Origin of the sequence: Paenibacillus sp. tmac-D7 (assembly GCF_006519665.1) — a bacterium.
Taxonomy (GTDB): domain Bacteria; phylum Bacillota; class Bacilli; order Paenibacillales; family NBRC-103111; genus Paenibacillus_G; species Paenibacillus_G validus.
Genome location: NZ_VIDW01000034.1, coordinates 1 through 55,201, shown reverse-complemented (window position 1 = coordinate 55,201; position 55,201 = coordinate 1). Strand labels below are relative to the sequence as shown.

Genomic DNA, 55,201 nt, shown 5'->3' with positions numbered 1-55,201 from the left:
CTAAGCCCTGTCAATTTTATGCCCAAAATGTCGAAAAAATCGCATCCTAATTTAATAGATTACGAGATTGGAGGACATAACTTATTCCTCAAAAAATCGTGTCTTGACAATGGGGAGCATTACAATCTGTTACTGCAACTCACCGTTCTACGTCAAACAAAGTGGAGGACTGGTGCAACAACAAATATAGGGTTAAGGACGATAAGCTGTAGTTTATTTTTATGAAGTACAGGCACGGATAGGCAGAGGCCCTCATATCATGATAGTAATCTCGTCTAGGGGGTGGGTGGAGTGCCTGGTTTTTTCTCAGCGGTTGCTTTCTTTATTAAAAACTTGATGCTTCTTGTATCGTATGTAAAAAATAATGCATTTCCTCAACCGTTGTCTGAACAGGAAGAGGAGAAGCATCTTCGATTAATGTCTGAAGGCAATCAACATTCCCGTAATATGTTAATTGAACATAACCTGAGACTTGTCGCCCATATCGTCAACACGTTGTGAACACGAACCGACGTCAGGAAGTTGCGCGGTTTGTGTGCAGCGGGCGGTTTGTGAGGTGAGGTGGGCCGAGCTATATGGAGCCTGAATCAGCCGGTCCGAGGGGGCCGGTTTTCTGCTTCTTCTGGAGTTAATACCGATACTTGAGAGCCTTGTACGGCAAGTATTCCGTATACCAATGGAGCTTGCCATTAAGATTGAAGGGAATAGCCGTATTCTACCATACTTCATATCTTCCAAATCTAGTATAATAAAGTATCGACATTTTTCTCCGAAAGGGTATGCGCGCGGTATGATGAACTTGTTTGATGTAGTACCGGAAGGATTATTTCATCTTCTGACGGGTTCCAATCGGAAGATATATGCGGAAGCACTGCTGCTTTTATACGAGCATTCGCAAAGGGAGCGGTTCGGCATTCGCTATGAAGTCATGCGGGATCTGCTGCAGGAGCTGCTGGAGACTCAACAAGAAACGGGTATGGTCATTTCTGCCGATGAGGATGAGCCGGTTGGAGCTGGAAGAGAGGATCAGCTTACGTTAGAGGATGTCTCCAGAGCTCAGGCCAATGCATTGCTGCGACGGCTGGAACGGGCGAAGTGGATTGATGTGGAAACCCGCAGCCAGTTCGAAGCTTATATTGTACTTCCCCATTATGCCAGCCGGCTGATTGCGGTGTTTCAGGAATTATGCGAAGCACGGACGGTCGAATATCAACGGTTTGCTTTTGTAACTTATCAGCTTCTTACCGGCGAGGAGGCCAAAATGCGCCCTTGTTTCGCCGTAATGGAGGCGGCACAGGTAACAAGGCAATTTCGCCATGAATTGATTGGGTTATACAATAATATGAAGCATCACATGGAGACAGTTGTTCAAAAAACTTCGATTCGCGAAGTGCTGGACCATCATTTTGAAACCTATAAATCGCAAATTGTAGATAAAAGCTATCACCGGCTCAAAACGTCGGATCATGTGGCGCGCTATCGTTTTCAAATCCTTCATACGGTTCAGAAGTGGCTCCTAGATCGGGGTTTGCTGCAGGAAGCTGCAATGGACGGCGTCAAGAGCGAGCTGTATGAAACGGTTGAACAAGCGGAATATGCCGTCAAGGAAGCTTTATTCTTCATTGAAGAAACCTTTGTCGGGCTGGAAGAGATTTTCTATCAGATTGATGTGCGGCATAACCAGTATCTTCGTTCTTCCTACGACCGGGCCAGATATTTGAGTCAGCAGCATGAAGGATTGGACCGCCGGTTGACACGTCTGCTGGAGTTGCTCGGCCAGCAAAAGCAGGATGCGGAATACTCGCTGTTCGCAATTAATCAGGTTCGCGGATGGTCAGAGCAGTCACTCCTGCCGCCGCGCCGCCGAAGGATGGCTCATCAGCCGGAGACCCATGTTACGGTTCCGATTCCGGCACACGTGATGGAGGAGCTGCGACAGAGGAACGTAGAGAAAATGCGCAAGGCCATTACCCGTAAAAAAGTGGATGATTACGTCATGACCCGGCTTGGTGACCGAAAGCGCATGGAACTGATCGAGCTCGCTCCAAGTAGTGCCGAGGAATTTCTTATGCTGGGGTATGTTTATTTGTATGGCTCGGATGGTGGCTCGCGTTTCAGCTTGGACCGGCAAGGCAAGCGGCAGACGGTTAGTGTCGGAAGATATCGATTCCACAATCACGACATTGTCCGTAAAGAGCGGGGAGGATAACGATTCATGATGTTTCAAGATTTGAGCGACTCTGAACAATCGAAGGTCAAAGAAGTAATCCAGCGACTCATGGAGGTTAACCTTCTGATCAAAGACAAGGACCGGGAGTTGTATGCGACAATTCGTCGCTACCGTACCGCGTTGGAGGGCTATTATCGATTCCTTGGTTGGGAACTTGTCGTGGACGAGCGGCATGAATGCGTCTATCTGCATATTCCCGATGGCCGTCTTCGCCGTAGGCTTGACCGGGAACAGACACTATGGCTGCTGGTGCTGCGCTTACTATATGAGGAGAAGAGGCAAGGCCTATCGCTGGCGGATTATCCTATGATTACCCTTTATGAAATTCGCAGCAAGTACGAGACGTTCCGGCTGGAATGGGTAAACCGTACCGCATTGGACAGGCTGGTTAGATTGTGTGTACAGGCCCAATTGATTGAACCGCTGGATTCCGACATTCGTTCCGATGATGCCCGGTTCAAGCTGTTCCATACTTGGATCTATATGATTCAGACGGATGAGATGCAGTCGTTACTTGATAAGCTAGAATTGTACCTGACGAACGCGGAGGGAGGATTGCTGGATGAAATGGATGAAGCGGCTGCGTCTGATTAACTGGCATTATTTCAAGGACGAGGAGCTGGAATTCGGAAAACAGACGTTGATCACTGGACAGAACGCCGCGGGAAAATCGACGATTATTGACGCGCTGCAGGTGCTTTTCGTTGCTGATCATCGAATGATCAAGTTCAATGCGGCTGCACACGATGACGCCAAACGCAGCTTTATCAATTATCTTAGGGGAAAAATCGGCAGCGACGAGCGCTCCTTTTTGAGGGACGGCGATTTTACGACTTATATTGCAGCTGAATTCCGGGACGAGGACCGTAAGGAATGGTTCGTTGTCGGGGTAGCGATTGATGTATACCGAGGAAGCACGACCGGGGAAGAAGAGTATTTCATTTTGTCAGATCGGCGGTTGGATGATTTGCAGTTTGTCAAATCCAACGGCCAGCTGCTCAATCGAGACGAATTCCGCAAGCGCTACGGTGGGGAAAGCGTCAGGGTCAGCGGGCTCTCCGGAAAAAAGGCTTTGTTTGAAAGGAACAAGACCAACTATCAGAAAGCCTTACTCGCCCGGATGGGACAGCTTCATGATCGGTTTTTCACAATATTCACCAAAGCGCTCTCGTTCAAGCCGATCCAGAATATCCGTGCTTTTGTCTACGATTATATACTCGACCGAAAAGAGCTGCAGTTGGATTTGATGCGGCAAAATTTCGAGATCCACGAACGGTATCGCCAGGAGCTGGAGCATCTTCAGGAGAAGAAGCTGCACCTGCAATCCATACGTGAGTGTTATGCCCAGTATGCCAAATACAAGGAGACTGCCATTGAGCAGGATTATGTGATCCGGCGCTTGAAAGCGGATTACGAGAGTGAGAATCTGGAGCAGACCGAACGGGACAATGTCCGGCTGGAAGAAGAGCTGCGACAGCTTGCGGATGATATTGACCTTGCCGCCCGGTTGCAGGCGGAAGCCCGGGACAAGCAGCAGGATGCTTACCAGCGCTGGCAGAACCATGCTGCGGAGAAGCGCAAGAAAGAGCTGCACGAGGACATTGCCCGGCTCACCGCTCAACAGAGCGAGGGAGAGAGGCTCTTGCTCACGTATCGGAGACAAATTGAACGGGAGCTTCAGCTGTTGGCGAACTTGTACGATTGGCCGGACAATCCGTACTGGACATGGAATCCTGGAGAGAGGGAGACGCTTCGCAGTTATCAGGAGAGCCTGGCGCGTCTTGACGCTGTGGCACGTTGCGGAATCATTGAAGTCCATGAGGAAGAAGAGTGGACACGGGATCTGGCTGAGATTGGAGAAGGTCTAACGGCGTGGCGTGACAGGATGCTCGTTCAACATAACCAGTTGCAGGAAAAGCTGGGTGAAACGGACGCTCGAATCGAAGAGTTAAGAACGATCATTCGTGATCTGGAGCAGCAGAAGCGCAGCTATGCCGAACCGGTGCGCCAGTTGAAGGGCATCTTGGAGGAACGGCTGCGGGGCCGCTCGGCGGTTTGGGTGTTTTGCGAGCACATGGAGCTCAAGGAAGAGCTTTGGCGTAATGCGGTGGAAGGGTATTTGAACACCCAGCGCTTCGATCTGTTGGTTGAACCGGAATGTTTCGCAGAGGCATTGTCTATTTATGAAAGGGAGAAGCGAACCTATCGGCTGGAAGGCGTCGGTCTCGTCGATACGGAGAAGGAGAAGCGGTATTTGGGAACGGCCGTAACCGGTTCCCTGGCACTCGAGCTGCAGGCGGAGCATCCCGTAATCCAGGCGCACGTCGAGCATTTGCTGGGCAAGGTGATGAAGGCTGCAAACGAGCAGGAACTGCGACACCATCGTACAGCGGTGACCCAATCATGCATGGTTTACAACAACCTGGTAGCCCGGCAGATGCGCAAGGAGCAATACGAGGTTCCGTTCATAGGCGCCAAAGCGATCGCCCGCCAGTTGGAAATCCGCCGCTCCGAGCTGGTGTCTGCCCAGGACGAACGGTGCATGCTGTATGCTTGGGGTGAACACCTTTCCGAATGGATCGGCAAATTGAAGGAAACGGGCTGTACCAAGCTTGCCGACCATCTTGGCCTGATGCGGCATATCCACGAATGCTCGGAAATGCTATTGCAGAAGACAGAGGAACTGAATGGTCTCGATTTCAGCGAAGCGGAGCGGCTGCAGGCGGAGTATGAGCAGTGGAAGAAGGATGAACAGAAGTGGCAACAAAAATGGGGATCCTTACTCCAAAAGCAAACGGAAACCGAATCGAAAAAGTCCGAAGCGGAAGGAAAGCTGCACTTGCTTCGGATTAAGGTGCAAGAGTACGAAGCCGCATGGCGGAATTGGATCAATGAGCACGGCAGCGAGCGGGAAGCGGGAGCGATGCAAAGATACGAAGAAGCATGCAATTCGTCCGCCTCCACTTGGCAGAAAATCCAAAATTGGGAAGGCAGCTGGAAGGGTCAGCAGACACTGCGCGACAGCCAGTTCAACAAGCTGCAATTAATGCGGCAAAAATATAATATCGATCAAAATTTTATCGCCGACATCCAGAAGGTCACGAACGAGGATTACGATCGGCTGCTTGAAACGATCGAACACCTGAATATTCCGGAATATCAGGATAAAGTTGCGGCGGCTTTGAAAGAATCGGAAGAGGAGTTCAAGTCCCACTTTATTTTTCGGTTAAGGGAAGCGATCGAGATGGCCCGTAGGGAGTTTCACGAGCTGAACTATGCGCTGAGGCATTTTCCTTTTTCCGACGACAAGTATCATTTTGAGGTTTCCCCTAGTGAACGTTACAAGCGCTTCTATGATGCCGTGATGGATCCCATGCTTTTGGAAAAGGGTTCATTGTTCGAATTACCGGACAATGATCGTACCGAGGTTCTGCATGAGTTGTTCGATCTTCTGGTCAAAGGTGAGGCAGGACAATTGGAGGAGTTCTCGGACTATCGGCAATACTTGGATTTCGATATTATCGTAACATCCGGCAACGGCAAATACCGCTTCTCGCAAGTGCTGAAGGAGAAATCGGGAGGCGAGACGCAGACACCGTTCTATATTGCGATATTGGCTTCCTTCCACCACTTATATTCCGGAAAAAGCACGCGGCTTGTCATTTTCGATGAAGCGTTCAATAAAATGGACGAGCAGCGGATTCAATCCAGTCTGCGGTTGATTAAGCAAATGGGTCTGCAGCTGATTGCCGCCGTTCCCGATGAGAAGATGCAGCATATGGCTCCTGAGGTGTCCACCACGCTGTTCGTCAGCAAGCATAACTACCAGTGTTATGTAGACATGATTGACAAATGGGACAACGGGGCGGAAGACGAGATGGCGAGAGCGGGAGCCGTGGAAATAGCGGAATATGAGGCTGAGGCGGCTGCCGCATCGAATTTATCGAACGTTGACAACGGGAAATCCCCCTCAGCCGATGATGCGGATGAAGGAAACGGTCAAGGCTTTTTATTCTAGATTTTATGGTAAGGGGTGATCTGCTTGGAGATTCATGAAACGCCATATAAATCCAAATTTGTCTCCCAGCTGCTAAACCTCCTGTTGGACAAATACGAGTTAAGCCAGTCTTTTGTAACCGGGCAGCCTTCCAAGCAAAGGCCGCAGCTATCTCTTAACAAAAGTCCATTCTGGCAAGATTATACAGACGAAATGGATTTCCGTAAACGAATTTGGATCAACGAAGCAGCTTCCGAGTTGGAGCGGCTCGGACTTGTTGAACTCAATTGGGCCCGGTTTCGCACCGGCGAGCAGTTGGAAAGAATCTATCTGCGATGGAGTGAGTTGAAGACGGCTTATCGCGTTGCGGGGCGGATGCCGAAGCGGGACAAGCTGGAACGCTTGCGGCACATCCTTACTCCCTTATCCCGCCATCCTTGGGAATGGGTCAGGGTGTGGTCTGAACAAGCCGATGTATCGCTAGCCGAAGGTAAAACTGCCCACCTGGAGGTGGACGATCCAGAGGGGTATAAGGATCTTGTATGTGTATTGCTGGAGCTTCCTAGGCTCGAGCGAGCCGTTCCAATAAGATTACTTAGCCAGAAGCTGTTCAAGGACTCCAAGCACATGGAAAGAAACGTTCAACGAAGGTTGCTTTCGCTCGCCAAGCAGGCATCAGGAGAGGAGCGTGAAACCGAGGAAGAATGGCTTGATTTCCTCGGGGTGGCCAAAAATCCACAAATTGTGCTGGTAAGCGGGCCTCTTTCATTCCGTACTACCGACAGTCGTAAGGTTGATATTGGAGTGTTTGCCGGTGGGGTTGGCTTATCGGATAAAACGGTGGAAGAAATGTATCAAGTGCAAACAGTTGCCACTCGGATAGTAACAATTGAAAACTTGGCGACTTATCATCTGTGGCTCGAACACGCTTCCGAGCTCCGCGACACAGAGCTTGTTCTATATACCGGGGGATTTCCCCATCGGTCATTGCAATCCTTTTTGTGTAGACTGGCAGAGCATTTGGCCTCGGCATCGGAAAAGAACATTGAAGTGTATCATTGGGGTGATATTGATCTGGGAGGAATCCGGATTTTTGAATACCTGCGGAAGAAATTCTTTTCTAATCTGAGGCCCATGCTAATGGATGCGGAGACGCTTCTTCGTTACGAGTCCTCAGCGGCGTCAATCAGCGATGAATATGCCGGAAAGCTTGAGGAGGCTCTAAAGGATACCCGACTGACCCATTGGAGGCAGGTGCTGCAAACGATGCTTGATCGAAGGATACGCTTGGAACAGGAAAGTATTGTGGAATTGGATTAAAGAAGAAAACAATGGACATTAACTTTCTGACTTTTTGTTATGGAGGAAAACCAGACCACTCATCTTTGACGAGGGGTTCAGGTAACGGCGAGGTTTGCGAAATAAGGGTGGACGAACTATATGAGTGATAAGCCGGTCCGGTAGGGCCGGTTTTCTGCTTCTACAGGATTCGGAGCGGTGTATGTTATACTGGTGATAAAAGAGCGGGAAAGCTTATGACAAGGGGTGACATCAAATGGAAAAGGTCAATTCACCGGAAGAGTTGATGGAGAACATATCGAATATGAGCCGCGACAACTCCGTGTACCAATTTCATATTCCAGGAAAGGGAAAGTTCACTCTCGTCTTGCAAGAGGAAGAGCAGCGGTCCATTCAAGCTGACGTTGAGGCTAATCCGGAATTGAAGGTCATGATTGAACAAAGCAGGAAGGAATTCAAGCTTGGCAAAGCCTTGAGCACATCGGAGTTACTGAAATCCTTATCTCCAGAGGACTTTCGATCATGACGAGCGTAGTTTTATGGTCTTCGGCAGTAAGATATAAGCTCTCCCAGTTTCGCAGCGAGCGATTTTCCCCTGAGGAAACGTATGATTTTATATTACAATTCATTCTTGAAACAGAAGCTGTACTCACTAATCCCATTATAGGCAAAGCTTATACAGAGGAAGACGGCACTTATGCGGGACTGTCGCGTATTATTGTGAAGAGGTTTAGGATTTACTTTGAACAGCAGGAGAATGAAGTTTGGATTGTTGCTGTTTTGTTTCCCGGAGAAAAATGAAAATGATTCCTCAGATTGTATAATTGGGAGGAGGACAGTTAGTCATGCCCCTGCCAAATAAGCCGGACGGACAAATGTTTGAGGACGATTGCAGCATTGACGATATCCTTGAATCGGCTGGAATTCTAACCTCGGAACAAGCTAAGCATTTGACTGATGAAATCAAAAGGATGCGCGAAGAAGAGTGGGAATAAACCTAATTAACCTACTCATTGTAATACCGCCCGGGATACAGTGGGTTTGTTTATATGCTCGGAATACTTAAAAGGAGAACAGATGATCATGGTTTATGTATGCAGAATCGAACTGAATGATATTGCCTCGAATTTAGCGGGAGTTTCGATTAATGTTTAGGTAGGGGATACCGGTGAAACGTTCTTCAAGACAGACGATGATTAAGCTGTATGCTCAAGCGGTCATTTCGGAACTTCAACAATTAGGTTATCCCAATGGTCAAGCTAAAGAAGTCTTTTTTCGACACTATCGAGATATGAAACGCTTATTTGGTCTTGAGCAGAATGTGTGCGACTTTGCAAAGATGATGGATGAATTTGAACGTGCCATGCAGAAGAAGCATGACCTGAGTGATCCTAATTCAATTGCTGTTGGCCATCTAAAGCACTTGGCTCAAGCATACATTCATAAGCATAAAAGCCACAAAAGGGCAGGTTTGAAAAGGATGGACGGTGAATAGTTGGACCGCATTCAAGAGTTGTCAAAATACATCAAGCTGACCGGGGAACGGGCGAAGCTGGATGCGAAAGCGAATGGGACATACATTGTATATAAAAACGATAAAGGACAGATCGTGAAGGAATATGCGAACGGTGAAATCGAAGTCGTTCAAGACCAGGGGGGATCTTGAATGACACCCTCTCCGATCATATATGTGTTTGCCGGTAATAATGGAAGCGGGAAAAGTACAATACGAAATTTGATTGCAGACCAGCTTGGAATTAGTGTGCATATTGATCCTGATGCTTTGGCTCGAGGGCTTGATGTAGGTCAGTCCGAACGTCTTAAGATATCTCCCGGGAAAGAAGCGATCAAGCTGGCTCGTGAATGTGTACGTGAAAGGCGTGGTTTTTCAATAGAGACTACTCTGGCCGGTGGGAATGTAGTAAGGCTTATGCGGGACGCAAGAGCGAACGGTTTCAAAGTGGCCATGCTTTACTTGGGGCTCGGCGATTACCGACTTAACATCGAGCGGGTGGCTGCTAGAGTTCGAAACGGCGGTCATGACATTCCGACTGAAGATATCATAAGAAGACATACAACTTCCATTCAAAATCTGCTCTCCCATATTGATCTCATCGATCATCTGGTTGTTATTGATAAAAGCACAAGATCCGGGGAAATTGTTTTGCAAGCGGAACGTAGGGTCAGTCCTGGTCTGGTTAAATCTGTTCCATCCTGGGTTCACACCATTAAGGAAAAATGGAATGAGTCGATGCAACTCAAATAAAAAAGGCTCGCCTTATTGGCGAACCTTGGCAGCAGGTCGAACCTGCTTCAATTTAGCTATAGCATCGCTGACCATTTTGTCGCGCTCGGGATTGGCGCCGGGCATCGATTGCTTAACGTAAAGACCGCCTGCATATCGACGAGCAGCATCATCAAGACTCATTGTCTTTTTCATGATCAATCACCTCTTAGGATAAGTATAGCATAACCAGGCGCTTAGGGACAGGTTCTTCGATAACCATGAGACCACCACCAAAGTGTGCAGCACCAACGGTGTTTATGTAGTAATTCATGAGTCGTGACCGCGTCTTCGATTGAAAAGCAACTGCACCATCAAGCCCAAGATCCATGCTTCGTTTGCATGCGAATGCCAACAAATCCTCGCCTATTAGATCGAACTCCTTGCGCTCATAAGGTAAGCTCTCGATAAGATGAACCCAAACATGATCCACTTAACGCTCAAGAGCTATAACCCCTAGTATTACATCATTGCCACAGATAACCATCTTATATACTTCAACACCACGATGGCCAAAATAAACTGTCCAATCGAAAGCCTCGTTCCAATCATGCATCTGATCTTTTATATCATATGGCTGCAACGAAAGGAACGAAACGGGGTATGTCTCGCAGCTGCGGCTATGTAGTAACACGCATCCACCTCCCATTATATAGATTAACATACCGGGATTAATCTGTCCTTTAAGCGGAACGCAGTGTGCGTCTAGTCCGGTTAAATCTGCTCCATCCTGTGTTCGCAGCATTAAGAAAAAATGGAATGAGACATCCTAACAACCAGGTAATAAAAACGGCTAAGTTTCCTTAGTCGTTTTTTTGATTCGAACATTCGTTCGCTGACAGATTATGGTCTATGGACTTTGATATAGTATTTATAGTGCCGACTTAGGAGTTGATTACGTTGGAGCAAAAGCTTCACCCGAATGTCATTCGATATTGGCAAATTGATTACGGTTTACACACGATCAAATGGATCCTGGTCAGTTGCATTTCGTTAATAATTCAGGCAATTTGGTTACCTGCCTGGGGTTGGTTAACCATGGTTTCCTGTCTGGCGATATCTTTTTTCTTCATCAAGGGAGTCGCCTTCATTTGTTTCGGCGTCTACAGAAAATACTCTCGAAGAAGCTATCTCTTAGGTGACGACGAGCTGATGATTCGATGGGGGAATGTATGGTCAGATAGGTCCTCCATTATTCCGCTTAGCCGGGTGCAGCATGTGGATCAAGAACAAGACATGCTTGCCAAACGATTGGGCCTATCGGAGCTAACCATTACAACGGCGGGGGATCATCACTTTATTGTGGGACTGACAGAAGAGGACGCCGTTCGGCTGCGCAGGCAAATCATTGAATTATCCAAATTAGACAACAAGGATGCTTATTATGATTAAGCGGCATCATCCAATTACCGTAATCCATAAGATATACAGTCAAATCCGGTATTCGATTATTCCTCTTGCCGCGTTTCTATATAACGAGATTCGGGCAGGAACCGGGCAACAGCCTGATTGGGTATATATCGCAGCCACGATATACGGCGTTGTGACAGGTGGTTGGTCGATTCTTTCTTGGTTTAGAGAAACCTATCAACTGGATACCAAGGTGCTGCATATTACCAAAGGTGTATTTACGGTAACACAAAGAACGATCCCGCTTATGAAAATCAATAACATAAAAATCGAGCAAAGCTGGTTGTATCGGCTGCTCGGGATCGCCAATGTTGAACTTCAAACGAGCGATTCCAATGCTGATGCCGATGCCCGCTTGGTTACATCCCAAAAGATGGCGGAGTTGCTCAAGAAATCAATAAGGCTTATCGAAAACCAAAGTGTGATTCCCTCAACCAAAGAACATCATGTGACCAGAAAAGAAATTATGATGCTGTCCATGAGCTCAAATACATTCTTGCTAGGACTTCCTGTCACGATCGCTGTCATTCAACATTTGTGGAGTTGGTTATTCCCTACACCGGAAGAGGAACAAGTCAGCTTCTTGGAACTATTCAAGAAGGAGACTTGGGGCGGGATCACCTTAGATGAGAGTATAGAAGTGACACTGTATTTAGCGGCTTTCTTGGGGATATGTGTAATCGTTACTTGGCTGTTCTCTATAGGGATGGCACAATTTCGTTATAAAGGTTGGCATCTCTCAAGAGCCGGAGATGTGGTTTCCATTCATCATGGTTGGATGGGACGTAAATCGGTGCAGATTCAGGTGGAGCGTATCCAATCCATTCGAATCAAGGAGCTGATGTTTGGGCGTTTGTATGGATATGCCTCTATATGTATGGATTGCGTCGGATATTCAGGGGAAAGGAGAGTCAAATTGCTGATTCCTTCCATCCGTACATCGGAAGTAGTTGAAGTGCTGGGCCGGTTGCTTCCCGAGTTTGGTATTCGAATTCCCAAGCGTGAATTACAGCGTGATGCCATATACAGTGCAGCAATTCCAAGATTATTGTTACTCGCACTCGGTAGCCTAATAGGTTGTTACTTCACCTTATGGTTTTTGACAACCGTTCCGGTTCTTTACATCGTCTACAAATACATGTCTTACGTCTATGTGAATACGAAATGGGAAATCGCTGCGAACTTGTTTATCTTACGCAACGCCGGCTTCAATCAGACGACTGTGTACCTTCTACGTGAATCCATAGAATCCATAAGTATCAGACAATCATGGTGGCAGCGGTTATTTTGTATTTATCAGCTGGAAATGGACATCGATTCTCCTGCGAACGTACGGGAATACCGTATGTCGGGGATCACGAAACAAGACTGCGATGAGATTCTAGGGTGGTATAAGAATAAGAGCCATTAATCTTAACCCAGGTGGTGTACAAATGGAAAAGGATCAAGCTGTAAGAGATTGCCTACTTAATGTAATTGCCGGTTTGGAACAGTGGGGGAAAGAACTAGGTGAGCCTCCGGCTCTATTGCGCAAAGGACATATGCAGTTTGTTCGTCTGCTGATGTTGGAGGGAAAAGATGCACCAATTGATTTGCCTTCGCTTATTCAATTATTGCAGAAACCGGCAGAAGAATGGGGGATTTCAATAGCTGGTATCTATCCACTGGAAGCACCACTCTTGATTACAGACCTGGGCTTGTCACCAGATGCACGTGAATTTAAAATCATGTACGATTCACCGGAAGAAGCTCAGACACAAGAAATCGTAGAGATATTGCGCTACTGCCGGGGGACAATGCCTATGTTAGAGGAGAAGTACCGGAAACTTCGAGAGTTCGTTATCACCAATCCAGTAGTATCTGCCTACCGCTTAATGGAGTTTGGGCTGGAGCTTAAGGATACGGAACTGATGAAATGGCTAAGTCGCTGTTATGAAGAAATAACGGACGATTTAGAACGATATCGCAAATGTCCACGATGCGGTTGGACGCGGGAATTTCGTAATGATCATTGGCAATGCGGGGCGGAGGATCTTTGTGGGAAACTGGCCAGTCGCGGAGAGCTTAAAAAATGGGAAACAACGGAGCCCATGCATCGATTACGTTATGGAATTTATAGGTATACGATGCTGCCAGGATTGGCTGAACTTACAGCTAAAGATTGGCTAACGAAGAAAGGTTACAAAGTTGAACTCTTTCCGCAAGTAGACCGGTTTGATTTAGCCGTCGAATTGAATAAGCATACCGTTTATCTGGATATGAAAGATTTTAAGCATCCCCTACATCTGGCTAACTTCTTTAATAATATGCACCCCCACCAACTAGAGAAATATCGAGACCCACATGTGTATATTGTTATTCCACAATACCGAACGAGAATATACCCCGGTTATTCAAGGCTCGTTACCCAAGCACTCATGGCCCATGCGAGTCATCTGAAGGTCATAAATGAGCAGGATGTGCAGAAGCATCTGGCAGGGGAGGTAACGAAGAGATGAGAGTATCGTATTGGACCTATTTTGACCAGTTCCTTCCACGTCTCTTGCCATCTGGATTGCCGCGGCAAAACATTGAAACCATCTATACTGTCGAATTGTTCGTCACGGGATGTTTGATGATCGATCCTTCTATGGATATCCACTCGGGATATACGATTTTATCAGGTTACGATTCTCCTATTCTTCCCAAGCATGCTCGGAAGGCGATTGCGCACCGTCTAAGAGTTTTATATAATGCATTGCGCTCAAGGATGACATGGGACAATTTATTCGAACAATATGAAGAAATATCGGTTGAATATAGGTTATTCGAAGACGACGGTATGCAATTGGGACTACGGACCCCTACCTTGTTCTCCGATCGCAGGAAATGGTACGAGCAGTTATTAGAACAACCTGTTGCCCATCAGTCAAAAGACATACGATTTGCTACAACAGGCAAGTTCCACTACAACAAATATAACCAGGACCAAGAGTCCATTCGTTATGGCGGAGAAATTCCATCGTCGTTGGTTAGTACGACAACATTTCAGAGGTACAGATCGAAGGGGGAATTTACACTTCGACTCGGAGACGATCATACTTATCAGACAGAGGGGATGCGGGAAGCTTCGGCAGCATCGGAATGGAAGGAACGGGCAGGAATTGGCCTTAAACTAAAATCACTGACAAACCCCAGTATTCGACAGTTTGAGTATAAGGGCCTTCAACATATCGTGGGGGGACTGGGATCAGGAAAATCCACATTTATGGTGTTGGAGACGGATCGATTAGTCCGAGAGGGGGCTCGTATCGGATTTATTGAGAGTAGTGTTCCCCAAGTACTAAATCGGGTTAAGGAACTTCGTTTATTAGGTATTAACGCTGTTCCTGTAATTGGAAAATCGGGCCGCCGTAAACATCAGAAGGACTATATAACCGCCCGTCGTGATCAGATTCGGGATGTAACGGATTGGGGGCAGGATTCTTATCTGGAACTCCGACATGTATCCGATTTTTGCATCATCCATGCCCTTGCTAATGACCATGAAGACACGACGGATTATCCATGTCGTCAGTTAATACAGCAGGAGAAAAAGTGCGTATGCCCCTATGCTGCCAGTTGCGGAATCTATCGCGATTTCGCAGCACTGATCCATGCGGAAGTGTGGGTTACAACCTCAGCAAGCATATTAAAAACAAAACTACCGGTTATGCTGGACCCTTATGAAAGAACAGTCTATGAAGCGATGTATGACTTGTTAGATTTCATTTTCGTTGATGAAGCTGATGCGGTTCAGAAGCAATTCGATGATTCCTTCGTCTCCGAGATTGCTTTGTTTGGAAACTCCCAGCACCTCTTTGAGAAGACCTTATTAGAATCTTTTCGTAAAACGATAGGCCATTATGAAAAGTATGCCCATGACGAGGTTGTACAAGACTGGATGGATGTCCTGAATCGCCTTGAAAGCACCATCCGCCGAGGGGTATATCGTACATTAAATTTATCGCCTGAATTCGCTCAGTTTTTGTATCGGAAGCTATTACGGCTTTCCACCGAAGCTTATCGCATCAGTGGTGCTTTCGCCAAGGATGAACAAGATCGAGAGAGAATCGAACAGGAATTACGCAACTATGCGGACCATCCGCTAGATCACCATATCTATGCAGATGTAACTAAAATGCTGCAAGCTCGAACAAAGAAGGAGAGGGAACAAGCTTTAACTACCATTCTCCGTAAGTTGGGATGTGAGACAAACCCCGTTGGAAGATTGAAGTTCCCGGATCATTCGTTGGAATTATATTTATGTCTGGCACTTATCGATCATGATATACAAGTGTTCATGGACCTTTATCCGCTAGTTCAAGCCAAGTTAGGGAAATTATCTGAATTTGAAGGTCTTTACACGATTCAACGTGAATTTTCTGCGATTATGAAAGATGCAATGACAGGACGTATGACCGGGTATCTGTATGAAGTAAAGCCTGGAAATGAATCAGGTACATTCAAAGCAGTTCAGTATTCAGGTGTCGGTCGCCTTCTCCTTGAAGACTGGCATTCGATCTACTCTGGAATTGATGGATACGATGGGCCTGCGGTTGTTCTGCTTTCCGGTACAAGTCTGGCCCCTGGGTCGGCGCATTATCATATTGCCTCGTTACCCGGGTGGCTGTTGGAATCCAATCTAGGTGTTCCAGTCATTCACCAGGAATATTATCCGATCTATGAGCATGGAAAGGAAAAGCCTATCCAAATATCCGGTGAGTTTGAGGATAGGAGGGAACGAAATTTACGTGCGCTAACCGCCAAGTTAATGTCCAAGATTGAACAAGAATTGGCGGAGTGGCGTTACTCGGGAGCAAATCGTAAAGTACTATTGATTGTCAACTCTTACGAAGACGTTGCTGATGTCGGAGCCGTATTTGCATCCCATTCTTCTTGGAAAAATAGATACCGCCAGTTAACGAGGGACCCGGATCCTTTTCATGAAGCCGAGTTTTCGAGAGCAGAATTAGAGCGGTTTGCTAACGAAAACGCTGATGTGCTGATCGCCCCGTTACTTGCGATAAGTCGCGGTTATAATATTCTGGATGATACGAAAGGTTCATTATTCGGATCGGTGTTTTTTATGATACGACCGTATCCGATTCCGCAGGACATGACCTATCTCATCCAACTTTTGCATGCCAAACTGCCTGACTTCATTGAACGTGCCGATTTTGAAGGCAAGCTTTATAGGCAGGCACTGGATTTAATACGTAGCGAAAGTAATAGCTTGCTCCACCGGATGTACCGTAAACCAGACTATTGGTCCGTATTAAATCCTGCGGAGAGAAAGACCATAGCCTGGTATACGTTTATCCCAGTCTGGCAAACGATTGGAAGGCTTCTTCGCAAAGGTACACCGGCCAGAGTGCTCTACTGTGATGGTAAATTTCTAGCTCAGCCTATGCGCACGGATGTTGGGGAATCGATGCTGGATTACTGGCTGAAGATCATGGTGGATCATGAACCAAATCCAGCATTTCGCAGTTTATATGGACCATTTATAGACAGTATGAAAGTCATGATGGAAAGGAATGAGGCCCATGAGTCGGACTGGTAAATTGCTGCAGCTGTATGCTTTTGAGAGCGACCAAAATGCTTGGAATAATAAGCAGATCTATCTACTGGATATACCAACGGTTTGGAGAGAATTTATTCGTCAATTTTATAATGGCGTTAAGCTGCCCTTTGCGATTAAGCCATTAGGTAAAAAACTGCAAAGTATATTTCCACAGATCGTCTCGGTCAATAACCAATTTTATCTGGATGAAAACCGTCCGTGGCTCATTGCAACGCAGCCAGTCCCGGTTGGAATGACCCTATTACTGGCTAAGGGATGGATGAACCAAATAGCAACGAGGCAAGGCGTAGCTGCACCGGATGATTTGGATACGAGTACAATGGACTGGCGAAGCGAGGCGGTAGATTCCATTTTGCATCGTGATTCAAGGTTAAAATATGAATTGCTTCCTGCTCTAGTTGCACATCAATTTTGCTTGAGTCCGAAACAACTACTGCTAGATAACCGGGATGAGCCTGTTGAGCTTATGTTCTCGCAGGTATATGCCATGCAAAAGGCAGAGTGCATGTCTGAGCCCATAACCACTAGATCTGGTACTTTTTCTTATGTCGTCCGATTTCGGTTACAATATAGGGCCGGTGAGCCGGAACGACTATTATTGATGGTTTCGGCTGGAATAAGACGGTTTATTACGAAACCACAGGAGACCAAATATCTGAAAGGCGGCATTAATAGCACGTTATTGGTTTCCATGGACAATCCTCTGATCAAAGATCAGGGAATGGGATTACGTTCGTACGCGAGTTTATCTTTTCGCAGAGAAGGTGGAACTGAGCCTTATACACGTTGGTCTGAAGGGCTCGACGAATTGTTTTGTGATGTCTTATGGGGCAATCCGTTATCGACTGAGGATATCTTAACAAATCCAGTCAAGTATCACTCAGATCGTTCCCCTAAGATATGGGTCGTTCATAATAACAGAGTCTTTAACCCCCTATATGTTGAAGCGGGAATCAGCATTCAGGAGAAAATGAGATTTTACGAGATGGTACGGGAGAATGTATCCGACTGGAAATCGCTTACGCCGTTGCCACTTGTGCCGAAGCCTAAGCTAGAAGGGACAAGGAGGCGAGTAAGAGAACCGATCCCACCCGTATACTGCGGTCATGATAAAGATTTTGTGCTTGAAGTGTGGGGACCGGACTCTCTTTATCAATGTGTCGTCGAAGCATTGAAGGCTAAAAAATATAAAGGAAAGTTGCTGGCTGAACATGTTGACGGAGAAGTTTTTAGGTTGAACTCTTCCTCTCGAAACCGCATCATTGTGGTCAAGTGTGACAGGAAGGACTATGTAGATGGCTTGGATCGCGGAGCACTTAAGAACCTGGCGGATGAACATCGAACCAACAAAATCCTCCGAAGCATCGAACATGTTAAAGGGAATCAAGCCATAACTTGCTCATTGATTGAAATATTACCTAAAGACGACTGGAAGAAGCTTGGCGAAGGAATAGATCCCAAGCAAGCCGTACGCAAGGGGTTTCAATTAACGGGGAGGATCACTCAATTCGTGTATCCCGAAAACGGGGCAAAGAAGTCTAAACGTAAGAAAGATAAACCGGAGTCAAGCTATGTTCACAAAGTCTTCAACTGTATTTTGGATTTATTGGGGGATGCGGGAGTTATCGATTACAAGGCACATATGGATGTAAATGAACAACGCCCAATTATAGCCTATGATCTGGTTTCAGGTGATAAAGGAACTTATGCGATTCTTACGAAATTGGAAGACGGTGTATTAATGGTAAAAAGTCGGGGCAGTGAGGAATGGTTGAGTTTATCAGAAGCTGTGTTGAAAACAGATCAATTTGATCCGCTTCCCAAAGCCCCGGATGCGCTAAAGAAAGAGGTCGCTCGTTGGTTCGGTGAGCAGTTAAGAATGGAACGAATGAGTGGCAAGGAGCCGATCGTATTAGTTGAAGCGGAGCTTCGATATAAAGGGTTAGAGGGCATTCAAAACAACAAGATTGTACGTGATAAGAATCCTGACTTACCTGGATTGATACAGAACGATCAGGGGATGACCGTTATTCGTGTTAATTCCAATGATGATGTTCCAGCCTATGGTTTTCGCCCCATGTCATTCTCTATAGGTGTTTATTCTGATAACGAGTCCGGACTGTATTATGGTGTGGGAACCAAACCCAAGACTCAGATGAATATTGCCAAAGCCATGACCAAGTACGATAACCCACAAACGGCTTTTCAACAACCCCGAGTTGTAGAATATATGCCATTAGGTCCGATGGATAGGCAAAATCGAGAGCGCTTGGCTTGGATGGTACATCGCTTACGTGAAGTATGCATTACCTTCGAATCGACTACGGCACAGCCTTATCCTTTGAAAATGACGAGTACGATAAAGAAATACTTACAATTCAAGGAGTATGAGATTACTGAGGCAGAGACAGAGTTTTTGGAGTTGTAATTGGGGGGGCAAAGAATGACATTGATTAAAGAGCTGACCACGAACGATGAATTCGTCGGCTTCTATTTGTTGAAAGAGCTAGATCTGAAGCAAACCAACACATCTCCGGCAAAGGATTACTTCGATTTGGTGCTGTGTGATGCCAGTGGCCAGCTCCCTGCCAAGTATTGGGATGTGAAGGAAACTGAAAGAGACAGCTTTTCTCCGATGACGCTTGTCAAGGTTCAAGGAATCGTTCAGTTATATCGGGAAAAACCGCAGGTTAAGATCACCCGGATTCGCAATGTTAAGAACGAAGACGGTGTGACCCTAACCGATTTTATTCGGGCGGCTCCAATTGGATCTGCGGAATTATTAGAGGTCATATACAGAGTAATCGAGAGTATTTCGGACCCGGTCATTCGTGATATTGTAAGCTTTTGCGTCGATAAGGTGGGTGAGAAACTGGCTCATTATCCGGCAGCCAAAATGCACCATCATGCATACTTTGCAGGCTTGGCCTATCATATCGTTCGTATGCTAGAGATCGGCGAGTTCCTTTGCAAGCAGAGGGCATTTCTAAAAGAGGATATGATCAAAGCCGGGATTATCCTACACGATATTGCAAAGCCAGAGGAGATGATCGCTCAGCTGGGGGTCGTGACAGATTATAGCACTCAGGGAAAGTTGATCGGTCATATTGCAATGGCAGCTGGTTGGATCACAGAAGCTGCATTGCGGCTGGAACTTCCGCTTGATTCGGAACAAGTAATCGGATTGCAGCACCTTATTCTCTCTCACCATAACCTCGGAGAATGGGGGAGCCCGGTACAGCCGCAAACGGCAGAAGCGGTAGCATTGCACTATATTGACGCACTGGATGCCAAACTCCAGATGGCGGAGGACGCACTAAGCGCCACTTCGGACAAGGAGTTGTGGACACAGCCGATCCGAGGGTTGGAAAATAAAACGTTGTACCGGATGACACTATAAAATTAAACCTATCGAAACGGGAATCGAGACCTATGAAAATATCGCGGGAAGAATTTGAGAAGATCTTTAGGAGGACGAATGCGTCCTGGTCCTACGAAGATGCTGAACTGAATGACGAAGAAAAAGAACTCATATGGAAGCGGCTTAATGAAGAAATTACCGATGAGGAGTTCAACCGCGCCCTACTTGAGAAAAAGTCGAAGAGACCTGGAACAATGACCAGTGGGGAGGAAACTCCATGAAAAGTAAATTCTACGTCGTAGTAAAGGGTGAAAACCCAGGAATATATAACAAATGGGATGGAGGAGCCAAATAAAACGTTGAAGGATATAAAGGGGTTGTCTATAAATCGTTCTCAACGTTAGAACTGGCAGAAATTTGGTGGAGGCAGATGTCCCCAGAAACACAATCTCCCAACTATCATTTTGAACAATTAGAGATTTCCATTGAGTTTCAGTCTATTGAGGCAGAGGAAGAACAAGGGCCTTATTACACCTATTTAATTATTGATCCTCGAACACAGATGCCCTTTTATGTTGGACAAACCCATGATATGGAACATCGCAAATCAGCCATTTACGTGATTCTTACAAACATAGAGCCTATAAAAAGTGGATTGCAAGTATCCCGAAGGATGGCCTCGAACCGGAATTCCAGATCGTTGATATACAGCCAACAAAAGCAGATTCCCTGCGTTCAGAAACCGAATGGGTAAAAAAGCTTCATACCAGGGCATCCGTGTCTGGTTGGCGTGAACATAAGGAATGGATCGATTTAATCCTTAGAGAAAAAACAGTAACCAATAAAAGTGGCATGGCTCAATCAAATAATGACTTTGCGGCAAAATAGCGGCAATGTTATAATGTTATTGAGGAAGGTGATGTTATGTTCACACCCAAATATTCAATAACGGACGCCATTGCCCGCAGACTAATGGATATACAACGCGCCAGTGTTGTAGTGGATTTGCTTCCATTGCCCGCATCTATTCTGGATTTGCTTAAGAAAGAATCGATGGAAAAGACGGTCATTCTTTCAACGAAAATTGAAGGAAACACGCTTGACGAAGCGACGAAGCGAAAAGTCTTGTACCAAACCAGCGATGACAATGAAGAGCAGGAAGTTTATAACTTAATGAAAGCTTTGGAATACCTGGATGAAGCCGAAAAAAGGCAGCTCCCGGTCACAGAGGAATTTATTAAAAAGCTGCATGCCATTATCCGAATATCGCACGGACGAAGACCGCGTATTAGCGAGTATCGAGAAGAACAAAATCAAGTAGGAAGTCGTAATGCTTCCGGTTATTATTTGCCGCCAGAATGGAAAGATGTTCCGGTATTAATGGAGGATCTGGTAGCCTGGGTGAACTCTCCGGAAACCTATTCGGTTCCGGTTCCTATCAAGGCTGGGATATTCATGTGGCAGTTTCTAACGATTCATCCGTATTTGGACGGGAATGGCCGAACGGCCCGGATGATTACGACGTACCTTTTACGCCGCGGTGGTCATGGACTGAAGGGTTTATTCGTACTAGAGAATTTCTACGACCGCAACTTAGCTGAATATTATCGCCGACTCCAGTTGGGTCTCCATCACAACTATTATTTTGGGCGGAATGAGGCAGACTTAACGCCCTGGCTGGAATTCTTTATTGATGGTTTGGCGGAGGTTTTTCAAGAAGCCGCTGCCATAGTAACAGAGAAATCTGCTCAAATGACCAAAATCGAACCGGATTTGATTCGCAAGTTAGATCCCCAGCAAAGAATGGTGTTCGCTCAATTAACCTTTAAACAAGACACCTTAACGACAAGTGAAATGAGGGACCTGCTGCGCTTATCGGATCGTTCAATAAGGGAAAAGGTTAGTCATTGGAGAGAAGAAGGATTCATTGAGCCGCGCGACCAAGACGCCAAAAGGGTTCGTTCGGTCAAATTATCCGCGGAATACGAGAAACTGGCTCAAGACATTCGGAATGCCCCGGATAAGTACGCTCATTTTCTAAAATGAATGCAGCACTGCGATCTCAAGTTGAGATTCCGCAGTGCTTTTTTATGTGTAGAACATACATTCGCTGACAATCTATGGTCGCTGCGATCCGTCATAATGGAGGAAAGACATACGGGAGTGAGTACAGTGGATCAACCGATCTATATCGCCATCACTGGCACGGAGCATTACTACGGAGCAGCTTTTTTAAAGCCGGGTCAGATCGTTCACTTGATCAAAGACCCGGATAATCCGCATGACCATGAAGCAATAAAGGTGGATATGATCCCATTGGGCAAAATCGGTTATGTCGCCAACAGTCCGCATACCGTACCAAAAGGATGCCGCAGTGCCGGCCGGATTTATGATAGGTTTGAACAGCATGTTTGCGGTATGGTGCGATTTGTCGTGAAGGATACAGCCATTGTTGAACTTACGCCGGGCATAGAGGAAATGTACATAATCAAAACGACAGAGGACGTTGCGTTTTCTCCTTGTTTAGGAAGGAAGAACTAGGTAAAACGTAGAATCCCAATTATGATAAGGATTTACATTCAAATACCACGATGGGAGCTATAACATGACGGATAAAGTGATACGACTTTTTTATCGTCATCGCAGATCGTGTTCTTTTTATTTTGATGAAGGGAATTTACTTCCCGTGCCCGAAGTATTAAGGAACTAACATTAAATGGAAGCAGGGGCTGGCAGTGTCAGAAATTTGAACATCCCTCGAGTCCTTTTTATTCTACACTTCTTCAAATTACATTCGGATGAGGAACATTTCGTAACGGTAAAGGATATTAAGAACGCCTGCGATTGTCATTTCGGAAATGAACAAAGCATTTCCATTAACACGGTGAAGAATTTAATTACATCCCTCCAAACTATGGGATAGACATTCAAGAGTTCCCACAGAAAGGACGATCTACTACATATTCCTTCCAACATCATTTACTCGAGCCCCATGAATTAAGACTTCTTATTGATGCTATATCAGCATCGAGATCCATTACGTTTCAAGACAAAACAAATGATTCAAAAACTCAAATCGTTAACTAGCATACATCATCAAAAACAAATGAATCACGAATTATTGATTTCTGAAGCAATAAAAACTGAAAATCGACAAATCTACATTCACACTTTGCACCAAGCTATTGTACTCAAACGCAAAGTACAATTTCAATACGGCCTATTCAATGACGAGATTCATTTTCAACTCATCCATGAAGGAAAATTATATACTGTCATTCCTTAGGCTTTAGTATGGCATCAAGATTTTTATTATCTAATCGCTCATCAAGAAGATGAAGATAAAATCAAGCATTTTCGAGTGGATCGTATGAAGAATACCAATATGACACAGGAGAACTATTCCCCTATGCCATTTGATGTGCATCAACATATGCAGGGTTCATTCTCGATGTATCCAGGCATACTTCATTCCGTAGAATTTCACTTCCGTAAAAAACGATTGATCGTTTCGGGGTAGGCATTCGCTTCTTTGCGTATACATACAAAACAGAAAGGTGGAGCTGCTATGCCGGATTCTCAAAACAAGTTAAAAACACCCGATCCTTTTGTCGTGAGTAAGAACGAGTGTCAGTTTAGTTTAGAAACATATTTGTTGAGCAAAGGCTTTAACATTATTCAACGAAAGGAAAGAACGAGCCGGATCTGGTAGCCAGTAAGCAAGAATCGATCTTTAATTTTGAATTGCGCGGCAATCATGCCAATCATCATGATGCGCTTACAGTTTTTGATTCGTCTCAGCTCTCCATTCATTTGTCCGAGCAAGTTTGTGCTATCATGAAATACATGCAGCAAGTCAAATCCAACCATTACTACTTCCTGACAAATCCTGATATTCTTCGAATTCGCGAACGAGTTGATAAAATAACCCGTGCACTGGACTGTTTACATGTTTATTTGGCTTGGATCCAAGCAGATGGGAGTGTCAAATTCGAATCGTGTGGCAGTAGCAAACTTCCTCAAGTACTGCTTGACTAACTGACCAATCATGTATGGGGAGAACCAGATGAAAGAGACCATCCTTTCTGCAGCTGGCGAAGGATGATCGTTTTCGATATACGGAGAACGCATCAATGGCGGTTGGAAGTTTGATGTACGGACGAATGAATCCGCTTCTCAGGAATATGCATATGAAAAATAGAGGTACTTTTTGACGGATAAGAACCCTTTATGCCAAGGAACCGATTTTATTCGGCATGCGCGGCACATCGTGATCATTTCTGGAGCCGGTTGCTCCGTAGACTCGGGTGTTCCAGATTTTAGATCTTCAACGGGTTGGTGGAGACATATAGACCCAAGAACCGTAGCAACTGTAGAGGCCTATGAGCCAAACTAAGAGTTATTCCATGACTTTTATTCGGCAAGGATTAAATCTCCACACAGTCAAAACCACATAAAAGACATGAAGTACTGGTAAAGTGGGAGAGGCAAGGAAAAATTAAACAAATTGCCAGTCAAAATGTAGATGGCCTTCACCAAAATGCAGGCAGCCGAAATGTTCAAGAATTGCATGGCATTATCAATGCAGATCAGACGGGAATGGAAGATCAGTTCGATCTATTTATCAAAGGCAGAGCAGAAGAAACATTGGTTGCTTTGGATAACTGGTTGGAGTATGTTTCCAACGGATAAGAAGGAAGGGAGCGTCATGGCAAGATTGTATCCTCAGAAAGTTTACGGAAGAATGAGAAGAATTAGGGATAGTCATGGAGAATTTGTTAAAGATGTAAATGGAAAATGCTATCTGGTTCGAGATCAAACCAAGATTAAGTTTGATAACACAGAAAAATTAATAGCAACCGTCTTTATGACGAATCCGGGTTCCTACGGTTTTGATAGGTTGGATAGTTGGGGCGATTTCGTTAGCGGAATAGGCGAAGAGACTGAGCTGAAAGGATGGGGATATCCAGATCCCACTATGCGAAACGTCATTTGGGCGATTCAAAGGGCGTATGATCGCATTGGATATAGTAAGCCAGAAGGGTATGTACGGATATTCAATACTTCCAATATCGTTTGTCCGAAGGGTGAAAATGTCGAACATTACCATGATGAGGTCAAGAACCACGTTGAAGAGAATGAAGGGGATTTTCTCTCGGAGCCATTTGAAGACAGCTGTATGGAAGAATCTCCGATCGTAATGATAGGTTTCCTAAAGGATAAATTTGAGCAAGAAGTTCGATCATTGGAAGCTCGCTTGAAGCCATTTCAAGAAAAAATCGTGTGTGCTAAAATTCAAGACTGGCCAGCTCATCCGGTGAATTGGGTTCGAAAAGCTCATTTGGGTGAAGAGATCATCAATAAGCTCGTTATCCGATTAAATAAACAGTAAAACAAGAAGCAGTGATTCTGCGATATCAGAGAAAAAATCCATAAAAGGGATTCTTGGATGTTACCTATTATGGGAAACAGAGGGGATTGTCATGATCGATAAAGTCATTCGCATTTTCAATATTATTAATGCAATACAAGCAAACCCTGGAATCTCGGCAAAAGATCTTGCTTTCAAATGCGATGTAAACATTCGTACTATTTATAGAGATATGGATATTCTCGAACTCATTGCCCCGGTTTCCAGAGAGGGCAGAGGCACCGGATATCGGTTTATGGGCAAGTTCTTCCTGTATCCTCTTAACTTTACCGAACAGGAAGCTCTCGTGTTTTCTTTGCTCCCTTCCATGCTGGACAAGGACAAGCTGCCCCCAGGTTTCGATACGGCCTATGATAAGGTAATGGGCACTCATTTTAAGGAGAAGTCGCGCCAAAATAACATTATTGAGGATATCGTCGGTGTCATTCAGATGGGCACACCCGCGTACCGTAAAGAAAGTCCAAATTTTCTGCAGCCAATCATTCAAGCAATCTTGGAGCATAAAACAATCGACGTTGTCTACCATACTCAATACCGTAATGAAACGACGGAGCGCAAAATCGATCCGTATTATCTTGTCCCACGCGATCAACGGTTTTATTTGATCGGCTATTGTCACTTAAAGCAGGACATTCGGACCTTTCGGATCAGCCGTTTTCAGCAGGTGGAGCTTACCGGACAGCAGTTCGACAAAGGCGATTTCAATATCAAAAAATACTTGAAGAACACGTGGTCCATCGATCGTGGGGATAAGAATGTCACTTTCAAAGTTCGGTTCGATGCTGAAGTCGCCCGTTACATTAAGGAAGAAGAACTGTTCGTACACCCGCGAATGAAGGATCAGAAGGACGGCAGCCTCATTTTTGAAGTGACTGTTAACAATGAAAAAGAGTTTTTGAGATGGATCCTTCAGTATGGTCCGTCGGCGGAAATCCTGGAGCCCAAAACAGTCCGGGAATCGTTAAAACAGCAGTTATCGCAGTGGTTCATGATGTATCAATAGAAGTAAATTGCTCCCAAAGGAGGCTTATCGATTGCAACTGCAATTTGAGCGATTCATGGGAAGCCTGGTTGGTTTAGCCGTCGGCGACGCACTTGGAACCACCGTTGAATTTTCCACGCCGGGGAAATTCAAGCCAGTTGAAGACATGGTGGGCGGAGGAGTCTTCCAACTTCAGGCGGGAGAATGGACAGATGATACTTCGATGGCGCTCTGTTTGGCAGAGAGTTTAATTGAATCAGGCGGATTCGATCCTGTCGATCAAATGAGACGTTACGCAAAATGGCGATATGAAGGGTATTTGAGCAGCACGGGAAAGTGTTTTGATATTGGTAATGCGACAGCGGAGTCAATCAACCTATTCCGGAGAACAGGTGAGGGGTATTGCGGATCGACAAATCCAAATGCGGCCGGTAACGGATCCATCATGAGGCTATGTCCCATCCCGTTATACTACGCGGCAGATCCGAAGCAGGCCATTCATTATTCGGCATTAAGCTCAAAAACGACGCATGCGGGCGAAGAATGTGTGGATGCTTGCCGATTGATGGCCTCATATATATTGGCAGGGTTACATGGTTGGCCCAGAGAAAAAATGCTCGAGCCATCAGCATTTGATGAGTGGCTGAATCAGAAACCTTTGGCGCCACGGGTTGCCGATATCTTGGCGGGATCGTACAAAGAGAAAGAACCCCCGGATATTCAAGGTTCGGGATATGTGGTGAAGTCGCTTGAGGCCGCGTTATGGGCATTTTATAAATCGGATGATTTTGAACAAGGAGCTTTGATGGCCGTAAATCTGGGCGATGATGCGGATACCACAGGAGCTGTTTATGGTCAAATTGCCGGAGCGTATTACGGTGTGGACGGCATTCCGGAAAAATGGCGGAACAAGTTGGCCATGAAGACATTGATTGTAGGTTTTGCTGAAAGTTTATACCATAGAGCAGCCTCGCTTCGCTAAGAAGCGGGGTTTCTTTTTGCGAACATATATTCGCTGAGAAACAGGTGCCCAAGAGAAAGTTTAAGATAGAGGTACGAGGACGATACGAAGGAGGGCATAGTTCAAATGAAGCTCATCATAACGAAACACGCTTTCGAACGTTATCGTGAAAGAGCGGCGACATGTCAGGACGACTTCTATCATTTTCAAAATCGATTGCGGAAGGTATCGAGAAAAGATCTCTGTTTTTTGGAATGGAAAGGGAAACCTGCCGTCTACTTCGATCAGACCTATTGGCGTTATGAGCGAAATGAAAGAACAGATACCATTACTTTAATCACGTGCCTTGGAATTCTGGAATATATCAGTCTTCATAAATGGGCGAATTATGTAACTGCCAAAAACAGCCGCGCGGCAAAGAAGTTAATGAAATCTATTCGAAGGAAGGAGATGCAAGATGAATCAACCTGTGTTGTTTAACCATTCATGGAGTAAGCCGTTTTTGCCGACTGGGGGAGCGGAGAAGATTTATCTCCTCATCGAAGTTCATGGGGTTGGAAAGCCGAAAGACGCCAAAGACCGTGCTCCGATCAATCTTTCACTGGTATTGGACCGCAGCGGTTCCATGTCCGGAGAACCGCTGATGTACAGCAAAAAGGCGTGTCGGTTCGTCGCAGAACAGATGAATGTCAATGATTTACTCAGCCTTGTCGTATTTGATGACCATGTCAGAACCGTTTTCCCGCATGCAAAAGTGACGCATAAGGATCTGGTCAAGCAGCGCATCGATACAATCGAAGCTGGTGGAACAACGAATCTCAGCGGAGGCTTGATCGAAGGTGCGCAGCATGTCCGGAAAAATAAGGCCGAAGGCATGGTGAACCGTGTGATTGTCCTGTCCGATGGTCATGCCAACGAAGGGATCACGGATCGCGAAAAGCTGTGCGCAATTGCAAAGGAATACTGTTCTTCCGGTGTCGGGATCAGTACAATGGGTGTCGGCGACGGTTTTGACGAAGAATTGATGGAAGGCATTGCGGAGCATGGCGGCGGAAACTTCTACTATATTGATAAGGCGGATGACATTCCTTCGATTTTTCAACAAGAGTTGCAGGGGTTGCTTTCCGTAGTCGCTCAGAATGTCAAGCTTAGGCTGATTCCATCGGATGGAACACAAATTGTCGGACTTTATGGGTATCCGGTGGATGATCAAGAAGGGCATCCCGTTATCCACGCCGGCGACCTTTATCAGGATGAAGTGAAGTCCGTTCTCGTAGAATTGGCTTTTCATCCTCATACGGAGGGTGAACATAATGTGCTCCAATTAACCTGGGAGTACGTTGATGTCACGGAGAATGCTGTAGCTTGCAGCATCACCATTGATGTAAAGGCTACTTTCACGTCGGATATCAATTTGCTAAACGTGCCCGGAAACCCCGAAGTGGTACAGCAGGTTGAGCTGACCAAATCTGCGAAGGTCATTGAAGAAGCCATGGCGGCGTTCGATCAAGGGGATATGGAACATGGCCAGAAACTGCTGAAAGCCCAGGCGGATCAAATGCTCCAAATGTCTGTCGCCACGAACAGCCCGATCATGGCCGAGGAGTCGGCGAAGCTGTACAGTCAGTTGGAGAATTTCGAGTATTCCAGCAAGAAGCGTAAGGAGCTGCATCAAGAAAAGTATCGCCGGATGAAGAGAAAGTAGAGAATTCGTCCCAATTGTGGTCCCAATCTTCAAATAATATGAAGGTGTGGGACTTTCTTTTGTTGAAATTAATTACAAAACTATTCATTAGAGTGGGTGCTGCTCATGAATCAGACTCAAGTCAATCAGCAAATCGCCAATTGCCTGAAGTGTGATCGTTTGGTCTTACATCGTATAACCGTCGGACCAAATGGCAATTATTGGTCAAGGGGTGTACCTGGATTCGGAGATGCGAATGCCGAGATCCTGATCGTGGGTCTTGCGCCAGGTGCGCATGGCGCCAACCGTACCGGCCGCCCTTTTACTGGAGATTTTTCAGGAGATATGTTATTTGCAGCCTTATATCATGCCAGTCTTTGCAACCAAGTATCATCGATCGATAATCGGGACGGTATGAAGCTGAATAACGTTTATTTAACGAACATCGTCAAATGTGCTCCACCTAAGAATAGACCATCGCTAATTGAAATTCGCAATTGCAGGAGCTTCTTTATGCATGAACTCGAGCTTTTATCGAACGTAAAGGTGATTCTGGTATTCGGAGAACTAGCTTTAAAAGAAGTGAAATATTATTTTTCGAATCACGGAATCGCGACGAATCATGTTATCTGGGAGCATGGAGCCTTATATCAAATGGGTAACGGATTGCCCAAAATCAAGGTGAGCTACCACCCATCAAGACTCAATTTCATCTCCCCGATCTCGAAGGAGAATAAAGAAAAGAGAATGACGGAAGATAAGCTCCAACAAATCTTGAGGGAAACAGTCCAAGCTTTGCCTGATGGTGGGGGGAGATGTTAAAATGGGTGACCTGAAAATACAAAAACTTGCCGACTTCATCTTAAACTCAAAATACACCGTTATCCTTACCGGCGCTGGCTGCTCCGTGGATTCCGGGGTTCCGGACTTCCGCTCGCCTCAAGGATGGTGGAAGAAAATCGATCCGCGAACCGTTGCGACAGTGGAGGCACTGAAAACGAATTATGATTTGTTCCGATCTTTCTACCAGGCTCGGATTCAACATCTTGACGGCATAACCCCGCACGAAGGACATCGAGTCCTCTCACGATGGGAGAAAGAAGGCAGTTTGCAACTGTTAGCCACTCAAAACGTCGACGGACTGCATCAAGCGTCCGGGAGTCGTCACGTCAGGGAATTGCATGGTTCTATTCGGTCTTTTCGTTGTCACAATTGCCAGCGGCATGCTTCCAAGGAACAGTTTATGTTGGGGGAGCATTGTTCGGAATGCGGAGAAAAATTGCGGCCGAATGTCGTTTTATTCGGAGAGTCGATGCCTGAGGAGGAATGGGCCCGATCGTTGGAAGCCGTCCGCAAAGCTGAGCTTGTGATCGTTATCGGGACCAGTCTCCAAGTCTACCCGGCCAATCAGCTTCCTCGCATGACATCGGGACGCACCGTACTTATCAATGTGGAGGAAACGGGCGAGGAGGACCGGTTTAATTTGTTCATTGCTGGCCGGGCAGTTGAGGTGCTTCCGGCAGTAGAAGAGGCGATAAAGAGTACGCATACCCTTAATAATGAAAAGAGGTAGCACTTGAGTTTTCAGGAAAGAGCAAAGCGTCATTTAACGTTATATAAGGAAAATTCCCTCTTTATCCTTGAATCCGGGCTGTGGAAAAAGAACAATCGGTCCTATGCACACATTTTGCCTGAAGAGATGAAAGATCTGAACCTCTTATCTTTTTACCGCAAGGAACTCTCAGACTACATTCATGCCAGAAATATTCATTTACATCAAGATTTTCATCACTTGAATTCGTCTCAAGCAGCCTGCCTGAATTTCTTTTTCCCCATGCTGAAAGAAAATCGAATCGATTTGCTGCTCGAACTTTTGGAATTGAACCAGGAAGAAGCAGTAACGGTCAAATTTGAGAAAATCGTTTCTCAGAGGGAGGCCACGAATTTTGATTTCTACATCGAATTGAACACAGGAAGGAAAATCTTTTTTGAAATCAAATTTACGGAGGCCGGGTTCGGAAAAGTATCCGATCTTCCGAAATATCGCAAAAAATACAAGGAAATTTATCAATACACTCTAGAAGGCAAAATAAGGCGAGATGTAGATACGTATTCAGCCCTCATTTCAAATTATCAATTATTACGCAATATCTCCTATGTTGATGCCAATCGGAATGATCTGCTTATTGTGATTTGCCCTGAAGCAAATACGAAGCTTCGCAATGAGTTTGACATTGTCATAAACGAAATTGTCGATCCACATTTACACAATAAAATCCGATTTTTGACCTGGGAATGGATGCTGTCTGAAATTCTAAAGAAACTGGAACTCACGAAATCATACGACAGATTTAATGAGCATTATACTCAGTTTGCAAATAAATATATTTTTGACTGATACTCGCTGGCTCTACTTGCGAGTTTTTCTTTTTAACTTCGAACAAACATTGGCGTCACAGTTTTTTCCATGAAGGAGGAGGAGTCCTGAAAGTTAGAGAAATAAACAATTGCTGAAAAATGTTGGGGGTAGAGACCATGCATGTAGTTGATACGTGAATCGAATTATCGAACGTGCTAAAAGCCAATCTTTTGAAATACATACTGTCCCACAAAACAAAAGGGCACCATTATGGTTTCGAGTCAGTACTGATGGAAGTACAGTTATTATCAGTCAGGCAAAGGATAACGCACCAAGTTCCACTTTGAAAATACCCAGGACGATTACGTTTGAAGAATTTGAAAGGATATTTCCTTATTATCATTTACGGCTTAAAGGGACCTCTGTAAGTCACGAAGCCATACGCAAATCGGTAAATACGGTTTACATTTACGTATTAATCGCAGATGCCCTTTCGCGCTTGACAACACTATAGAGCATAATGAATTGAAGTACCTCGCGGAATTGCTTGCGAGGTATTTTTCTTTAGAACGTATATTCGCTGACATCCTGCTGCCCACACGTAGTTTTAAAATAAGGATAGTCTTAGGCAAAGAGGTGTGTGCATATGGAATCTCCAGTTTATGTCGCGATAACGGGCATGGCTCATTATTATGGAACGAGTTTCTTGAAACCAGGGCAACTCGCACATCTTCTTAAGGATCCGGATAATCCATACGATCAGGAAGCTATCAAGGCTGAGATTCCTCCAATCGGCAAAATCGGTTATGTGGCTAACAGTACACATACAGTACCCAAAGGATGTAGAAGTGCGGGTCGTATTTATGATTCATTTGAGCACCGAGTCAGCGGCATCGTTCGTTTTGTGATTAAGGATACAGTTATTGTCGAACTTACGCCTAATATTGAGGAAGGTTATATCATCAACCTGATGGAGAATATTTCATTCCCATTAAGATAGACCGAATCCCTCCTCCATTTCCGGTTAGTGGAAGGAAAGGGGTGTATTTTAGAGAATTTAGGTATATTGGATTATTCGTAAGGAGGCTTTAACATGGATCTGATCGATCGGTTGTATCAGAAAATCAACGAGGCTACTTTGACTCCGAAAGTGTTGTTGGCCAGATCGTATGCGCAAGGACATCAACTGCTCGAGCAGATATGTAAGCGCTACGGAGCTATCTTTAACGTAGAAGTGCAGACTCTTCGCGGAATTGTGATTGCAAGTGCGAAGTCAGAGCTGTTTCGCAGAAAAATCAGTTTGCTCGATGAGGAGCAGGCTGTTTGGATTGTCCGTCAGCTGATGAAGCAGTTGGCCGAGGAGAATCCGAAGAGTTATATAACCGAGTCCATGTTGAAGCCCGGTATAGTGAATAAAGTGAATCGTGCCATATCTGATATGCGCTTGGCAGGTGTTTGTTCTGAGGAAGTGAAAGCGGAGCATTTCACGAATCTGCATAAAGGCGAATATTTGAAACGATTGCTCGCAGCATATGAAACGTATCTGCGGGAAAATGGCCGGACGGATGTTGCCGGATTGGCTGAATACTTGAAACCAGGAGCGGACGATACCGTCTATCTGGCGCTTACGCCAACAGGGTGGACGTGGGTGGAGCAGAACATGATCCACAAGCTGTCGGGTGATCGTCTCTGCTTCCTTGATTCAGATGCTCCTTTTTATATAAACGAAGATTTTTCAACAAATAGATTCACTATGTTTCGCGCCACCGGAAGTTTAGCGGAAGTCAGAGAGGGATTTCGAAGAATACTATCGGACCCCGCGGCTCTTGATCGGATGGAAATCATTGTGTCTGATTATGAGCACTATGCACCCATTATTCACTCGCATGCCGAAGCGCTGGGCGTCGAATATACGCTCTCGAACGGGCTGCCACTTATATTTTGTGCTGCCGGAAAAGCGGCTGTAGGTATACTTGATTGGATTGCAGAAGGCTTCCCGGTAAACAGGCTTGCGGAAATGCTGCGACATGGCTATATTTCGTTGTCAGATGAACGTTGGTCTCGGGCCGATTGGGTTCGCTTGCTGGAGAAGTCCGGTATTGGTTGGGGAAAGGCAAGGTATCTTGCTATGCTTCGTCCAGAAAGACTGAGCGAGGAAGATCGGGAGCAAGGCAGTGCTTTATTTACTTACGTGAAAGATTGGTTTGATCGGCTGCCCGAAGGCAATGAATGGAATCCGCTTTTACTGTTAGGGTGGGTGTCGGATTTTATTCAGAAATATGCGCCAGCACGGTCACTGGATGATGCAAACGTAGGGGCAGCGTTGAAGGAGATGACTAAACGTTACTCAGCAAGTTCATCCGAACCTATGCAGATGGATTTGGTCGTCCAATACGTGAAAGAGATGTTAGCTGTAATTCGTATTCGCGTCACGGCAGCACCGAAACCGGGTGCGATTCATATAAGCTCTTTACAAAACGGTGGATGGAGCGGGAGAGAGCGGACTTGGATCGTGGGTATGGATGAGAGAACTTGGAGTGTATCTGCTGTGCAAGACCCTGTTCTCTTGGATCAAGAACGTATTACGCTGTCTAAGCACTTGGAGCCTACTCATGAACATGCACGGAATGTCAGGAACGAACGTGAGTCCCGACTGTCGCAAATTCGGGGGGAGATATGGTTAAGCTATTCTTCTTATGATACAGGAGAGCAAAAGAGCCAAGGTCCCGCTTTTGAAATGCTTCAAGTTCTGCGGTTGCAGTCAGAAGATTCGTCATTAGATTTTGGAGCATTAGAGCATTCACTAGGTGAACCTTACAGTGTAATGGATATCATGCATGCAGCCGAGTTATCTGCTCCGTTTGATGGAATCGATGCGTGGACCCGACTGCTGCAGGGACCAAGCGGCAAACGCAAGGATGGATGGAAGGCTAATCTCCAAACATATCCTGCTCTTGCTGCGGGTTACCAAGCTCAAACTTTCCGTCTGGATGAGAAGCTCTCAGCTTATGATGGTTGGCTCGAAATCGACCCTTCCACAATTTCTAATGACTCAGAAGAGGTTCAACGCCGCGATACAATTAGTGTAAGTCAGTTAGAGAGATATGCGAGCTGCGGGTTACAATACTATTTTTACTACGTCTTGAAGCTTCGTCCGAAGGAAATCGTAGAGTTCGATCGGACCCGCTGGCTGCAAGCAAGCGAAAGAGGCTCCTTGCTACATGACGTTTTCAGAAGGTATTTAGAGGACGCCACTGACAAGGGTACGAAACCGGTAATGCATGACAGAGGCCGATTGGTTGAAATTATGGAAACGGTGATCAGGGAGAACGCGCTATCCATCCCTGCTCCTAATATGCATGTATTCGCCAAGGAATGTGAGGAAATCCGGCGTGATGTGGAAATCTTTTATTTCAATGAAGTCGGCAAAATGAATCAACCATGCTTCTTCGAATTGGAGTTGACGACGCACGATGGAGAGCCCATGGAGATTCATTTGTCCGGCGGCATTCGTTTTAAGCTGAAAGGTTTCGTCGACCGGGTCGATCGGATTGGACCTCACGAGTACCGAATTATCGATTATAAAACGGGTAGCACAAGTAAGTACAAGGCTTCAGAATATTTCAGCGGCGGAACACAGCTTCAGCATGCTTTATATTCAATTGCTGTAGAGCAGTGGCTTCGCGAAACGGGGATGGACCCCGAAGCCAAGGTTACTGAGGCGGAATACTATTTTCCAACGGAGCGTGGGCGTGGCGAGAATGTAAGACGTACTCAGAACCGGAGAGAAGAGCTGGCTGCCATCATTGCAAAGTTGCTGGAATCTCGGAATAGAGGGATCTATGTCCCGGCTAAGGATTCGAGGACATGTGGGTGGTGTGATTACCAAGCCGTGTGTGGATCTCATTCGGAGTGGATGGCGGGCAAACGCGATTCGTCTGTAAATGCTGATATTCTAAGCACGCTGCTGGAGGTGGAGAGAATTGGCTGAACCGAATGTCTTAGCGGCACCTGCAGATCAAGCTGACCGTGAGCGGATACTTACAGATTTAGTTACGACTTTGCTCGTTGAGGCAGGGGCTGGATCGGGTAAAACGACCAGCTTGGTTGGCAGGCTTCTGGCGTTGATCGAATCCGGCGTTAGCGTCGGCCAAATAGCCGCCATTACTTTCACCAACAAAGCTGCAGACGAGATGAAAGAACGATTCCGATTGGCATTGGAGAAAGCATATCGGAATGCATCGGATGCTTCTTTGGTTCACGAACGGTTGACCGAGGCGCTGGGGAATCTTGATCTTATTTTTATCGGAACCATACATTCGTTCTGCGGATCGCTATTGCGCGAGCGTCCCATTGAGGCAGGGCTTGACCCTTCATTTGAAGAAATTGACGAAGAAAGCGATAAGCAATTCCGCGCGAGTTGCTGGGATGATTACATGGCTGAGCTGGATGGGGAAGCGCGGTTCCAATTCGAAGAATTATTGTCGCTGCGTGTGGATGTTAACACACTTCGGGACGTATTTGACCGTGTGTCTTTGTTTACTGATGTTGGGCTTCTTTGCGAGGATCGGGAACAGCCCAACTTTGATGGAATTCGGGATACACTGATTCCTTTGCTTGATGCTGCAGCGCCATATATTCCGACGGTTGAGCCTGAGAAAGGCTGGGACACGGTTCAGAAGCTTGTTCGACAGACGCGTCAGAAGATGCGCTACATCGACTTGTCGGATGATATGCGAATTCTTGAGATCGCAAAGGAGTTTGACCGCAAGCTCGACGTGACGCTGAATAGGTGGACATCCAAAGAACATGCCGGCGAGATGAAGAAGATTTTTCCTGATTGGCAGATCAACGTACTTTTCCCGTTCCTTCAGGAATGGCGTGAATATATGTATCCGAAGCTGATCCGCTTCATGCGGCCTGTACTTGATTTTTACAAGGCACGCCGATACGCCGCGGGAAAACTGAATTTCCAAGACTTACTCATGGAAGCTGCCAAGCTTTTACGTGAAAATAGTGATGTAAGAGCCTATTTTGCCGAACGATACCAGAGGCTGCTTGTCGATGAATTTCAGGATACTGATCCGATTCAAGCTGAGCTGATGTTTCTGCTCACTGGGAGCGCTGATGGTGGGGTATTCGAGAAAAACTGGCGGCGGCTTACACCACGTCCTGGTTCCTTGTTCGTGGTCGGGGATCCGAAGCAGTCAATCTATCGTTTCCGTAGGGCGGATATTTCCATATATAACGAAGTCAAGTCGCGCATACAGGAGTGCGGTGCGGTTTTACATCTATCGGCCAATTTCCGTTCTGTACGTTCCATCGGGGATTTCATTAATGGTCAGTTTGTCGGCAAGTTACCGTCTTCGGAGACGGAGTACCAGGCTGCGTTCGTGACGATGGAGACGCGAGCGTACGATCCCAAAGGCGGTCGTAAAACGCCACATGGTATCTACGTTCTTAATTATCCAAAAATGCCGGGAGGTAAAGCTGTAGTCGCACAAACAGATGCCGAACAGATCGCAAAATATATCTCATGGGCGTGCACAAATGGCAATTTGCAGATTGTAGATCGTGATGGAGGAAGCCGAGATGTGGTTCCGAGTGATTTTCTGATTCTGACGAAAACTAGGGAATTCATCCACCTCTACGCAGAACAGTTGGATTTGTTTGGCGTACCGGCTGATACTTCGGGCAGCACGACAGTCTACGAGGAGTTACTAGCACTGTTACAGCTAGCACGGTATTTAGAGGATTCCGCCGATAAACCGGCTCTACTCGCAGTTATGCGCGGAATGCTGTTCGGATTGAGCGATAAGCAGTTATGGGCCTATAAGCAGGAAGGATTTTCGTTCTCGTTATTTGACTTGCCGGCGTTGGAAGCATGCAGTGATGAAGCCATGGCAGTTGTTAAGGTGCTTGGAAGGCTTCAGAAATATATGGGTTGGGTTCGCACGTTAAGCGCGGTGACCGCGTTCAGTCGAATCGTGGATGATCTCGGTGTTCTGCCATACGTGTCGACGCTGCCGGCAGGCTCTGTTCGTGCGGGGACGATGGTCAGAATGTTGCAGCTATTACATGGAGATCCTTTGGCGAGTTCAAGCTGGGCGCAATTGTGTCGATTGATCGAGCAAATGCTCGCGGATCGAGGAATGGAAACATCAAGCCTTTACGCTGGCGGCAACCAGGCTGTCCGTATTATGAATCTGCATAAAGCCAAAGGACTTGAAGCGCCGGTGGTGTTCTTGGCTTGTCCCTGCGGGGAGTCTGATCATGATGCGACGCAATATATTGATCGTTCCGCAGATCCCGCGGCAGGTTACTTTACGATAAGTAAAACGATCGGAGAGTTCAAAACGGAAGTGATCGCTCAACCATCAGGTTGGGGTGAGATGAACGAACGAGAGCGTGCTTTCTCAAACGCTGAGAAAGATCGGTTGCTTTATGTCGCTGCTACACGTCCGAAACAGATGCTGGTCATCAGCCTGTATCCAGATCAGCCGGCGAAGTGCCCTTGGACGCTGCTCGTGGATGGTATGGATTTCGCACGCGGGCTTGATGTGCCGGCGATGAAGCCGGAGAAGAAGACTGAGCTAACAATGGGGCCGGATTTGAAAAACATGGTGGAAATTCGAAAAATGAGGTTAGATGCGATTAGTGAGCCTACATACGCGGTTTTATCAGTTACTGGCCAGACTAAAGCAACCGGCGATACTCCGGAATGGTCCGCGGAAGGCAAAGGAATGGCATTTGGCAGCGTCGTTCACCGTACAATTGAGCTGCTAGGCAAGGAGTTGTCGGAGTCGGAACTCGAGGACACTGTACGCTTTTTGGCAGATGAGGAAGGCATGGCTGCGGATCACATAAGCGAAGCCAATCGGGTCGTAAGAAACGTAATAGCCAGCGAACTCTGGAAGCGCAGCCTGCACGCTCGCCGCCGCTTATTCGAGGTGCCGCTGATGATTCGAAAGAATGCCGATGGAGTCAGCGTATTTAGCGATGTTGGGGAAGCTGGGTCAGAGGTTGGGGCCGCATTAGATGGAACAGGTTCAATTAGGTATGCCTATGTTCGTGGAGTCATTGACTTCCTTTTTGAGGAAGAGGATGGCTGGGTTATTGTTGACTTCAAGACTGACAGCGTAACAGAAGAGAATTTGCAGACATTCATTGACTTCTACCGGCCGCAGGTGCATGCTTATGCGTTGGAATGGGAAGAGACTTTTGGTTATAAGGTGAAAGAAGCGGGATTGTATTTTGTTAGTTTACAAAGATTTGTATCTATAAGTTAGGAGGGCTAACGTGTTTGATATCGAGACTGTTTGGGCAAATGTGTTAGCGCATGAAGGAGAAGTATTTCACCAAATACGCGGCGGCGAATTTACATATCGAGTGAAGGGGAATATGATTTTTCCGGATCGGACGAATGTACAGATTTCCAAAAATATCCAACAATAAGCCTTAGCCTTTTTCCGTTATCAAATACTAAAAAAATTCGGCACTTAAGAGGACCATCCTATATTTACGCGATACTTATGGATAAGCGGATTCATCATAATAAATAAAGTATAATAATAGGCTATTAATTTTTGGAGGGAAATTGCTCGAAAGGTCGAATTTGTAATACTAACGAACTAATTAGTCATAAAATTACCAATACTAGGTTTACTGATGGGGAAGATATGAATGAGCTACTGTACATTCACCACACCCGTTTTAATCTGAGAGAACTGTACAGGGCCGAGAAACTACCGGGCGTTCAGCTTAGAAAAGGAATTTTCGTCGGACAACGCTTGGCTCCTTTTTTTGGGGAGGTTTAGTGAGATTAAGGAGTATTACTTTATGGAAATGGTATGCTTAGACCTGTAACTATCATTACGTTCTTTTTTAAAAATTAAAGAAGGTGTACTGCATGTTAAAATTAGAAGATATAAAAAAAGACAGCATAATCAACGGTTTATTGCCAATTGAATCTGCCAAAATCATTATGGTCGAGCAAGTAGGCCCAGATGCTCTTTCGGTTGTCTATAGATCAATGAGTGGCACTATTCAAGAACGAATGTTATTTCGAAGTGATGAAACGAATCTGTCATTAGCACAGGTAGGCCGTCCATGGTCGTTCGATGCCGATGAGGATGCATTTAAGCTGGCAGCAGAAGCATATCGGATAAACGTGGCTCATCTCTTCGACCCTATGATGGCCGTACATACGTCCAACGTAGAACCATTACCACACCAAATTACCGCTGTATATGAATCGATGCTGCCGCGGCAACCGCTTCGGTTTGTTCTTGCTGATGACCCAGGTGCAGGAAAGACCATCATGGCAGGACTGCTTATGCGGGAACTTATGATACGAGCGGATGCGAAACGTATTCTTATCATAGCGCCTGGAAGTCTTGTTGAACAGTGGCAGGATGAACTTTATGAGAAGTTTGATCTAGAGTTTGATTTATTTACGCGTGAGCTAGAGAAGGCATGTCGGTCGGGAAATCCCTTTGAAGAGCGAGACTTAATGGTAGTACGTCTAGATCAGCTAAGTCGAAGCGAAGAGTTACAGGAAAAGCTAAAGGCGACACACTGGGATCTCATTGTTGTAGACGAGGCACATAAGATGTCGGCTAACTGGTATGGGCAAAAGGTAAATGAAACTAAACGATTCAAGCTTGGTAAACTTGCAGGCAGCATAACAAGGCATTTTCTCCTTATGACTGCTACCCCGCATAACGGCAAAGAGGAAGATTTTCAGTTGTTCCTGTCCTTGCTCGATTCAGACCGATTCTATGGCAAATTTAGAGACGGTGTACAGCAGGTTGAAGTTAGCGATTTGATGCGTCGCATGGTCAAAGAGGAGCTTTATAAATTTGATGGTACTAAGCTCTTCCCTGAGAGACGCGCCATTACTGTTAATTACAAGCTGTCTGAAATGGAAGCGGCACTCTATGCTAAGGTAACGAACTATGTAAAGGAAGAGATGGACAAGGCCGATAAGTTGGAGGATAAAAAACGCAAAGGTACAGTTGGCTTCGCTTTGACTTCCCTACAGCGTCGGCTAGCCTCTAGTCCTGAAGCCATTTACCAATCCCTGAAGAAGCGCAAGGAGCGGTTGGAACGGCGTATTGAAGAAATGAAGGTACAACAGCGTGGTAGAGTCGCCTGGGAAACCACCTATGAAGTTCCTGACGATATTTATGAGTCCGATGAAGAGATGACGGACACTCAATACGAAGAATTTGAAGAAGAAGTTGTTTCTCAAGCGACTGCCGCGCAAACGATACAGGAGCTTGAGAAGGAAATTCAATCCCTTAAGCAATTGGAGCAAGTAGCTCGAGAGGTCGTTCAGTCCAATCAGGATACGAAATGGTCTGAGCTTTCCAGTCTATTGCTGGACGAACCGATGATGCGTGATGCTTCTGGCAATCGGCGTAAGATGATTATCTTTACTGAACATCGGGACACGTTGAACTATCTGGAGAATAAAATTAGCGGACTTCTTGGCAATGCAAAGGCGGTCGAGACGATTCATGGTGGGGTGAAGCGGGAAGATCGGAGAAAAGTACAGGAACTGTTCAGACATGACCCTGATACACTTGTCTTAATTGCAACGGACGCTGCTGGCGAGGGTGTCAACTTACAGAATGCCAACTTGATGGTGAATTATGATCTTCCATGGAACCCCAACCGCTTGGAGCAGCGTTTTGGTCGTATCCATCGTATTGGCCAGACAGAAGTTTGTCACCTATGGAACATGGTTGCGGCAGAAACGCGTGAGGGCGATGTGTTCCAGCGATTGCTGAATAAATTGGAAATCGAACGCGAAGCTCTTGGCGGGCGTGTCTTTGATATACTGGGAAAGGTGTTTGAACATCGGTCCCTGCGTGAATTGCTTATTGATGCCATCAGGTATGGTGATCGAGAAGACGTTAAAGCGCAATTGCAACAGCAAGTCGAAGGAGCGCTGAGCCCAGAGCATCTGCGTGACATATTGAATCGAAACGCACTAACTGAAGAAGTTATGACGCTTGAGCAGATGTATAAGGTGAAGGATGAGATGGAGAAAGCACAAGCGAGAAGGCTGCAACCATATTTCATTCGTGCTTTTTTCCGCGAGGCATTCTCACGCCTCGGTGGTGACATGAAAGAACGTGAGCGGGAGAGGTATGAAATATCACACGTTCCAGCTGTGATTCGTGAGCGCGACCGTCAAATCAGCGGACGAGTACGCAACCGAAAACCCGTATTAACGAAGTATGAACGAGTTTGTTTTGAGAAGCAATTGATTCGAGTAAAGGACAAACGAGAAGCTGCGCTTATTCATTCAGGACATCCGCTTATGCAGGCTGTAACGGACTTGATCCTGGAGCGGGAACGTGGGAAGCTAAAACAAGGAACTGTTCTTATTGATGAGAGTGATGACGGTACAACGCCTAAAATGCTCTTCATGGTTGAACATACAGTAAGAGAGAATGATTTCGAGCACAGTTCCCGTGAAGTATCTCGTCGGATTCAGTTCGTATCAATAGATGAGCAAGGGAATGCTGTATCTGCGGGTTATGCTCCCCATTTGGATTTGAGAAAAGCATCTGCTGAAGAACGTAATTTGGTTTCAGACGTCCTTCAAGGTCAATGGATAACAGGGGATTTGGAAGGCTTTGCGACACGTTTTGCGGCTGGGCATATCGGTATGTCGCACTATGAGGAAATCAAGCAACGTAGAGAACTTGAAGTTAATCGAACGCTAAAAGCGGTTCATGAAAGACTTATCGTGGAGATTAACTATTGGCAAGATAGGTATCTGAAACTTCAGGAGGATATCGCGGCAGGAAAACAACCGCGTGTCCAGCTTGAAAACGTCCGACGGACTATTGATGACTTGACTGCCCGCTTGGAACAGCGTCATAAGGAGTTGGAAGCCAAGCGTCATATTATATCGGCAACTCCAATTATTATTGGAGGAGCGCTTGTTATCCCAGCAGGACTTCTTGCTCAAAGAAGAGGTCAGCAGCTTCCTGTTGATGCGGCCAGCCGTAAACGTATCGAGTTGTTGGCAATGCAAGCGGTAATGGATGCGGAAAGGCAACTAGGTCATGAAGTCATCGATGTTTCTGCTGACAAGTGCGGATGGGATATTACTGCCCGTGTTCCGCAAGGTAATGCCAGATATGGACAGGAGCGGCATATTGAGGTTAAAGGCCGCGCTAAAGGACAAGATACGATTACTGTGACGCGAAATGAAATGCTGTATGGCCTGAACCAAGGGGATAAGTTCGTCCTTGCCATTGTTATCGTTGATGGTGATAAAGTTGATGGGCCGTATTATATCCGCAACCCGTTCCAGGAGAGACCTGATTGGGCAGAAGTAAGCAAAAATCTTGATATTGGCCTACTGTTAGAAAGAGCTGAACGAGTAACAACTACGAATGAAGTGAGTGAATAATAATGGCAAACATTAAGACGCCAAAGAAGTTGATAGAAGTGGCATTGCCACTTGATGATATTAATGAAGAGTCTGTTCGAGAGAAGTCCATACGGCAAGGACATCCATCGACCCTGCATTTATGGTGGGCTAGACGGCCACTTGCCGCAGCGCGGGCTGTTCTATTTGCACAAATGGTTAATGATCCTGGCTATGAGCGTCAACTAGGGCGAGGGATAAATAAAGAATCTGCCCAAAAAGAGCGCGAGCGGCTATTTGGAATAATGCGTAAACTTGTAAAGTGGGAGAACGTTAATAACGAAGAAGTGCTTAACGAAGCTCGTGAAGAAATCTGGAAGAGCTGGCGCGAAACGTGTGAACTAAATAAAGGTATTCCTGGGTTCGATCCAGACAAGCTTCCTGCCTTTCATGATCCTTTCGCTGGAGGTGGAGCCATTCCGTTAGAGGCACAGCGTCTTGGACTAGAATCTTATGCATCTGATCTTAATCCTGTTGCGGTTATGATAAATAAAGCGATGATCGAGATTCCGCCAAAATTTGCTGGATCGCCTCCAGTAAACCCAGAGCAAAATAATGGACTAATACAAGTGGATGATGATTGGATTGGAGCCAAAGGTCTTGCGGAGGATGTTCGATATTACGGCCAGTGGATGCGTGAAGAGGCTCATAAAATAATTGGGCATCTATATCCTGAGGTAGACTTGCAGCCTGAACATGGTGGCGGAAAATCAACAGTTATCGCTTGGATCTGGGCACGAACAGTTAAAAGTCCAAATCCTGCGTTTAGCCACGTTGATGTGCCACTGGTTTCGACCTTTTACTTATCAACCAAAAAGGGAAAAGAAGTTTACATTGAACCAGTTGTCGAAGGAGATTCGTATAAGTTTGAAGTGAGATATGGAAAACCACAAAACGAAGAAAGGGTGAAAAATGGTACTAAGTTAGCTCGAGGAGCAAATTTTCAATGTCTATTATCCGACACGCCTATTACACCTAATTATATAAAAAATGAGGGATTAGCTGGTCGTATAGGTACACGCCTAATGGCTATAGTCGCTAAAGGCAGTCGGGGAAGATATTATTTGTCCCCCACCACATCAATGGAAACTGTGGCTTTTTCAGTTAAGTCTGATTGGCGCCCTGATGTGGAAATCCCAGGGGATAAGCGTTCCATGTTTACACCACTATATGGACTAACGCATTTCAGCCATCTTTTTACGGAGCGTCAACTTTTTGCTCTTACTGTTTTTTCTGATTTGGTCCTCAAGGTACGAGAGAAGGTTATTTTCGATGCGATCCAAGTAGACAAGAACAGAAAGAATGATAGATTTGACGCAAATTCATATGCTGACGCAATAGCTGTGTATTTAGCATTGGCTGTAGATCGCTTGGCAATGTCAGGAAACTCCTTGGTGCGTTGGAACCCCGTTGGGGAAAAGGCACAACACGCTTTTGGTAGACAAGCCCTTCCGATGTTGTGGGATTTTGCCGAGCCGAATTTTTTAGCTGGTGCTACTGGCAGCCTCTCAGCAGCTGTCAAGTTAATTTATGATACATTGATTTGGTTCACTAAGGATGTTCAACAGGGGGGCTCGGTCCAACTTAATGCGACTAATCAAAACTTGAGCGATACTAAAATAGTATCAACTGACCCACCGTACTACGACAATATTGGATATGCCGACCTTTCAGATTTTTTCTATGTGTGGCTTAGGCGTTCGTTGAAGCCTTTATTCCCAGACTTATTTGGGACACTTGCAGTTCCCAAGAACGAAGAGTTAGTTGCAATACCTTACCGCCATAGTAGTAAAGAACAAGCAGAAATGTTTTTTTTGGAAGGGATGACCCGTGCCATGCATAATCTTGCTGTGCAGGCTCATCCAGCCTTTCCTGTAACGATTTACTACGCTTTCAAACAATCTGATACTTTAGATTCAGGAATAGTATCAAGTGGTTGGGAAACTTTTTTAGAAGCAGTAATACGAGCAGGCTTTGCGTTAACTGGAACTTGGCCGATGCGTACAGAAATGAAAACTCGCCAAGTTGCTATGGGTACAAATGCCTTGGCAAGTAGTATCATTCTTGTTTGTCGTCGCAGATCAAGCGAAGCGGAAACAGTTTCACGTCGTCTATTTGTACGTGAATTAAACGAAACGCTTCCTGAAGCATTGGAAACCATGATTGGAGGAAATCGTGAATCCTCACCTATTGCTGCTGTTGATTTACAACAAGCTTCTATCGGTCCTGGTATGTCTGTATTTTCTAAATACAAAGCAGTGCTCGAAGCTGATGGGTCACAGATGACGGTCAGAACTGCATTGCAGTTAATTAACCGCGTCGTAGATGCATACCTAAATGCATCAGACGGGGAGCTTGATGCTGATACGCTCTTTTGTCTCAACTGGCTGGACCAATTTGGTTGGAATCCAGGTGACTACGGCCAAGCTGAAGTCTTGGCGACAGCTAAGGGCACGACCGTTGAAGGCATGAAAGCGGCAGGGGTGCTAGAATCAGGGCAAGGTAAAGTAAGATTAATCAAGTGGAAAGAATACCCAACTACGTGGAACCCTGAACAAGATAACCGTACTCCTGTATGGGAAGCCCTTCATCATATGATTCGATCACTTCAACAGCGAGGGGAACAAGATGCAGGTAGAGTACTTGCGGGCATGCCAGCGCGTTCAGACTCAATTCGGAATCTTGCTTACCGCCTTTATACTTTGTTTGAGCGTAAGGGCTGGGCAGATGATGCACGCCCTTATAACGAACTTATCGCAAGTTGGGACGCTATCGACGCAGCAGCACATGATATTGGACACCATGGAACACAGATAGAGCTATTTTAGCTGAAGCACAGTTAAAGGAGATCGTCAGTTATGAGTATAAAACCTTGGCGAGAAATTGCTATACCGCATCAAGATGTCTTGCACGGGACATTTCAGCAATCTGAATTCGCGGCAGACTTAAGCCGAGTACATCAAGGATCGGCATCACCTGAATATGGCGATCCTAAGCTGTTTTACTCTCGAACCTTCATTACCGAAGGCATGAAGTTGCTGTTGGACTCTGTCATTAAACGTTTGAGCGGACGTGGAGGAGATCCCGTAATCCAGCTTCAAACAGCTTTTGGGGGCGGTAAAACACATACTATGCTTGCCGTATATCATTTGGCAAGTGGAAAAGCCCCTCTTAGCGAACTTCAAGGCGTGGCATCAATTGTAGATGCTGCTGGCATTATGGATGTGCCAAAAGCCAGAGTTGTTGTGCTGGATGGTAATGAACTTTCACCGAACCAGACGCATAGCAGAGATGGCGTACTGATTCACACCATGTGGGGAGAACTTGCATGGCAACTAGGGCAAGCGGAAGCCTACAATATCGTAAAAGATGCAGATGTGAGCGGAACATCACCAGGTAAGGCTATACTAGCTGAACTGCTTAGTAAGTATTCACCATGTGTTATTCTAATCGATGAGTTGGTTGCCTACCTCCGACAATTTGAAGAAGGCAGAACCTATGCAGGGGGAACGTTCGATTCCAATTTGTCCTTTATTCAAGCATTGACCGAGGCCTTGAAGGCCGTTCCACAAGCCATGATGCTTGCTTCCCTGCCTGAATCGCATGCCGAGCTTGGCGGAATTCGCGGGCAACAGGCCCTCGATGCACTTGAGAAGTACTTTGGCCGTGTCCAGGCACTATGGAAGCCTGTAGCTACTGAAGAGGCTTTTGAGATTGTAAGACGCAGACTTTTTACGAACATTTCGGATGTACATGCCGTGGAAGAGGTCTGCCGCGCTTATTCCGAGCTTTATGTGCAGCATAGTACGGAGTTCCCTTCCGAGACACAAGAAACTCGTTATCTGGATCGGCTTAACCAATCATACCCTATACATCCTGAAGTCTTTGATCGTTTGTATGAAGACTGGTCGTCGTTGGATAAGTTCCAGCGTACCCGTGGTGTCCTCAAACTTATGGCCAAAGTTATTCATAAGCTCTGGACAGAAGGCAATGCATCACCGATGATTCAATGTAGCGATTTGCCGCTAAACGATCAGGATGTACGGAACGAATTAGTGTACTATCTACCACAAGGATGGGACCCTGTGCTTGAGCGGGATGTTGATGGTCATCGTGCTGAGACGGTAACTATTGATCGTGATTCCCGATTTGGTGCATATCAAGCTGCGCGGCGGGTAGCAAGAACAATCTTTTTGGGTAGTGCACCAAGCGTTACCCTAAAGTCGCAACGAGGCATCGATCAGTTGCGGATTCTACTTGGATGCGTGCAGCCTGGACAAACAATCGGTGTCTACAAAGATGTTCTGAGACGTATGAGCGATGTTCTGCACTACCTAAACAATGTGAATAATCGTTTCTACTACGATACCCGTCCGAATCTTCGTCGAGAGATGGAAGAGCGCAAACAACGGTTTACTGATACTGATTCCGAGATACGTGCCCGCCTTACCAAGTTGCTGGATACCAGACGGGAGTTTGCTGGCGTTCACATATTCACCCCATCGGCTGATATACCTGACGATGAAGAACTGCGGTTAGTGGTTCTCCCGACAAATGGTGCATACAGTCGATCGGCACACAACCAAGCGTTTACGTTTGCGGGCGATATTTTGATAAAACGGGGCAGTCAGCCGCGCAGTCATCAAAATCGATTGATATTCTTGGCGGCAGATTATGAAGCGGTACAGCGTCTCCGAGAGAGCATTCGAACGGTGTTGTCGTGGCAGTCCATCGTAAATGATATCAAGGACGCCAGACTGAATCTGGATCGAGTCCAGCAAAAGCAAGCTGAGGAACAACAGGCGCGTTCACAAGATGTTGCCTCACGTACCCTGCGCGAAGCGTTCAAATGGCTTCTGGTGCCGTATCAGGAAGCGCGACAAGGCCAAGGGGTAACAGACGTAGCCTGGGAAGCAATGTCGATCCAGCCGAATGCGAATGATGCAATGGTAGACATCGCAAACAAACTAAAGGAAGATGGACTGCTGATCACCACGTGGGCTCCAGTGCACCTTAGTTCCATGTTGAAGACATGGTTCTGGAAAAATGAATTGAATGATGCACACGCACTTGATGTATGGAAGAAGACTTGTCAGTATCTTTACTTGCCTCGTCTTCATAACCAATCCGTGTATCATCAAGCAATAGATGCTGGGGTTCGTAGTCGTGACTTTTTCGGAGTGGCGTATGGTCGTGAGGGAGAAGAATACCAAGGATTTGCGTTGGAACAGAACATAAGTGTTATTCTTGACGGGACTACATTATTAATTCATCCAATGATTGCTCAAGCTTATGATGCTGTTCAAAAGCAGTTAAGGGCGCAAAGGGAAGCAGGACAACAAGGAGGTAGTAATACACCTCCAACAAGCGGAGGAACCCTACCAGTGAGTCCCCTAGGAGGGTCTTCTGGGGGTTCGTTAGGTCCTATTGGGCCCGTGAACCCCGAGCCTCCAGTCGTAACTCCGCCAGTGCAACAAGTGAAGCGGCGCTTCTATGGTAAGGTGCAGTTACCCAAAACGACTGCCAAGATGGACTTCGCAAAGATATACGACGAGGTTCTGAGCCATTTTGCACTTAAACATGACGGGACTGTTACGATTACTGTTGAGGTGGAGGCTACTTCACAAGGCGGTTTTGATGAAGCATTCCAACGCATTATTCGTGAGAATGGTGGACAGCTTAGATTTGATATGACGGAATTTGAAGAAAATTAACTTTAGTAGAAGCATAGATAATAAGAGAATGACACATAATCATCATTATATAACAAATTGTGGTGTTGAACCTGGTACTTGAAAGCTAATAGTAAAATACTAGTGGATTTATTAGTATGGTAATAATGGATCTTAAGCATGAGCACTGAGGGATGCTGTGTTAAATACACGATTGGTTGAGTGAACGAGTATCACAATTTTGGTCGAATTGTAGTTTGCCAAATCTATGAAACTATGATGTCATGATTTTGCCTAGCAGACTGCTGTAAACATTGGAAATTGAAGTCAAGAGTCTGGATCGCAGAAGCGCCGCACATGACACATTGACAAGGTTCACTGGTGGACACGGACTCACACAGCAACCAACTAGCACTCCATATTGAACACGCCTCCTCAACTATCATAGCATAGTTGAGGAGGCGTAATGTACGAGTGGCTGCAATACAATTATATCTTACCTGTCAACTTAGAGAAAATGATTACTTAGGTTTTTCCTTCGATAGGAATGCTGTAACTATTCGGGATAAGACCATTTCACAGTATTATAATAAGTTGAATCGAAATATAAAGAAGATTCTGAAAAGAAAAGATGATCCAAAAACAAAAGTAATCATAAAGAGCATACGCCTCTATCGAAAATTTGGATATCATGAGCATGAGGTTAGCAAGGATTTAAAAAATAGGAACTTCCTTAATTATGTCGATAGGGCCGAACGAATATTTGGTCCTAATGAGCGAGTTAACGTAGTGAAGTCAAGACACATTCAGATGATAAAAAGAAAAATGAGAAATCATGAAAGTTGACGATCATTGTGGTCGTCTTTTTTGTGCGAATTTACATAAACAAGGACTTATTGCCTATATTGTCGAATTATCAGTAAAGGGATTTTATTCCATAGGAACATATATTCGATGACAACCTATTGTCTAATCATGATGTTTAAATAGGATCAACAGACATTAGCGATGGCAGGGATTAGGTAATGGCATTTCTGAAATGCTCGGAATGCACCAATATGCTAAAGGCAATTCAAATTTTGGGCATACCAATTCGATTTGTCTGTTTTAACCGACCCAAATGAAGACACCATTAACGAGCATATTCGAAAGGTAAATCTATCAGCACTCCAAGCCCTATCCAAGCAGGAATTGAACTCCTTTCTATAAAGAAGTGGTTGCAGAGATGTGGACCCGATTGTTGAGAGAATGTGGCAGCATAAAGGATATATTCGAATGGAACCTGCAATCCGGATCTTAGAAGGTGCCGTTCCCCGTTGTGTTATTGAAGATGGCCAGGCAATTCCTATTGAATTGGATGCTGCATTGCTATCCAGGTTGAACGATACATCTGAAGAACATCAATATCTGTTATCGCTGGTCAATTCGGGAATGACGTTAAGATCTAATCCTTACGAATGATTTAAAATAGTGGAGGCAAACATGAACATTACCCAAATCGAAGAAGCCTTGAATATTCCAGAAACATCAATGCGTTGTCAACGTGTGCTTGATGAAGTCCAACCCGTGCTTCGTCAACTTATGGACGAGTTTAAAAACAAATATGCGAATGCCGCCCCCGAATTGCTCGATTATTATGTTCATACATATGAAGCTACTCTCCGTACAACGATGCATGATGCTCGGAATCCTAAATATGCAGAAAGCAAACAGAATTCTGATATTGGCAAAAAAGCATTTGTTGAATTAATGGATAAAAGCTTCTTTCAATCAGAGTACTCCGCTTTAATGCTATCGTTAAACGGATCAGATAGAAAATTGAAAATTATATTGTCCAGCAATTTCTATCCTTTCTGGGAAGCAGTGCGAACTCAGCGAAACGTAGATAAACTTAGCGAGAGTCTTGAAGCACTTTCTGATCAGGTAAGTATTTATATTAGTGATAAGGACGAAGTTTTGATAAACAAATCAGACTTGATTCCCTATGTTCAAAAATGTGCAAATGAGAAGCGCCGTCCATGGATTTATTTTGGGACATTAATTGCTTTTGATCAGATCCCACAAATGGATGAACTAGTTGATGTAATATGGGGTACTTGGAATTTGCTTGAACCAATAAGAAAGTTTATACGTAATGAGGCTGCTAACCATGCACTCTCCTTAACGATTTTGGAACAGTTCAACTCTCATATAGAAGATATCAAGCTCTCTCTCTATGGCAAAGAATACCTCGTTAAATTTGATCAAGTGAATCAAATCAAACCTAACCAACGCCGGCAAAAATATGGCATCTATGATAAAGGCCAATTGGTAAAGGATGGGATGTTAGAAAATTACTTGAGGGAACCAAATGAAGCTATCGGCGTGTTTGTCAACGGATATGGGCATCTCTTCTATAATATTCGTAACTTACATGGAAATGGACTTATTCAATGGTCGATAACGAAAAGCTTTAAGTTCCGAGGTAAAGATCAATACTCATCTAGTAAGAATAAAGAATATCAAACTAAATCGCTTGAAGAATTAATGAAGCATGGTTTTCAGCTTGATGGGAATTCGTTTATTGTTGGTGCTTGGGATAATGAGAAGTTACGGTTTTCTGAGCCAATCGAAAATGTGAAGAGCAGGTTGATCACAGCTGCTGCACTATTCGCAGATTGTACAGGAATGATCAATCTTCCCAAAGATCCACCAGAGCAATTCATTCAGGATGATGAACCTCATGCTGAGGAAGAGGATGAAATGGAAGAGGGTTTTCAGCACGATTTTAACCTGTTCGCCATCTTGTCCAATGTACGCGAAAGTCCTTACACATACCCGGACGCCATTGTTCGGGACTTTCATTTGAATTTGACGAGCCTGGAAGACAAGCATTTTGTCATCCTGAACGGGATATCCGGTACGGGGAAAACAAGACTTTGCTTGCTTTATGCAAACGCTGTGTACGGCAAAACGTACGACGCGATAAATCCGTATTTGAAAGTCATCCCGGTTCGGCCGGATTGGACCGATTCTACGTCTTTATTCGGTTATTATAGCGCTTTGGAAAAAAGATATGTTCGGACACCCTTTCTGAACGCAGTGCTTCAAGCGATCCAGGAAGGAAAACCGATGTTCATTGTGCTGGACGAGATGAATCTAGCCCGTGTCGAATATTATTTGAGCGACTACTTAAGTGCCATTGAATCGAGACAGCCGATTCGTCTGCATACGGAAAGTCATATTACAGATGTTCCGCAGGAAGTGCAAATCCCTCACAACCTATATGTAATCGGAACGATTAACGTGGATGAGACAACGCATAGCATATCTGATAAGGTGTTGGACAGAGCCTTCGTGATGACATTGTCAGATGTAGATTTAGATCAGTTCTGGGTTAATATAGAGTCCAAGTATAAAACTACCTTGCATGAGGAATGGGGACTATTGCAGGAACTTCATCAAAAATTAAGACACTATGACCTTCATTTCGGCTACAGAACGATGAATGAGATGCTCCGTAAACTTTATGCCAACGCTGAGCTTGATCAGGAAATCCGGATGGAAAAGAAAGAAGCTGTTGATAGAGTTATCGCTGAGAAAGTATTACCGAAGATTCGCGGGGAAGAACGGATCGATTCTTTGCTCGTTAACTTGATTGAATGGACAAGCACAAAATTGGGCGATGGCTCGGAATCACTATTTCATCTGCTGCGCATGAAGGGAGAACTGGATCGATATGGCGCTACCCAGTTCTGGAGATAAGCCCGAATTTTATTGCCCGGATACAGGGATGTGGACCCCTATTGAAAAAATGCGTTTTGAAGAAGCGAAAACGTATCGTTGGAGAACGAAATGCAATGTTCCGTTCAAATTACTTCTGAATGGAATGCCATTGCCAATGGTCTCTACGGATTACGGCTGGGAAGGCGAATGGGCGGCGCCTTTTCAGTCGGGCATGCTTGTATTCACCATTGAGAATGTAAAGCGGATAACCATAGAAACCTTTTTGTATTCGGATAAGCGGAAATTAACAGAAATCGATTTCCAACAGATGATTTCGGATATTCTTACAGAAGCCGCGGCTTGTTTTCAGCATTGCGGAGTACATTCGAAGTTTGACAACAGCGGTTTTGTGCGGAAAGTATCCATGGCTCAGTGGGATTATATCGAAAGGACTTTTCATCGGTTGCAGCGAACGTTCAAAGAAATTCAAGCGGAACCGCTTCGCAGGCTAAGAACAACGGATCAATGGATTCACAGGGAAAGTGTGAAGCATGTAACGCCCGCTCTGCTCGCATGGTGGGAACGTCATTCAGGCTACGGAATGAGTCCGGAGATTCCTGTTCCGGAGCTCATTTGGTCCGGTGTACGGGAAGATACCTTCAACGTATATGAAAATCAGGTCCTGCTTCGACAGCTGCATGAATTACAGCGTCTTCTGCGTGAATATCAAGCCGCAGCTGTTGATGCCATACGATTAAAAGCAGGGCATTATCTTGACCGTATCCACTATTGGCTTCGGTCTTCCTTTTTGCACCAAATACAGCCGCACGTCGGTCCGGTTGTGGTTTCTCAAGCTTTTCGCAAACATCCGATATATCGCAATTGGTTTTCTTGGTTTCATCAGCTTTATCAGTTTAATCAGTACTCGATTGGCTTCAAAAGCTCGATTCCGCTGAAGGATACGTATCACCTTTATGAAATTTGGGTTTTCATGCAGATGGTTAAGATACTTCGGGAAAATAAAGCAGTGTTTGATACTTCTGAGCTGTTTTCCCTGGAACAGGACGGGCTTGTATTGAAATTGTCCGAGAAGAAAGAGAGTCGAGTTAAACTTGTGGGCGGAGCGACACTCGCATATCAGCGGTGGTTTACAAGCGCAACGCAAGATTTCGTCACGTACACGCATGGGATGAAGCCCGATATTGTGCTCGAATCGGAGGGAAGGTTATATATTTTTGACCCCAAATATCGGCTTGACCATAACCTTCCGATGGCACTCGGCGAGATGCATAAGTATCGGGATGGAATCGTGAGTAAAGCGGACGGCAGCAGGGTTGTGGAAGAAGTATATATCATTACACCGGCGTCTGGGGAAGAAAATTCACACCTATTCGGAGATGAATATCGGAAGCGGTATCGGATGGGAGCTTATTGCTTAAAGCCGGGCGGAATTGTTCGAGAGTTGGAGAACAAATTAGCTGAAATTTTAATGGAAATGGATATGTGACCAAGAGAATGAAATGATTGGGGAACGTGTATTAATTGGGCGAGTTGTAAGTGTCAGTTAATACACATTTTTCTGGCAGGGGATTGAAAAGATCCATCTTTACCTGGTTTGAACGGATTGTCATCATTCAAAATCTTGACGAAATCATCCGTTTTGTATCGTAATGGGAGTATATAGAAAATACATGCTACGGAGGGTGTCTAACATGAGTAGTCAGGAACAAGAGCTGCTGCTCTTCGAAGCGGAGCGGTGGGAGATGGGCGAGGGCGACCATCTGGAGAATCAGTATTGGGAGCAGGGCTTGTCGCTGTATAACCGGCTGTCGGAGCTGTGCCCGGGGGAGGAGCGATACCGGAACAATCTGCTCCGGTGTTTACTCGAGCTGGGGCGCGACCTGAAGATGAGCAGGACGAACCTAAAGCGGGCCCAGAATCTGTTCCTGCAGGCCGTGCGTATGGAGCCTGAGCATTCTCTGGCGTGCTATCGGCTTGGATTTCTGTACTATTACGATCAACGTTGGGAAGAGTCCGCATTGTACTTTGGCAAAGCGCTGCAGAGATCGGTGAGGTACCGCCAGCACCGGATTACCGATGAGCAGGCTGTGAAGGCACTCTGCTACCAAACCCGAGCGTACCAGCACCTGAGCCGCCGGTCAATGGAAACGGTCATGACCCTGTGGGGCGGCATGAAGGGACAACTGCGCGACCGTCTGAAGGAGCTCGTGGGCGAAACAGAGTCGCTGCTGCTTGAGGACGGCGGGTTCAAGTCACTCCGTCTGTCGGAGAAGCATAAGGAGCGGGATATTTCGGAGGCGGCATACGAGCAGCTGGTTGACAGCGGGAGGACTGTGCTCAGCTTCACGGAGGCGCCCCGCCAAGTATGGCTGCATCTGCAGGGAACGAAGCGGATCCAGCTAAGAGAGCGTCCGGCGGAATTTTTGTGGCTGCTCATGGAGTCGGAGCGTCCGCTAAAGGGGGCGGATCTGTATGAATCCAGGTTCGGTAAACCGATGCCGCCTCGCAGCACGGTGGTCAAATCGAACATCAACCGGATCCGCTACGAGCTGGCGCAACATCAGGACGACCACGAGAAGCCGTACCTGCTCACGCTTCAGGAGGGATATCAGTGGAATCATCAGGCTTGGCCCGACCCGGTGATTGTGTATCGGGATGGCAGCGTATACCGGAGCAAGGAGGATATGGAGCTGGGAGAATAAGCGCCAGCTTCTTTTTTTATGCTCGTTTCATGGGTTGCGGAGCTAG

42 protein-coding genes and 3 pseudogenes are annotated in these 55,201 nt (G+C 45.7%); 44 read left to right on the top strand and 1 reads right to left on the bottom strand.

Features of this window, described 5'->3' with window-relative positions; all coding sequences use genetic code 11:
• Positions 1-291: 291 nt before the first annotated feature.
• The 11 genes and pseudogenes from FKP33_RS20005 to FKP33_RS19965 all read left to right on the top strand — a co-directional run.
• Positions 292-489 (top strand): annotated as a pseudogene (locus FKP33_RS20005) (RNA polymerase subunit sigma-70); the annotation flags it as partial.
• A 301-nt stretch (positions 490-790) separates the two neighbouring features.
• A complete protein-coding gene (locus FKP33_RS20000; RefSeq protein WP_023554900.1) occupies positions 791-2,209 on the top strand; it encodes a Wadjet anti-phage system protein JetA family protein in 1,419 nt (472 codons plus the stop codon).
• A gap of 6 nt (positions 2,210-2,215) precedes the next feature.
• Positions 2,216-2,824 carry a DUF4194 domain-containing protein gene (locus tag FKP33_RS19995; protein ID WP_023554899.1) on the top strand — a complete coding sequence of 203 codons (609 nt, stop codon included), beginning with the start codon at positions 2,216-2,218 and terminating at the stop codon, positions 2,822-2,824.
• Positions 2,793-6,248 (top strand): ATP-binding protein, encoded by a 3,456-nt coding sequence (locus tag FKP33_RS19990; protein WP_141336190.1) that lies wholly within the window; start codon positions 2,793-2,795, stop codon positions 6,246-6,248. The genes FKP33_RS19995 and FKP33_RS19990 overlap by 32 nt, the downstream gene beginning before the upstream one ends.
• 24 nt (positions 6,249-6,272) lie before the next feature.
• Positions 6,273-7,547, top strand: a complete 1,275-nt coding sequence (locus FKP33_RS19985) for a Wadjet anti-phage system protein JetD domain-containing protein (RefSeq protein WP_028407040.1) — start codon at positions 6,273-6,275, stop codon at positions 7,545-7,547.
• Positions 7,548-7,782: 235 nt separating this feature from the next.
• On the top strand, positions 7,783-8,052 hold the full coding sequence (locus FKP33_RS19980) for a hypothetical protein (RefSeq protein WP_141336189.1): 270 nt from the start codon (positions 7,783-7,785) through the stop codon (positions 8,050-8,052).
• Positions 8,049-8,327 carry a hypothetical protein gene (locus FKP33_RS19975; protein WP_141336188.1) on the top strand — a complete coding sequence of 93 codons (279 nt, stop codon included), beginning with the start codon at positions 8,049-8,051 and terminating at the stop codon, positions 8,325-8,327. The genes FKP33_RS19980 and FKP33_RS19975 overlap by 4 nt, the downstream gene beginning before the upstream one ends.
• Before the next feature lie 44 nt (positions 8,328-8,371).
• On the top strand, positions 8,372-8,521 hold the full coding sequence (locus FKP33_RS27275) for a hypothetical protein (protein ID WP_181410227.1): 150 nt from the start codon (positions 8,372-8,374) through the stop codon (positions 8,519-8,521).
• A gap of 173 nt (positions 8,522-8,694) precedes the next feature.
• Entirely contained in the window at positions 8,695-9,021 is a 327-nt protein-coding gene (locus FKP33_RS19970) for a nucleotide exchange factor GrpE (protein WP_181410226.1), read from the top strand.
• Entirely contained in the window at positions 9,022-9,192 is a 171-nt protein-coding gene (locus FKP33_RS27270) for a hypothetical protein (protein WP_181410225.1), read from the top strand.
• Positions 9,193-9,792 carry an ATPase gene (locus FKP33_RS19965; protein WP_141336186.1) on the top strand — a complete coding sequence of 200 codons (600 nt, stop codon included), beginning with the start codon at positions 9,193-9,195 and terminating at the stop codon, positions 9,790-9,792. It abuts the gene before it with no gap.
• A gap of 12 nt (positions 9,793-9,804) precedes the next feature.
• Here FKP33_RS19965 and FKP33_RS27265 read toward each other — a convergent pair whose 3' ends face one another.
• Complete coding sequence (locus FKP33_RS27265) at positions 9,805-9,966, bottom strand: hypothetical protein (RefSeq protein WP_181410224.1); 162 nt, start codon at positions 9,964-9,966, stop codon at positions 9,805-9,807.
• A gap of 744 nt (positions 9,967-10,710) precedes the next feature.
• Between FKP33_RS27265 and FKP33_RS19960 the strand changes: the two genes are divergently transcribed.
• The 33 genes and pseudogenes from FKP33_RS19960 (at position 10,711) to FKP33_RS19805 (ending at position 55,155) form a co-directional block, all read left to right on the top strand.
• Entirely contained in the window at positions 10,711-11,202 is a 492-nt protein-coding gene (locus FKP33_RS19960; protein ID WP_141336185.1) for a PH domain-containing protein, read from the top strand.
• On the top strand, positions 11,195-12,631 hold the full coding sequence (locus FKP33_RS19955) for a PH domain-containing protein (protein ID WP_181410223.1): 1,437 nt from the start codon (positions 11,195-11,197) through the stop codon (positions 12,629-12,631). The genes FKP33_RS19960 and FKP33_RS19955 overlap by 8 nt, the downstream gene beginning before the upstream one ends.
• Before the next feature lie 22 nt (positions 12,632-12,653).
• Positions 12,654-13,718, top strand: a complete 1,065-nt coding sequence (locus FKP33_RS19950) for a restriction endonuclease-related protein (RefSeq protein WP_141336183.1) — start codon at positions 12,654-12,656, stop codon at positions 13,716-13,718.
• Positions 13,715-16,804: a pPIWI_RE_Z domain-containing protein gene (locus tag FKP33_RS19945; RefSeq protein ID WP_141336182.1), complete on the top strand. Its 3,090-nt coding sequence runs from the start codon at positions 13,715-13,717 to the stop codon at positions 16,802-16,804. Before FKP33_RS19950 ends, FKP33_RS19945 begins: the two co-directional genes overlap by 4 nt.
• Positions 16,788-19,253 carry a pPIWI_RE module domain-containing protein gene (locus FKP33_RS19940; protein WP_181410222.1) on the top strand — a complete coding sequence of 822 codons (2,466 nt, stop codon included), beginning with the start codon at positions 16,788-16,790 and terminating at the stop codon, positions 19,251-19,253. The genes FKP33_RS19945 and FKP33_RS19940 overlap by 17 nt, the downstream gene beginning before the upstream one ends.
• A gap of 15 nt (positions 19,254-19,268) precedes the next feature.
• Positions 19,269-20,225, top strand: coding sequence for a 3'-5' exoribonuclease YhaM family protein (locus FKP33_RS19935; protein ID WP_141336180.1), 957 nt, complete (start codon positions 19,269-19,271; stop codon positions 20,223-20,225).
• Positions 20,226-20,257: 32 nt separating this feature from the next.
• On the top strand, positions 20,258-20,467 hold the full coding sequence (locus FKP33_RS19930; protein ID WP_141336179.1) for a hypothetical protein: 210 nt from the start codon (positions 20,258-20,260) through the stop codon (positions 20,465-20,467).
• Positions 20,464-20,541 carry a ribonuclease H1 domain-containing protein gene (locus tag FKP33_RS28605; protein ID WP_219996680.1) on the top strand — a complete coding sequence of 26 codons (78 nt, stop codon included), beginning with the start codon at positions 20,464-20,466 and terminating at the stop codon, positions 20,539-20,541. The genes FKP33_RS19930 and FKP33_RS28605 overlap by 4 nt, the downstream gene beginning before the upstream one ends.
• Positions 20,542-21,110: 569 nt before the next feature.
• Positions 21,111-22,232 carry a Fic family protein gene (locus FKP33_RS19920; protein ID WP_141336178.1) on the top strand — a complete coding sequence of 374 codons (1,122 nt, stop codon included), beginning with the start codon at positions 21,111-21,113 and terminating at the stop codon, positions 22,230-22,232.
• Positions 22,233-22,358: 126 nt separating this feature from the next.
• On the top strand, positions 22,359-22,727 hold the full coding sequence (locus FKP33_RS19915; protein WP_219996679.1) for an HIRAN domain-containing protein: 369 nt from the start codon (positions 22,359-22,361) through the stop codon (positions 22,725-22,727).
• 760 nt (positions 22,728-23,487) lie between these two features.
• Positions 23,488-23,706 (top strand): annotated as a pseudogene (locus tag FKP33_RS28600) (WYL domain-containing protein); the annotation flags it as partial.
• A gap of 750 nt (positions 23,707-24,456) precedes the next feature.
• Positions 24,457-24,582 (top strand): Sir2 family NAD-dependent protein deacetylase, encoded by a 126-nt coding sequence (locus FKP33_RS28595; protein ID WP_373423928.1) that lies wholly within the window; start codon positions 24,457-24,459, stop codon positions 24,580-24,582.
• A gap of 35 nt (positions 24,583-24,617) precedes the next feature.
• Positions 24,618-24,710: pseudogene (locus tag FKP33_RS27990) on the top strand (hypothetical protein); the annotation flags it as partial.
• Between the two features lie 16 nt (positions 24,711-24,726).
• Complete coding sequence (locus FKP33_RS19900; protein WP_258313498.1) at positions 24,727-25,578, top strand: hypothetical protein; 852 nt, start codon at positions 24,727-24,729, stop codon at positions 25,576-25,578.
• A 91-nt stretch (positions 25,579-25,669) separates the two neighbouring features.
• On the top strand, positions 25,670-26,620 hold the full coding sequence (locus FKP33_RS19895) for a helix-turn-helix transcriptional regulator (RefSeq protein WP_141336175.1): 951 nt from the start codon (positions 25,670-25,672) through the stop codon (positions 26,618-26,620).
• A 31-nt stretch (positions 26,621-26,651) separates the two neighbouring features.
• Positions 26,652-27,581 carry an ADP-ribosylglycohydrolase family protein gene (locus FKP33_RS19890; RefSeq protein WP_141336174.1) on the top strand — a complete coding sequence of 310 codons (930 nt, stop codon included), beginning with the start codon at positions 26,652-26,654 and terminating at the stop codon, positions 27,579-27,581.
• Positions 27,582-27,686: 105 nt separating this feature from the next.
• Complete coding sequence (locus tag FKP33_RS19885) at positions 27,687-28,040, top strand: sortase family protein (RefSeq protein WP_141336173.1); 354 nt, start codon at positions 27,687-27,689, stop codon at positions 28,038-28,040.
• Positions 28,018-29,265, top strand: coding sequence for a vWA domain-containing protein (locus FKP33_RS19880; protein WP_141336172.1), 1,248 nt, complete (start codon positions 28,018-28,020; stop codon positions 29,263-29,265). The genes FKP33_RS19885 and FKP33_RS19880 overlap by 23 nt, the downstream gene beginning before the upstream one ends.
• 105 nt (positions 29,266-29,370) lie before the next feature.
• Positions 29,371-30,066 carry a uracil-DNA glycosylase gene (locus FKP33_RS19875; RefSeq protein ID WP_141336171.1) on the top strand — a complete coding sequence of 232 codons (696 nt, stop codon included), beginning with the start codon at positions 29,371-29,373 and terminating at the stop codon, positions 30,064-30,066.
• 1 nt (position 30,067) lies between these two features.
• Positions 30,068-30,817 (top strand): SIR2 family NAD-dependent protein deacylase, encoded by a 750-nt coding sequence (locus tag FKP33_RS19870; protein WP_141336170.1) that lies wholly within the window; start codon positions 30,068-30,070, stop codon positions 30,815-30,817.
• A 3-nt stretch (positions 30,818-30,820) separates the two neighbouring features.
• Complete coding sequence (locus FKP33_RS19865; protein ID WP_141336169.1) at positions 30,821-31,642, top strand: PGN_0703 family putative restriction endonuclease; 822 nt, start codon at positions 30,821-30,823, stop codon at positions 31,640-31,642.
• A gap of 607 nt (positions 31,643-32,249) precedes the next feature.
• Positions 32,250-32,603 carry an HIRAN domain-containing protein gene (locus tag FKP33_RS19860; protein WP_141336168.1) on the top strand — a complete coding sequence of 118 codons (354 nt, stop codon included), beginning with the start codon at positions 32,250-32,252 and terminating at the stop codon, positions 32,601-32,603.
• 93 nt (positions 32,604-32,696) lie between these two features.
• Positions 32,697-35,594, top strand: coding sequence for a PD-(D/E)XK nuclease family protein (locus FKP33_RS19855; RefSeq protein ID WP_141336167.1), 2,898 nt, complete (start codon positions 32,697-32,699; stop codon positions 35,592-35,594).
• Entirely contained in the window at positions 35,587-38,892 is a 3,306-nt protein-coding gene (locus tag FKP33_RS19850) for a UvrD-helicase domain-containing protein (RefSeq protein ID WP_141336166.1), read from the top strand. The genes FKP33_RS19855 and FKP33_RS19850 overlap by 8 nt, the downstream gene beginning before the upstream one ends.
• 10 nt (positions 38,893-38,902) lie before the next feature.
• Entirely contained in the window at positions 38,903-39,058 is a 156-nt protein-coding gene (locus FKP33_RS27790) for a hypothetical protein (RefSeq protein ID WP_258313497.1), read from the top strand.
• A gap of 454 nt (positions 39,059-39,512) precedes the next feature.
• Positions 39,513-43,037, top strand: a complete 3,525-nt coding sequence (locus tag FKP33_RS19840) for a helicase-related protein (RefSeq protein ID WP_141336165.1) — start codon at positions 39,513-39,515, stop codon at positions 43,035-43,037.
• A 2-nt stretch (positions 43,038-43,039) separates the two neighbouring features.
• Positions 43,040-45,883, top strand: a complete 2,844-nt coding sequence (locus tag FKP33_RS19835; RefSeq protein WP_141336164.1) for a DUF1156 domain-containing protein — start codon at positions 43,040-43,042, stop codon at positions 45,881-45,883.
• Between the two features lie 30 nt (positions 45,884-45,913).
• Positions 45,914-48,769, top strand: coding sequence for an ATP-binding protein (locus FKP33_RS19830; RefSeq protein ID WP_141336163.1), 2,856 nt, complete (start codon positions 45,914-45,916; stop codon positions 48,767-48,769).
• A 432-nt stretch (positions 48,770-49,201) separates the two neighbouring features.
• Positions 49,202-49,573 (top strand): hypothetical protein, encoded by a 372-nt coding sequence (locus FKP33_RS19825; RefSeq protein ID WP_141336162.1) that lies wholly within the window; start codon positions 49,202-49,204, stop codon positions 49,571-49,573.
• Positions 49,574-50,002: 429 nt separating this feature from the next.
• Complete coding sequence (locus tag FKP33_RS19820; protein ID WP_141336161.1) at positions 50,003-50,188, top strand: hypothetical protein; 186 nt, start codon at positions 50,003-50,005, stop codon at positions 50,186-50,188.
• A 21-nt stretch (positions 50,189-50,209) separates the two neighbouring features.
• Positions 50,210-52,471, top strand: coding sequence for an McrB family protein (locus FKP33_RS19815; protein WP_141336160.1), 2,262 nt, complete (start codon positions 50,210-50,212; stop codon positions 52,469-52,471).
• 136 nt (positions 52,472-52,607) lie between these two features.
• Positions 52,608-53,939 (top strand): DUF2357 domain-containing protein, encoded by a 1,332-nt coding sequence (locus tag FKP33_RS19810; protein ID WP_181410221.1) that lies wholly within the window; start codon positions 52,608-52,610, stop codon positions 53,937-53,939.
• A 205-nt stretch (positions 53,940-54,144) separates the two neighbouring features.
• Positions 54,145-55,155, top strand: a complete 1,011-nt coding sequence (locus FKP33_RS19805; protein WP_141336158.1) for a hypothetical protein — start codon at positions 54,145-54,147, stop codon at positions 55,153-55,155.
• Positions 55,156-55,201 lie beyond the last annotated feature (46 nt).

What these genes read in the sequence shown, in the direction of transcription:
- FKP33_RS19965 (WP_141336186.1), top strand. Translation starts at nt 9,193, where the DNA reads ATGACACCCTCTCCGATCATATATGTGTTTGCCGGTAATAATGGAAGC.
- FKP33_RS19860 (WP_141336168.1), top strand. Translation starts at nt 32,250, where the DNA reads ATGGAATCTCCAGTTTATGTCGCGATAACGGGCATGGCTCATTATTAT.
- FKP33_RS27275 (WP_181410227.1), top strand. Translation starts at nt 8,372, where the DNA reads ATGCCCCTGCCAAATAAGCCGGACGGACAAATGTTTGAGGACGATTGC.
- FKP33_RS19935 (WP_141336180.1), top strand. Translation starts at nt 19,269, where the DNA reads ATGACATTGATTAAAGAGCTGACCACGAACGATGAATTCGTCGGCTTC.
- FKP33_RS19995 (WP_023554899.1), top strand. Translation starts at nt 2,216, where the DNA reads ATGATGTTTCAAGATTTGAGCGACTCTGAACAATCGAAGGTCAAAGAA.
- FKP33_RS19980 (WP_141336189.1), top strand. Translation starts at nt 7,783, where the DNA reads ATGGAAAAGGTCAATTCACCGGAAGAGTTGATGGAGAACATATCGAAT.
- FKP33_RS19895 (WP_141336175.1), top strand. Translation starts at nt 25,670, where the DNA reads ATGATCGATAAAGTCATTCGCATTTTCAATATTATTAATGCAATACAA.
- FKP33_RS19950 (WP_141336183.1), top strand. Translation starts at nt 12,654, where the DNA reads ATGGAAAAGGATCAAGCTGTAAGAGATTGCCTACTTAATGTAATTGCC.
- FKP33_RS19930 (WP_141336179.1), top strand. Translation starts at nt 20,258, where the DNA reads ATGAAAATATCGCGGGAAGAATTTGAGAAGATCTTTAGGAGGACGAAT.
- FKP33_RS19875 (WP_141336171.1), top strand. Translation starts at nt 29,371, where the DNA reads ATGAATCAGACTCAAGTCAATCAGCAAATCGCCAATTGCCTGAAGTGT.
- FKP33_RS19940 (WP_181410222.1), top strand. Translation starts at nt 16,788, where the DNA reads ATGAGTCGGACTGGTAAATTGCTGCAGCTGTATGCTTTTGAGAGCGAC.
- FKP33_RS19955 (WP_181410223.1), top strand. Translation starts at nt 11,195, where the DNA reads ATGATTAAGCGGCATCATCCAATTACCGTAATCCATAAGATATACAGT.
- FKP33_RS19830 (WP_141336163.1), top strand. Translation starts at nt 45,914, where the DNA reads ATGAGTATAAAACCTTGGCGAGAAATTGCTATACCGCATCAAGATGTC.
- FKP33_RS19815 (WP_141336160.1), top strand. Translation starts at nt 50,210, where the DNA reads ATGAACATTACCCAAATCGAAGAAGCCTTGAATATTCCAGAAACATCA.
- FKP33_RS19855 (WP_141336167.1), top strand. Translation starts at nt 32,697, where the DNA reads ATGGATCTGATCGATCGGTTGTATCAGAAAATCAACGAGGCTACTTTG.
- FKP33_RS19820 (WP_141336161.1), top strand. Translation starts at nt 50,003, where the DNA reads ATGGAACCTGCAATCCGGATCTTAGAAGGTGCCGTTCCCCGTTGTGTT.
- FKP33_RS19920 (WP_141336178.1), top strand. Translation starts at nt 21,111, where the DNA reads ATGTTCACACCCAAATATTCAATAACGGACGCCATTGCCCGCAGACTA.
- FKP33_RS19810 (WP_181410221.1), top strand. Translation starts at nt 52,608, where the DNA reads ATGGTCTCTACGGATTACGGCTGGGAAGGCGAATGGGCGGCGCCTTTT.
- FKP33_RS28605 (WP_219996680.1), top strand. Translation starts at nt 20,464, where the DNA reads ATGAAAAGTAAATTCTACGTCGTAGTAAAGGGTGAAAACCCAGGAATA.
- FKP33_RS19880 (WP_141336172.1), top strand. Translation starts at nt 28,018, where the DNA reads ATGAATCAACCTGTGTTGTTTAACCATTCATGGAGTAAGCCGTTTTTG.
- FKP33_RS27265 (WP_181410224.1), bottom strand. Translation starts at nt 9,966, where the DNA reads ATGAAAAAGACAATGAGTCTTGATGATGCTGCTCGTCGATATGCAGGC.
- FKP33_RS19840 (WP_141336165.1), top strand. Translation starts at nt 39,513, where the DNA reads ATGTTAAAATTAGAAGATATAAAAAAAGACAGCATAATCAACGGTTTA.
- FKP33_RS19870 (WP_141336170.1), top strand. Translation starts at nt 30,068, where the DNA reads ATGGGTGACCTGAAAATACAAAAACTTGCCGACTTCATCTTAAACTCA.
- FKP33_RS19975 (WP_141336188.1), top strand. Translation starts at nt 8,049, where the DNA reads ATGACGAGCGTAGTTTTATGGTCTTCGGCAGTAAGATATAAGCTCTCC.
- FKP33_RS20000 (WP_023554900.1), top strand. Translation starts at nt 791, where the DNA reads ATGATGAACTTGTTTGATGTAGTACCGGAAGGATTATTTCATCTTCTG.
- FKP33_RS19900 (WP_258313498.1), top strand. Translation starts at nt 24,727, where the DNA reads ATGCAGGCAGCCGAAATGTTCAAGAATTGCATGGCATTATCAATGCAG.
- FKP33_RS19990 (WP_141336190.1), top strand. Translation starts at nt 2,793, where the DNA reads ATGAAATGGATGAAGCGGCTGCGTCTGATTAACTGGCATTATTTCAAG.
- FKP33_RS19835 (WP_141336164.1), top strand. Translation starts at nt 43,040, where the DNA reads ATGGCAAACATTAAGACGCCAAAGAAGTTGATAGAAGTGGCATTGCCA.
- FKP33_RS19885 (WP_141336173.1), top strand. Translation starts at nt 27,687, where the DNA reads ATGAAGCTCATCATAACGAAACACGCTTTCGAACGTTATCGTGAAAGA.
- FKP33_RS19945 (WP_141336182.1), top strand. Translation starts at nt 13,715, where the DNA reads ATGAGAGTATCGTATTGGACCTATTTTGACCAGTTCCTTCCACGTCTC.
- FKP33_RS19805 (WP_141336158.1), top strand. Translation starts at nt 54,145, where the DNA reads ATGAGTAGTCAGGAACAAGAGCTGCTGCTCTTCGAAGCGGAGCGGTGG.